The following is a 56,576-nucleotide window of genomic DNA, read 5'->3' as shown; positions in this document are numbered from 1 at the left end:
CCCTCGCCGAGGTGCCGCAGGATCGTCTGGCCGGCGTGGTGGTGCGCGATGGCGCTGCCAACTCCCATGCCGCCATTATGGTGCGGGCCCTTGGCATCCCAACGGTGATGGGCGCCGATATTCAGCCCTCGCTGCTGCATGGCCATACGCTGATTGTCGATGGCTATCGCGGCGAGCTGCTGGTGGATCCTGAACCTGTTCTGTTGCAGGAATATCAGCGGCTTATCAGCGAAGAGAACGAGCTCAGCCGCCTGGCGGAGGACGATCTCCAGCGCGCATCGGAGCTGAAAAGCGGCGAACGGGTGAAAGTCATGCTCAACGCCGGCTTAAGCCCGGAGCACGAAGAGAAGCTCGGCAGCTTTGTTGACGGTATTGGTCTGTACCGTACCGAAATTCCTTTTATGCTGCAGAGCGGCTTCCCCTCAGAAGAGGAGCAGGTCGCCCAGTATCAGGGCATGCTGCAGATGTTTAACAGCAAACCGGTGACCCTGCGTACTCTGGACATCGGCGCGGATAAACAGCTGCCGTACATGCCGATCAGTGAAGAAAACCCGTGCCTTGGCTGGCGCGGGATCCGCATCACCCTCGATCAGCCGGAGATCTTTTTGATCCAGGTGCGAGCGATGCTGCGCGCCAACGCCGCCACCGGCAACCTCAGCATTTTGCTGCCGATGGTGACCAGTCTGGAAGAGGTCGATGAGGCCCGTCGGCTGATCGACCGCGCCAGCCGGGAAGTCGAAGAGATGATCGGCTACGCCATCCCGCGTCCGCGTCTGGGGGTGATGCTGGAGGTGCCGTCGATGGTCTTTATGCTGCCGCAGCTGGCCAGCCGGATCGATTTTATCTCGGTAGGCACGAACGACCTGACCCAGTACCTGCTGGCCGTCGACCGTAACAATACCCGGGTCGCCAGCATGTATGACAGCCTGCATCCTGCGGTATTGCGGGCGCTGGCGATGATCGCCCATGACGCGGAGCGCTTTGGCATCGATCTGCGACTGTGCGGCGAGATGGCAGGCGACCCGATGTGCGTGACGATCCTCATCGGTCTCGGTTATCGCCATCTGTCGATGAACGGCCGCTCGGTGGCGAGGGTGAAATATCTGCTGCGCCGCATCGATATCGAAGAGGCGCAGGAGCTGTCGCGTCGCAGCCTCGAAGCCCAGATGACCGCCGAGGTGCGCCATCAGGTGGCGGCCTTTATGGAGCGGCGCGGTCTCGGCGGCCTGATCCGCGGCGGGCGGTAGCGGTAGCCCGGGTGAGGCGTAAGCCGTAACCCGGGAATCCTCTGTTCGCACCCTCCGGCAAAATAGGATACCACCGGGAAAATGGCATTCTGTTAGCATCCGTATACATATCTTTTACACGCCGGCGCGGATCGCACACCTGGCTTATGCTATGATTCGCCTCCTTCGGCGTGCCCGTTTTAATCGGGCATGGATCATCACCGCTGTCCACTTTCGGCGGAATAACAAGTCTTTATGGTGACAGATGAATAGTGGCTACCTGCATTTTCCGGAGTTCGATCCGGTCATTTTTTCTCTAGGCCCGGTCTCCCTCCACTGGTACGGTTTAATGTACCTGGTGGGCTTTGTCTTTGCGATGTGGCTGGCCACCCGTCGGGCGAATCGTCCGGGCAGCGGCTGGACGAAAAATGAAGTTGAAAACCTGCTCTACGCGGGGTTCCTCGGCGTATTCCTCGGCGGCCGTATCGGCTATGTGATGTTCTACAACCTGCCGGTCTTCCTTAGCGACCCGCTATATCTGTTCCGCGTCTGGGACGGCGGCATGTCGTTCCACGGCGGCCTGATCGGCGTGATTCTGGTGATGATTATCTTCGCCAGACGCACCAAGCGCACCTTCTTCCAGGTTTCCGATTTCATTGCGCCGCTGATCCCGTTTGGCCTCGGCGCCGGGCGTCTGGGCAACTTTATCAACGGTGAACTGTGGGGCCGTGTTGACCCGAACTTCCATTACGCGATGATTTTCCCGGGCTCGCGCGCTGAGGACCTGGCGCTGCTGCCGTCGCACCCGGAATGGCAATCATTATTCGATACCTACGGCGCGTTGCCGCGTCACGCTTCGCAGCTTTATGAGCTGGCGCTGGAAGGCGTGGTGCTGTTCCTGATCCTGAACCTGTTTATCCGTAAACCGCGCCCGACCGGTTCCGTTTCCGGCCTGTTCCTGATTGGCTACGGCCTGTTCCGCATTATCGTGGAATTCTTCCGCCAGCCCGACGCCCAGTTCACCGGCGGCTGGGTGCAGTACATCAGCATGGGGCAGATTCTTTCGATCCCGATGGTGCTTGCGGGTATCATCATGATGGTTTGGGCTTACCGCCACCGTCCGCAGCAACTGAATTCTTGAGGAACCATGAAACAGTATCTTGATTTGATGCAGAAAGTGCTCGCCGAGGGCACGCCAAAAAATGACCGCACCGGCACTGGCACGATCTCTATTTTCGGCCATCAGATGCGTTTTAACCTGCAGGAAGGCTTCCCGCTGGTGACCACCAAGCGCTGTCATTTACGCTCCATCATCCATGAACTGCTGTGGTTCCTGCAGGGTGACACCAACATCGCCTATCTGCACGATAACAACGTCACCATCTGGGACGAGTGGGCAGATGAAAATGGCGACCTGGGGCCGGTTTACGGCAAACAGTGGCGTTCCTGGCCTGCGCCGGACGGTCGTCATATCGACCAGATCAGCACGGTGATGGACCAGCTGAAAAACGACCCGGACTCCCGCCGGATCATCGTTTCGGCGTGGAACGTCGGCGAGCTGGATAAGATGGCCCTGGCGCCGTGCCACGCCTTCTTCCAGTTCTACGTCGCCGACGGCAAGCTCTCCTGCCAGCTGTATCAGCGCTCCTGCGACGTCTTCCTCGGCCTGCCGTTCAACATCGCCAGCTACGCGCTACTGGTGCATATGGTGGCGCAGCAGTGCGATCTGCAGGTCGGCGATTTCGTCTGGACCGGTGGCGATACCCATCTGTACAGCAACCATCTCGAGCAGACTCATCTGCAGCTGAGCCGCGAACCGCGTCCGCTGCCGAAGCTGGTCATCAAACGCAAGCCCGCGTCGATCTTCGACTACCGCTTTGAAGACTTCGAGATTGAAGGTTACGATCCGCACCCGGGAATCAAAGCGCCAGTGGCGATTTAACCCCCTCTGCAGATATGACCAACCGGCGTCCGATGACGCCGGTTTTTTTATGCCGTTTTCACCACCTGAATGGGGTGGCAGCCCTCGTCGCCATTAGGATAGGAACGCTTCACCCCGCCCCCTGGCCACAGGCGGTTGTGGGCGGGAATGTTGGAAAGAGGCTCGCAAAAAAATGTTCTGCTGTTGATCATACAAACCTTTTTTGCGTGTCTGGCCGGGAAAGCTATTTTCCGTCGTCGCGCCAGGGCTAACCGCCGCGGCATACTCTGCGCCATGAACAGAGAACATGGCTATACCCTGATGGAAACCCTGGTGACGCTGACGTTAATGATGATCCTCAGCGTCGGCGGCCTGTACGGCTGGCAGCGCTGGCAGCAGCAGCAACGACTGTGGCAAACCGCCGTCCAGGTGCGGGATTTCCTGGTCTTCCTGCGCGATGACGCCAACGCCTACAACCGGGACCGCGTGCTTCGCGTCGGCCAGGATGAAGAGGGCTGGTGCCTGAGTGCGCAGGGGGAGGCGCCGGCGTGCGCCTCCGGGTCGACCTTAACGCTGCGTCCGCGCTGGCCGGGGATCTCGCTGGCAGGCGTCACGCCTGGCCTGGGATTCTACGGCCTGCGCAGCACCGCCTGGGCGGGGAATCTGCGGCTGCAGAGCGAGGCCGGCAGCTGGAGCATTGTGATTTCACACTGGGGGCGGATTCGTTTATGCCCCAGCGACAGCGCGGGAGGGTGCCAGTGAGCCGCCGCGGGTTTTCCCTTTCGGAGGCGCTTATCGCCATGGCGATAGGCTCGCTGCTGCTGATTGGCGCCTGCCGCTTTCTACCCGCCCTGCAGCGCCATATTCTGCGCCAGGGCGAACAGCTGGCCCTGGAGAACGAACTGTGGCAGCGGGTGCATGCCGTGGGTAAACATCTGCAGCGCGCCGGATACTGCCGGGGAGCGTGCGGCGGAGCCGGACTGGAGCTTGCCGCCGACGGCGAGTGCCTGATTGTGCGCTGGGACGCGAACAGCAATGGGACATGGGAAACCTCCCCTGCGGCAGCGGCGGAGAGCACCGGCTTTCGCCTGCGCGACGGCGCGCTGGAGACTTTGCGCGGAGCCAGCGACTGCCGCGGCAGCGGATGGGAGAAAATCACCAATCCGGCCGCTATCGTGGTGACGCGCTTTGCGGCGCAGCGTCTGCTGACCGAGGGCTTCGCGCCGGAGCTGATCGTGACGCTGGCGGCGCGCTCTGCCCGGCAGGCGGGTCTGGCGGCCGAGGTGGAGCAGCGGGTGACGGGGTATAACCTGTGATCCGCCAGCGTGGAATGTCGTCGCTGCTGATGGTGCTCCTGTTGCTGACTCTCGGTAGCCTGCTGCTTGAGGGGCTTAACCTGCAGCAGCGGGCGCTGCTGGCGCAAACCGCCAGCGAAACGCAGGCGATCCGCGATACGGCTGTGGCCCATTCGGCGCTACAGTGGGGAAAACAGCAGGCCTGGTCGACACAGGCGCCGCTGGCCTGCCGCGAGCAGGCGCAGCAGGGCTGGCGCGCCTGTCTGCGCATCTTCGACGACGGTTCGCTGCTGCTCAGCAGCGCCAGCGGCGAGGTGCAGGTCTGGCAGTCCGGCGAGGTGCGCGGCGGGCAGGTGCGTTTCTCCGCCCATGGCTGGAGCGATTTTTGCCCGCTCAGGGAGGTGAGCTTATGTCAAATGCCATGAAGCGCCAGCGGGGTTTTAGCCTGCCGGAGACCGTGCTGGCGATGGCGCTGATGGTGCTGACGGTCGCCGCGCTGGGCGGCTATCAGCGCGGAATGGCGCAAGGGGTCCACCAGCTGAACCAGACGCGTCAGCTATGGCGCGACGCCTGGCGCTATAGCCAGCTCTCCGCGCCGCCTCCGCCGGCAGGCGAGCAGGTAAGCCGTATGCAGACATCGACGCAAAGATGTGTCAGCATCACGGTAACGATCAGTATGCCCGTTGCAAAGCGGGCGCAGATGACCCGGCTGCATTGCCCGGTCAGCCAGTAGTCAGGAGCAATTATGTTAAGGGTATACCACTCAAACCGGCTGGATGTTCTCGAGGCGTTGATGGAGTTTATCGTCGAGCGCCAGCGGCTGGATGACCCTTTTCAGGCTGAAATGGTGCTGGTGCAGAGTACCGGTATGGCGCAGTGGCTGCAGATGACCCTGGCCTCACGCTTCGGAATTGCCGCCAACATCGAGTTTCCGCTGCCGGCGAGCTTTATCTGGGATATGTTCGTGCGCGTCCTGAAAGATATCCCTGGCGAAAGCGCCTTCAGCAAGCAGAGCATGAGCTGGAAGCTGATGACTCTCCTGCCGCAGCACCTGGAAGAAGACGATTTTATCCTGCTGCGCCAGTATCTGAGCGATGACGGCGACAAACGCAAGCTGTTTCAGCTGGCCGCCCGGGTAGCGGACCTCTATGACCAGTATCTGGTCTATCGCCCGGAATGGCTGATGCGCTGGGAGGCCGACCAGCGGGTTGACGGCCTCGGCGACGCCCAGCAGTGGCAGGCGCCGCTGTGGAAAGCGCTGGTGCGCTATACCGCCGAGCTCGGTCAGCCGCAGTGGCACCGCGCCAATCTCTATCAGCGCTTTATCAGCGCCCTGGAAAAGGCGGATGAACCGCCCGCCGGGCTGCCGTCGCGCGTCTTTATTTGTGGAATTTCCGCGCTGCCGCCGGTCTACCTGCAGGCGCTGCAGGCGCTGGGTAAGCATGTCGATGTCTATGTGCTGTTCACCAACCCCTGCCGCTACTACTGGGGAGATATTAAAGATCCGGCGTTTCTGGCGAAGCTACTGTCGCGTCAGCGACGCCATCACCGCGAGGCGCGCGCGCTGCCCCTGTTCCGCGACGCCGGGCAGGCGCCAGGGCTGTTTAATGACGCCGGGGAGCAGGATGTCGGCAACCCGCTGCTCGCCTCCTGGGGCAAGCTGGGACGCGACTATATCTACCTGCTGGCGGGGCTGGAGCGCTATGAGGAGCTGGACGCCTTTGTCGATATCGTTCCTGATAACCTGTTGCATAACCTGCAGTCGGATATCCTCGAACTGCGCAACGCGGCGGTGGCCGGGCAGAGCGCAGAGGCGTTCGCTCACAGTCGCGACAAACGTCCGCTGGCGCAGGACGACCGCAGCCTGAGCATTCACGTCTGCCACAGTCCGCAGCGTGAGGTGGAGGTTCTGCACGATCGGCTGCTGGCGATGCTGGAGGCGGATCCGACGCTCACGCCGCGGGATATCATCGTCATGGTGGCGGATATCGATAGCTACAGCCCCTATATACAGGCGGTGTTTGGCGCCGCCAGCGGCGACCGCTGGCTGCCGTGGGCGATCTCCGACCGTCGCGCCCGGGAGTCGCACCCGGTGCTGCAGGCGTTTATCACGCTGCTCTCGCTGCCCGACAGCCGCTTCGCCAGCGAAGATGTGCTGGCGCTGCTGGACGTGCCGGTGCTGGCGGCGCGCTTTAACATCAACGAAGAGGGGCTGCGCTACCTGCGCCAGTGGGTCAACGAGTCCGGGGTCCGCTGGGGAATGGATGACGACAACGTCCGAGAGCTTGACCTGCCGGCGACCGGCCAGCACACCTGGCGGTTCGGCCTTACCCGCATGCTGCTGGGCTACGCGATGGACAGCCGGGAGGGCGAATGGCAGTCGGTGCTGCCCTATGACGAATCCAGTGGTTTGATCGCCGAGCTGGTGGGTAACCTCGCATCGCTGCTGATGCAGCTTAACCTGTGGCGACGCGGTCTCGCCCAGCAGCGGCCGCTGGCGGAGTGGCTGCCGGTCTGTCGCGATCTGCTGAATGACTTTTTCCTGCCGGACAGCGAGACCGAAGCGGCGCTGGCGCTGATTGAGCAGCAGTGGCTGGCGGTGATTGATAGCGGTCTGGAGGCGCAGTATGGCGACCAGGTGCCGTTGACGCTGCTGCGCGATGAGCTGGCCCAGCGCCTCGATCAACAACGGATCAGCCAGCGCTTTCTCGCCGGCCCGGTCAACATCTGCACCCTGATGCCGATGCGCTCTATTCCTTTCAAAGTGGTTTGCCTGCTGGGGATGAACGATGGGGTTTATCCGCGAACGCTGCCGCCGCTGGGCTTTGATTTAATGAGCCAGAAGCCGCAGCGCGGCGACCGCAGCCGGCGCGATGATGACCGCTACCTGTTCCTTGAGGCGCTGATGTCCGCCGAACAGACGCTGTATATCAGCTACATCGGCCGTTCTATCCAGGACAACAGCGAGCGCTTTCCCTCGGTGCTGGTGCAGGAGCTGGTGGATTACATCGGCCAGAGCCACTGTCTCGCCGGCGACGAGGAGCTTGATTGCGACACCAGCGAGGCGCGGGTTAAAGCCCACATCACTCACCTGCATACCCGCATGCCGTTCGACATCGCCAATTTCCAGGAGGACGAGAACAAGAGCTACGCCCGGGAATGGCTGGCTGCCGCCGGCCAGCAGGGTGAGGCGCATAGCGACTTCATTCAACCGCTTACCCCGCCGCCGATAGACAGCCTGCCGTTCGAGCAGCTCCTGCGCTTCTGGCAGCACCCGGTTCGCGCGTTCTTTCAGCAGCGTCTGCGGGTCAATTTCCGTGCGGAAGAGGATGATATTCCCGATGACGAGCCCTTCACCCTGGAAGGGCTGAGCCGTTATCAACTGAACCAGCAACTGCTCAATACCCTTATCGAGGAACAGGACGCCTCGGCCATGTTCCGCCGCTTCCGCGCCGCCGGCGAGCTGCCGTATGGCGCCTTTGGCGAGCTGGTGTGGGAGACGCAGCGTCTGGAAATGCAGGCTCTGGCCGAGCGGGTGAAAGCCGAGCGCCAGCAGGCGCAAAGCATGGAGATCGATCTCCAGTGCGGCGGCGTAAATCTGACCGGCTGGCTGCAGCAGGTGCAGCCGGACGGGCTGCTGCGCTGGCGGCCTTCGCTGCTGAGCGTCTCCCAGGGGATGCAACTTTGGCTGGAACACCTTGTCTACTGTGCCAGCGGCGGCGCCGGCGAGAGCCGGCTGTTTGTGCGTAAAGAGGGAGAGTGGCGTTTTCCGCCGCTGGCGCCCGCCGAGGCGCAGGCGTACCTTAATGAGCTGGTGGATGGCTATTTGCTGGGGATGTCGCAGCCGCTGCTGCTGCTGCCGGAAAGCGGTGGCGCCTGGCTGAAAGCCTGTTATGACGCCGAAAAGGATGTCATCGTAATGGACGAAGAGACGCAGCAGAAAGCGCGGAGCAAATTCCTGCAGACCTACGAAGGTAACATGGTGGTCAGCGGGGAGGGCGCCGATATCTGGTATCAACGCCTGTGGCGTTCGCTGGAGCCGGCGCATTACGAAGAAATCATTGCCCAGACGCAGCGTTATCTGTTACCGCTATATCGTTACCATCAGTCCACACAAATTTAAATAGTATAAAAATTGCGCAGTGAATGGCGGTTCATTTATTATGCGCAACGTATCACGGACTGATGGACATAAAAGGCTGCACGCCGTGCAGCGCAAGTTTGTTAATGATGAGGTTCGTGAATGCCCCGCAGTTTATGGTTCAAGGTTTTTGTAGTGCTGGCCGCCCTCTGGGCGCCGTTGAGTCAAGCCGACACCGGATGGCAGCCTGTTCAGGAGACGATCCGCAAAAGCGAAAAAGATACGCGTCAGTATCAGGCGATCCGTCTTGATAACGACATGGTCGTGCTGCTGGTTTCCGATCCGCAGGCGGTGAAATCGCTGTCGGCGCTGGTGGTGCCGGTGGGATCCCTGCAGGATCCGGCCGATCATCAGGGGCTGGCGCATTTTCTGGAACATATGACGCTGATGGGGTCGCAAAAATATCCCCAGCCTGACAGCCTTGCAGAGTTTCTTAAGCTGCATGGCGGCAGCCATAACGCCAGCACCGCGCCCTACCGCACCGCGTTCTATCTCGAAGTGGAGAATGATGCGCTGGACGGGGCCGTAGACCGGCTGGCCGACGCCATCGCCGCGCCGCTGCTGGATAAAAAATATGCCGACCGCGAACGTAACGCGGTCAACGCCGAGCTGACGATGGCCCGGACGCGAGACGGGATGCGCATGGCCCAGGTCAGCGCAGAAACCATTAACCCGGCTCACCCGGCGGCCCACTTCTCTGGCGGCAACCTCGAGACGCTTAGCGATAAGCCCGGCAACCCGGTACTTGATGCGCTGCACACCTTCCGCGATAGCTGGTACTCCGCCAACCTGATGAAAGCGGTGATCTACAGCAACAAGCCGTTGCCGAAGCTGGCGCGCATGGCCGCTGACACCTTTGGCCGCGTGCCGAATCGTCACATCAGCAGGCCGGAAATAAGCGTCCCGGTGGTAACCGATGCGCAAAAAGGCATCATTATTCACTATGTGCCGGCGATGCCGCGTAAAGTGCTGCGCGTCGAGTTTCGCATCGACAACAACAGCGATCGTTTCCGCAGCAAAACGGATGAACTGGTCACTTACCTGATCGGCAACCGCAGCCCGGGGACGCTCTCCGACTGGCTGCAAAAGCAGGGACTGGCGGAAGGTATCCGCGCGGATTCTGATCCGGTGGTGAACGGCAACAGCGGCGTGCTGGCGATCTCGGCCACCCTCACCGATAAAGGCCTGGCGCACCGCGACGAAGTGACGGCGGCCATATTCAGCTACCTCAACCTCCTGCGTACTCAGGGTGTCGACAAACGTTACTTTGACGAGTTGGCGCATGTGCTGGCGCTGGATTTCCGCTATCCGTCGATCAACCGCGACATGGATTACGTGGAATGGCTGGCGGATACCATGATCCGGGTGCCGGTCGAGCATGCGCTGGACGTGGTCAACATTGCCGATCGCTACGACCCGCAGGCGATCAAAGACCGGCTGGCGATGATGACTCCGCAGAACGCGCGCATCTGGTATATCAGCCCGCAGGAACCGCATAACAAGACCGCTTATTTTGTCGATGCGCCGTATCAGGTGGATAAGATCGGCGAGCAGACGTTCACTGACTGGCAGCAAAAAGCGCAGGCGATCAAGCTGCAGCTGCCGGCGCTCAACCCCTATATTCCGGATGATTTCACCCTCATCAAAAGCGATAAAGCCTGGCCGCACCCTCAGCTGATCCTCGATGAGCCGACCCTGCGGGTGGTTTATGCCCCGAGCCAGTATTTCGCCAGCGAGCCGAAGGCGGATATCTCCCTGGTGCTGCGTAATCCCCAGGCGATGGACAGCGCTCGCCGGCAGGTGATGTTTGCCCTCAACGATTATCTCGCCGGCATCGCCCTCGATCAGCTCAGTAACCAGGCGGCGGTCGGCGGCATTTCGTTCTCCACCGGCGCCAATAACGGGTTAATGGTCAATGCCAACGGCTACACCCAGCACCTGCCGGCGCTGTTCAGCGACCTGCTGCAGGGATACTTCAGCTATACGCCGACCGAGGAGCAACTGGAGCAGGCCAAATCCTGGTACGCGCAAATGATGGACTCCGCTGAGAAGGGCAAAGCCTACGATCAGGCGATAATGCCGATCCAGATGGTCTCCCAGGTACCGTATTTCCAGCGCGAAGTACGCCGGGCGCTGTTGCCTTCCATCACCTTGCAGGAAGTGCTCGACTACCGCGCCAACCTGAAAACCAAGGGGCGCCCTGAACTGATGGTGATCGGCAATATGTCCGCCGATACCGCCACGACGCTGGCTCGCCAGATCCAGCAGCAGCTGGGCGCTGACGGCAACGAATGGTGCCGCAATAAAGACGTGGTGGTGAACCGGCAGCAGCTGGCGATCTTCAATAAAGCGGGCAACAGCACCGACTCCGCGCTGGCCGCGGTGTTTGCGCCGCCCAACGTGGATGAGTTCAGCAGCACCGCCGCCAGCACCCTGCTGGGACAGATTATTCAGCCGTGGTTCTACAACCAGCTGCGCACCGAAGAGCAGCTCGGCTACGCGGTCTTTGCTTTCCCGATGAACGTGGGGCGCCAGTGGGGTATGGGCTTCCTGCTGCAGAGTAGCGATAAGCAGCCGGCTTTCCTCTGGCAGCGGTTCCAGGCCTTCTTCCCCACCGCGGAGGCGAAGCTGCGGGCGATGAAGCCGGAAGAGTTTGCCCAACTCCAGCAGGCGGTGATAAGCCAGATGCTGCAGGCGCCACAGACGCTGGGCGAAGAGGCATCGAAACTGAGCAAAGATTTCGATCGCGGTAATATGCGTTTTGATTCACGTGATAAAGTAGTGGCTCAGATTAAACTGCTGACGCCGCAAAAACTTGCCGATTTCTTCCATCAGACGGTGGTGGATCCGCAGGGCATGACGATATTGTCCCAGATTTCCGGTAGCCAGAATGGCAAAGCGGACTACGCCCAGCCGGCAGGCGGCAAAGTGTGGGAAAACGTCAGCGCATTGCAGCAATCCTTACCCCTGATGCGAGAGAATGAATGACCGACACCGCTGAGTCTTTGGATCCCCTGCGCTTGCCCTTGAGGGGCGAGCGCCTGATAGAAGCCTCTGCGGGCACCGGAAAAACCTTTACCATCGCCGCGCTGTATCTGCGGCTGCTGCTGGGGCTGGGCGGCGAGGCCGCCTATCCCCGCGCCATCAGCGTTGAAGAGCTGCTGGTGGTGACCTTTACCGAGGCGGCGACCGAAGAGCTGCGCGGACGTATCCGCAGCAACATCCATGAACTGCGCATCGCCTGTATGCGCGGTGAATCCGACAACCCGCTCTACAGCGCGCTGCTGGCGGAGATCGCCGATAAAGACGATGCCGCGAAGACCCTGCTGTTGGCCGAACGGCAGATGGACGAGGCGGCGGTGTTCACCATCCACGGTTTTTGCCAGCGGATGCTGAGCCTTAACGCCTTCGAGTCAGGCATGCTGTTCGAGCAGCAGCTGATCGAGGATGAATCCCGCCTGCGCTATCAGGCCTGCGCCGACTTCTGGCGCCGTCACTGTTATCCACTGACCCGCGATATCGCGGCGGTGATCCATGACGTCTGGAAAGGGCCGCGCGACCTGCTGAAGTCCCTTGACCGCTGGCTGCAGGGCGAAGCGCCGCAGCTCAAGTCGCCGCCAGCCGCCGACGAGACGCTGGCCGAGCGCCATCAGCAAATCATCGGCCGCATTGACTCGCTCAAGCAGCAGTGGCGCGAGCAGGTGGGGGAGATCGAAGGCGTGCTTGAAGATTCCGGCCTTGACCGGCGGAAGTTCAATCGCGGCAACCAGGGCAAATGGCTTGAGAAAGTGACCGCCTGGGCGCAGGAAGAGACGCTGAGCTATCAGTTGCCCGACGCGCTGGAGAAATTTGCCCAGTCGTTTCTGCTTGAGCGTACCAAAGCCGGTGGCGAACCGCCCGTGCATCCTCTGTTTAGCGCCGTTGAATCGCTGCTGGCCTCGTCGCTGACGCTCACCGATCTGGTGCTGGCGAGAGCGATGGTCGAGATCCGTGATGCGGTCGCGCGCGAAAAGCGCCGCCGCGGCGAGCTGGGGTTTGACGACATGCTCAGCCGGCTTGACGAGGCGCTGCGCGGCGACAGCGGCGAGGCGCTGGCCAGCGCCATTCGCCAGCGTTTTCCGGTGGCGATGATCGATGAGTTTCAGGATACCGACCCCCAGCAGTATCGGATTTTCCGCCGTATCTGGCGCCAGCGTCCGGAAACGGCGCTGTTGCTGATCGGCGATCCGAAGCAGGCCATCTACGCTTTTCGCGGCGCCGATATCTTTACCTATATGAAAGCGCGCGGCGACGTTGCCGCGCACTACACGCTTGACACCAACTGGCGCTCCTCCCCTGGCATGGTGGGCAGCGTTAACCGGCTGTTCAGCCTCAGCGATAACCCCTTCATGTTTCGCGAGATACCGTTCCTGCCGGTGAAGTCGGCGGCGAAGAACCAGGGGCTGCGCTTTACCGTTGACGCAGCGGATGTCCCGGCGATGAACGTCTGGCTGATGCCCGGCGACACCGTTGGCGCCGGCGATTATCAGACGTTTATGGCCCAGCTCTGCGCCACGCAGATCCGCGACTGGCTGAGCGCCGGTCAGCAGGGGCGCGCACGGCTGTGGCGTGGGGAAACTTCGCGCCCGGTGCAGGCTTCGGATATTACCGTGCTGGTGCGCAACCGGCTGGAGGCGGCGCAGGTGCGTGAAGCGCTCCAGACGCTGGGCATCCCCTCGGTCTACCTCTCCAACCGCGACAGCGTTTTTGAGACGCTGGAGGCCCAGGAGCTGCTCTGGCTATTGCAGGCGGTGTTGTCCCCGGAGCGGGAAAATACCCTGCGCAGCGCGTTGGCGACCTCAATGTTTGGCCTGACCGCGCTGGATATTGAAAACCTCAACCAGGATGAGCAGGCGTGGGACGCGCTGGTGGAGGAGTTCAGCGAATACCGCCAGATCTGGCGTCAGCGCGGGGTGATGCCGATGCTGCGGGCGCTGATGACGGCCCGGCACATCGCCGAGAACCTGCTGGCGACCCGGGGCGGCGAGCGGCGCTTAACCGACATACTGCACATCAGCGAATTGCTGCAGGAGGCGGCCAGCCAGCTGGAAAGCGAGCATGCCCTGGTGCGCTGGCTGACGCAGCATATCGCCGAGCCGGACAGCAACGCCGCCAGCCAGCAGATGCGTCTCGAAAGCGATAAGCACCTCGTGCAAATCGTCACTATTCACAAGTCAAAAGGACTGGAATATCCCCTGGTCTGGCTGCCGTTTATCGCCCGGTTTCGCAAACAGGACCAGGCGTTCTATCACGATCGCGAGACGTTCGCGGCGGTACTGGATCTGGGCCAGGATGAGGCCAGCCTCGAGCTGGCGGAGGCGGAACGGCTGGCGGAAGATCTGCGCCTGCTGTACGTCGCTCTCACCCGCGCGGTCTGGCACTGCAGCCTTGGCGTGGCGCCCCTCAGCAGTCGAAAGTCCGGCAACAGCGATTTTCATCTGAGCGCCCTCGGGCGGCTGCTGCAGGCGGGCGAAGCCATGGATGCCGCCGGGCTGGCCGCGCGTTTAGCGGACTTCTGCCATGGCGATATTGCATTACAGAGACCTGGCGAGCTGGATCTGACCCCGTGGCAGGCGCCGGCGGCGAGCATTCCTCCGTTGTCGGCGCGCGAGCTGCAGCGCCGCATCGCCGACGACTGGCGGGTGACCAGCTATTCCGGGCTGCAGCAGCATGGTTTCAGCGGCGCACAGGATCTGCTGCCGCGTCTGGATGTCGATGCCGCCGGCGTCGGCGAAGTCGTGGAAGATCCGCAGCTGACCCCGCACCAGTTTCCGCGCGGCGCCGCGCCGGGAACCTTCCTGCACAGTCTGTTTGAGGAGCTGGACTTTACCCAGCCGGTACCGGACGGGTGGATGGCGGAGAAACTACAGCTGAGCGGGTTTGACGCGCAGTGGGCGCCGGTGCTGACCGACTGGCTGGGGGGCGTGCTGCAGACCCGTCTGCCGGGGCCGGATATCGCGCTCAATCAGCTGGCGGCGCGGGATAAACAGGTGGAGATGGCATTTTACCTGCCCATCGCCCAGCTGCTGACGGCGGAGCGCCTTGACGCGCTTATCCGCCAGTACGATCCCCTTTCCGCCGACACGCCGCCGCTGGATTTCCGCCAGGTGCGCGGCATGCTGAAGGGCTTTATCGATCTGGTCTTCCGCCATGAAGGCCGCTATTACCTGCTGGATTACAAATCGAACTGGCTGGGGGAAGATCGCGAGGCCTATACCCGGCCCGCGATGGAGCAGGCGATGCGGGCTCACCGCTACGATCTGCAGTATCAGCTGTACAGCCTGGCGCTCCACCGCTATCTGCGCCACCGGCTGGCCGATTACGACTATGACCGCCACTTCGGCGGCGTGATTTATCTCTTTCTGCGCGGCATGGACGGGCAGGAGGGGGGGCAGGGGATCTTCACCACCCGGCCGGTGCGACCGCTGATTGACGGTCTGGATCAGCTGTTTGCCGGAGAAACTCAGGAGGAGGCCTCATGACTTTCGAACAACTACTGCTGGCGGCGGTGGAGCAGCGTCTGCTGCGGCCGCTGGACGTCCAGTTTGCTCTGATGGTGGCGCAAAACGACCCGCCGGCGGTCAAGCTGGCGGCGGCCTTGCTGAGCCGGGACGCCGGCGAGGGGCACGTATGCCTGCCGCTCTCGCGGCTGAGCGGCGACGAGGCGCTCGGCGGGAAAGCGGGGGAGATCCGCGATCGGCTGCTGGACGAAGCCGGCGCGCCGGAAGACTGGCCCGCGCTGCTGCTCGCTTCGTCGGCGGTGAGCGGCGGCGATGCCCCGGCGCCGATGATCTTATGCGGCGAACGGCTCTATCTGAACCGGATGTGGCGCAACGAGCTGACCGTCGCCCGCTTCTTCAACGAAGCCAACCGGGTGCTGGAGATGGATGAGGCCCGGCTGGCGTCAACCCTGAACGCTCTGTTCCCTGCCACCGGCGAAACCGACTGGCAAAAAGTGGCCGCGGCGGTGGCGCTGACCCGCCGCATCTCGGTGATCTCCGGCGGTCCCGGGACCGGGAAGACCACCACCGTGGCCAAACTTCTGGCGGCGCTAATCCAGATTGAAGACAGTCCGCGCTGTCGTATTCGCCTGGCGGCGCCGACGGGGAAAGCGGCGGCGCGCCTGACCGAATCGCTGGGCGCGGCGTTGAGAAAACTGCCGCTGACCGACGCGCAGAAAGCGTTGATTCCCACCGAGGCCAGCACGCTGCACCGTCTGCTGGGCGCCCAGCCCGGCAGCCAGCGCATGCGCTATCACGCCGGCAACCCGCTGCATCTGGACGTGCTGGTGGTGGATGAAGCCTCGATGATCGACCTGCCGATGATGTCGCGGCTCATCGACGCGCTGCCGGCTCACGGGCGGGTGATCTTCCTCGGCGATCGCGACCAGCTGGCCTCCGTGGAAGCGGGGGCGGTGCTGGGGGATATCTGCGCCTGGGCGAGTTCGGGCTATACCGCCGCGCGGGCGCAGGAGCTGACCCGGCTGACCGGTTCGCCGGTACCGGCGGGCGAGGGGGCTATCGCTGGCGCGCTGAGAGATAGCTTGTGCCTGCTGCAAAAGAGCTATCGCTTCGGCAGTCACTCCGGCATTGGGAGCCTGGCGCGGGCGGTGAACGCTGGCGCGCGCGCGGAGGTGAAGGCCACGCTGTGCCAGCCGTTTGACGATATCGCGCTTCATCCCCTCAGCACGACCGAAGAGTACGAAGCCATGCTCGGCGCGGCACAGCAGGGCTATGAGCGCTACCTGCAGCTGCGCCGCGAGCGGGCGGAACCGCAGGCGATGCTGGCCGCCTTCAGCGAATTTCAGCTGCTGTGCGCGCTGCGGGAAGGGCCGTACGGCGTGAGCGGCGTCAATGAGCGGCTGGAGCAGCGGCTCAACCGTCAGCGGGCGATCGCCCTGCCGCGCCACTCCCGCTGGTATGACGGCCGGCCGATTATGATCGCGCGCAACGACAGCGCGCTGGGACTGTTTAATGGCGATATCGGGATAGCGCTGGAGCGCAACGGCGAGCTGAGGGTGTGGTTCCTGATGCCCGACGGCGCCATCAAGTCGGTGCAGCCGAGCCGCCTGCCGGAGCATGATACCGCCTGGGCGATGACCGTGCATAAATCGCAGGGATCGGAGTTCGACCATGCGGCGCTGATCCTGCCGGCGCGCAGCGTCCCGCTGGTGACGCGCGAACTGGTCTACACCGCGATCACCCGCGCGAAACAGCGGTTGTCGCTCTATGCCGACGAGCAGGTGCTCTCCCAGGCCATTGTGACGCGAACCGAGCGGCGAAGCGGCCTGACGGAGATCTTCGCCGGGCACAAAGCCCCCTGAGATGCCGCGTTTGGGCGACGGGTAGCGTGACGACGCTCCTCGACGGCTGGGCGCATATCGGTGAGCCAGCGAGGTAAAGGGTCTACGCGAAAAGCAGAATTCTACCCGCGAGCCGCAGACAGCGTGCCGGCCAGGCGTAGCAGGGGACAGGCCCGGGGAGCGATAAACGCCGTTTTATCCCGGGCCGTTAGCAACAGCGAAGAAGGGCTTAAGCGAGGTCGGCCATCAGCACCTTCGACCGGCGCTGATAGTTATACATCTGCTTTTTACTCTCCGGCAGCAGGTCGATATCCACCGGCGTGAAGCCGCGCTCCTGGAACCAATGGATGCTGCGGGTGGTTAACACAAACAGCTTGCTCAGCCCCATCTGTCTGGCCTGGGCGGCAATGCGCTCCAGCAGCACCTCTCCCCGCGACGAGCTCCGGTAATCCGGATGCACCGCCACGCAGGCCATTTCGCCGATCTTCTCTTCCGGGAAAGGATAGAGGGCGGCGCAGGCGATAGTGGTGTTATCGCGCTGAATAATAGTGAATTTGTCGATCTCCATCTCCAGCTGCTCGCGGGAGCGGCGCACCAGGATGCCCTGCTGTTCCAGCGGGCTTATCAGCTCGAGAATTCCGCCGATATCGTTGATGGTCGCCCGACGGATTTGCTCTGCGCTCTCCATGACGATCTGGGTGCCGATGCCGTCGCGTGAGAATAGCTCCTGCAGCAGCGCGCCATTTTCCTGATAGCTGATCAGGTGGCAGCGCCGCACGCCGCTGCGGCAGGCCTTCACGGCCCCGCGCAGGAAGCGCACGGTACCGGAGTTATAATCTTCGTCCGCTTCCAGCTCTTCGACGCGGGCCTGCGCTTCATTGGGGAACAGTTCGGAGACAATTTCCCCGGCCTGGTTGTAAACCCCTTGCGAAGAACAGAAGCCGATCATTTTCTCTGCTTTCAGCTTGATGGCCAACTGGGTGGCGATCTCTTCCGAAGTCAGGTTAAAGCTTTCGCCGGTAACCGACACCGCGACCGGCCCCATCAGCACAATGGCGCCGCTGTCGAGCTGGCGATGAATCGCCTCTTCGTCAATGCGGCGAATGCGGCCGCTGTGGCAATAATCAACGCCGTCATCAACGCCCAGCGGCTGGGCAATGATAAAGTTGCCGCTGACGACGTTGATATGGGCTCCCTGCAGCGGGGTGTTGTTGAGGCTCATCGACAGGCGGGCGGTGATCTCCAGCTGCAGCATCCCCGCCGCCTGCTTAACCAGCTCCAGCGTTTTGGCGTCAGTCACTCGCGTCTGCTTGTGATAGACCGGCTCGTGATGGTGCTCGGCGAGGTTAGCGTCAATCTGCGGGCGGGCGCCATAGACCACCACCAGGCGAATGCCCAGGCTATGCAATAACCCTATGTCATTGACAATATTTGAGAAATTTTCATGCTCAATGGCTTCGCCGCCCAGCATGATGACAAACGTTTTTCCCCGATGGGCATTAATATAGGGAACAGAATGGCGGAATCCTTCTACCAGTTCAGTGCGACGTTCCTTCACCATGACAAACCCTCAATGCATGATTATTCGTAATTATTGTATTTTTATTCTGTTTTGCCGTTAAACGCAAGCCCCAATTTGAGGCTAAGCCCTGAAAAACATGTGACCCGGCGCAGGGTGTCAATGAATGTTTACCCTTTTATAGATGACAGGTTATATGCCTTTCGTTAAAGTTTCTGGTCAATCTGTTTGTTTTGGGTATAAATGCGTTTTATTGCTTGGGAGTGGCATGTCGGGAAACAACTCTGGATTAAGCCGTCGCCGTCTGCTGCAGGGCGCGGGCGCCATGTGGTTAATGAGCGTGAGCCCCGTTGGGCTGGCCGCCGCCGCGCGGGTGGTTGCCGTTCGCGTCTGGCCTGCATCGACCTACACGCGCGTCACGGTGGAATCGAATCATGTGCTGAAATACCGGCAGTTTGCCCTCAGTAATCCGGAACGGGTGGTGGTGGATCTGGAAGGGGTTAATCTGAACTCGGTGCTGAAAGGCATGGGGGGGCAGATCCGCGATGACGATCCCTTTATTAAGTCCGCCCGCGTGGGCCAGTTTGATCCGCAAACCGTGCGCATGGTCTTCGAGCTCAAGCAGAACGTTAAGCCGCAGCTGTTTGCCCTTGCGCCGGTGGCCGGCTTTAAAGAGCGTCTGGTGATGGATCTTTACCCCGCCAACGCCACCGATGTGCAGGATCCGCTGCTGGCGCTGCTCGAGGATTACAACAAAGGCGATCTGCAGCGTCAGGTACCGCCGGCGCAAAGCGGGCCGCAGCCGGGCAAAGCCGGGCGCGATCGGCCGATTGTCATTATGCTCGATCCCGGCCACGGCGGCGAAGATTCGGGCGCTGTGGGCAAGTATCGCACCCGCGAGAAAGACGTGGTGCTGCAGATTGCCCGTCGCCTGCGGGCGCTGATCGACAAAGAAGGCAATATGAAGGCCTATATGACCCGCAACGAAGACGTGTTTATCCCGTTGAAGGTGCGTGTCGCCAAGGCGCAGAAGCAGCGCGCCGACCTGTTCGTATCGATTCACGCCGACGCCTTTACCAGCCGCCAGCCCAGCGGCTCCTCGGTGTTTGCGCTCTCCACCAAGGGAGCCACCAGTACCGCGGCAAAATATCTCGCCCAGACGCAGAACGCCTCGGATCTGATCGGTGGGGTCAGCAAGAGCGGCGATCGCTATGTCGACCACACCATGTTCGATATGGTGCAGTCCCTCACCATCGCCGACAGCCTCAAATTTGGTAAGGCGGTGCTGGAGAAAATGGGTAACATCAATAATCTGCACAAAAATCGGGTAGAGCAGGCGGGCTTTGCGGTGCTCAAGGCGCCTGATATCCCCTCCATTCTGGTGGAGACGGCGTTTATCAGTAACGTGGAAGAGGAGCGGAAGCTGAAAACGGCCAAATTCCAGCAGGAGGTGGCCGAGTCGATCCTTGCCGGGATTAAAGCGTACTTCGCCGACGGCGCGACGCTGGCCCGGCGTGGATAACCACACAGGAAAAGGATATGGCCTTACTGAAAAGCGCCCATGGCGGCAATATCCGCGAGGCCGCCGCCCTGCTGGGCATTGCCCCCAACGAGCTGCTGGATTTTAGCGCCAACATCAATCCGCTGGGAATGCCGGAAAGTTTAAAGCGCGCAATTCTCAACAATATGGACTGCGCTGAACGCTATCCCGACGTTGAGTATCAGCAGCTGCACCTTGCGCTGGCGGAACATCATCATATTCCTGCGTCGTCGATCCTTGCAGGAAACGGCGAAACTGAAGCGATTTTTACCCTGGTTCAGGGGCTGAAACCGCGCCAGGCGATGATCGTCACTCCGGGTTTTGCCGAATATCGCCGGGCGCTGCAGTCGGTGGAGTGCGCGGTGCGGGAATTTCTGCTGCGCGAGGAGGATGGCTGGCAGCTCACCGGAGCGATTCTTGACGCCCTGACGCCGGATCTGGACTGCTTATTTCTCTGCACGCCGAACAACCCAACCGGCCTGCTGCCCGATCGTCGACTGCTGGCGCTGATTGCTGAACGCTGTCAGTCGCTGGACATCGCCCTGATCCTCGATGAGGCGTTTATCGATTTTATCCCCGATGAGCCGGGATTTATTCCGCTTCTGGCCCACAATCCGCACGTGTGGGTGCTGCGTTCGCTCACCAAATTTTATGCCATACCTGGCCTGCGCCTGGGGTATCTGGTCAATGGCGATGCGCGGGCGGTGGCAAGAATGCGCGAGCGACAAATGCCGTGGTCGATAAATGCTTTTGCCGCCCTGGCGGGGGAGATCATTCTCCAGGATAGCGCCTACCAGCAGAAAACCTGGCAGTGGCTGGCGGAGGAAGGGCAGCGCTTTTATCATCAACTGCGCCATATTCCCGGCCTGACGGTCTATCCCGGACAGGCAAACTATCTGTTTCTGCGCTGCGACGTTGCAGATCTGGATCTGCAATACGCGATGCTGCAGCAGAACATCCTGATCCGCAGCTGTGCCAATTATCCAGGGCTCGACGGGCGCTACTTTCGCGTCGCGATCCGCAGCCAGCAGGAAAATACCCGGCTGCTGACGGCCTTCAGGCGGGTATTTAACGAGTAGATGTCTGCCGCTATTGTTCGTCTGCGGTTCTTCCCGGCTCGCGCTGTGCTTAGCCGGGCTACGGGTTCATAGCCGTCTGCGGGTCGGTAGCCCGGATAAGGCGCGCAGCGCCGCCTCCGGGGCATAGCTGCGGCAGCGTTAGCGCAGTTCGACGCCGCCCTGCACCATGCGCAGCAGGTGCTGCCTGGGCCAGAGCTCGCTAAGTCGCGTCTCTTCCAGCCGTCGCTGTAAATACTCAATGTCGTGACGTTGACGGTCGAGCATCAGGCCGACTACGCTGCCGCTGTGCGCCACGTTAATACCGTATAAATCGCACTCTTCCACCAGCCCCCGCAGCGTATCAAACCCCGGCTTTGGTAACAGATGCTGGCTGGCGACGGCGCTCAGCGTCGCGGCCTCTCCCATCCGCCGGGGATTATCCGTCTCGCAGGCTAGCTGAACTTTCTCCCAGGCTAGCTGCAGAGACGCGGAGTAGGCGTGCAGCTTTTCAAGCCGGGGAAGTCGGTGGTAATCGGTGGTCAGCAGCGTAGCGGGGCTTTCCAGCACCAGCAGATCGAGCTGAGGCTGGCTGTCACAGGCAATCTGCGTGGCGGCGGTATTATGGTCGAACAGCGTCAGCTGGCGGAACAGGGTGCTGTCGGTGGGCTCCAGTGCGACGCACAGGCGCGCCAGCGTCGGCTCATCCAGCGCGTGGCCCAGATGATGGGCGGTAGCCGCCGCGGTGGCGGCGATATCGGCGGTGCTGCTGGCCATCCCTTTGGCGACCGGGATCGTCGAGTGCAGGGTGATGCGGATCTGCTGACTCAGCGCCGCCGGGTAGCCCCAGTGGGCCAGCAGCTGGTCGACCATCGCCCGCGACAGTGGCCGCTCATCGTTTCGCGGCGTGCCGGTCTCGACCTCGACGGTGCTGTACCAGTCCACCGGGCAGGAGACCAGCTTCTCGCTGCCGAGGATCCAGCCCTGGATAAGTTCTCCGCACGAGGCGGGACATTGTGCAACGGCCACGTTTTCACCTTTCCGCTTACCTTCGCCAGGGCGCATAGTGGCACGGCGATTCGCCGGTTACCATGATTCTCCGCAAGGGGAGAGGCGCCGTTTATACCGACACCGCCAGCTCGTGCGCCTGCGGCAGCGCCAGGCGCATCACATCGCGGGCAATCATCAGCTCTTCATTAGTATTGATGACCGCCACTTTGACCATCGCATTTTCGGCCTGAATAAAGGTAGCGTTGTGCTGGTTTTTCTCTTCATCGACCGACAGCCCGAGGAAATTCAGGTTATGGCAGATGGCGCTCCTGGCGCGGGCGGAGTTTTCGCCGATGCCGCCGGTAAAGATCAGCGCGTCCAGGCCGCCCATCTGCATAATATAGCTGCCGATGGTGGCGCGAATGCGCTCGGCAAACAGCGAGAGCGCCAGGGCTGCCTGACGATTACCGCCGTCCGCCGCCTGCTCGACATCGCGATAATCGTGCGAGATGCCGGAAACCCCCAGCAGGCCGGACTCGTTATTCAGCAGCTGATTAAGCTGCTCCGGCGTTTTTCCCTCATGCAGCGCCAGCCACGGTAGAATCGACGGATCGATATCGCCGCTGCGGGTGCCCATCATCACGCCGGACTGCGGCGTAAAGCCCATTGAGGTGTTAACCGAGCGCCCGCCTTTGATTGCGCAAACGCTGCTGCCGTTGCCGAGATGGCAGCACACCACGCGCAGAGCGCTCAACGGTACGCCCAGCTTTTCCGCCAGCGTCGCGCTAACGTACTTGTGGCTGGTGCCGTGGAAGCCGTAACGGCGAATGCCCAACTCGCTGTAGTAGCGCCAGGGCAGCGGATAGATAAACGCGCGCTCGTCCAGCGTCTGGTGAAAAGCGGTATCAAACACCGCCACTGACGGCGCGTCGGGCAGCAGCTGGCGGAAAACGTTAATGCCCAGCGCGTTGACCGGATTATGCAGCGGGGCCAGCTCCGCCAGGCGCTCGATTTCCGCTAAGGTCTCATCGGTCACCGGCGTCGAATCTTTAAAGCGCTCCCCGCCGTGCGCCACGCGGTGGCCGACGCCATCGATATCCCGCAAACTCTGGATAATCCGATGGTCGAGAAGCTTTTCCAGCAGCAGGGTGACGGCTTCACGGTGATCGGCTACGGGCGCCGTTTCCTGCCATTTTTGCGCCGGCGTTTTGAGGGTCACCTGGGCATTTGCCATGCCGATACGCTCGATCAATCCCTGGCAGAGCATATCGCCCTGAGGCATCTCCAGCAGCTGGAATTTTAACGATGAGCTGCCGGCGTTAATGGCCATTATTTTGTAAGACATAGAGGTTCCTTCGAATTCAGAAAATCCAGCACTGCGTCGAGACCTGAATTGTTCAGCGCGCTGGTAACAAAAATCTGCCGGGCACCGGCCAGCGTAAGCCACTCTCCGATAAGCGAGATACGCTGCGGGTCAGCGAGGTCAGCTTTAGTGACCAGGCCAATCGTCGGGCGGTTCATCGGAGCGGTAAAACCCGGAGAAAACGGCGACCACTGGGCGTCGGCGTTCAGCACCAGGGCAATAACGTCGGCCTCGCAGGCGCTGGTCAGCAGAGCGCTATACAGGCAGCGGTTCTCCAGATATTCGCCCGGCGTGTCGATAGCCATCGGGGACCATTCAATAGCCTGGGTTTTCTTGTAATGGAGCGCTTCGCCGCGCAGGCCCTGAGTCAGCGAGGTTTTCCCACACTGGCTGGGACCGATAAGCATCAGACGTTTCATCGCGTTATGTCCGGGTGATCGTACAAGTAGTGAACTGCATCATTTCACCCAGCGTGCGCGTCACCTGCTTGAGAGCATACTCAACGGCGGAAACGTCGCCGGTCAGCACCACGGCGCCGGTAAAGCGGTCGAGAAAACCAATCTCCACCGCGCCGGATTTGGTGGCGATATCGCAGGCGATAATCGACGCCTCGCTGGGCGTAATGGTGAGGATGCCAATGGCGGAAACCGCATCCTGCAGGCCCAGTTTTTTAAAGAGATCTTTCCCGGGATTGGCAATCAGGTGCGCGAGGGTCACCTGTTTCCCGGGGACGTATTCCTGAATCATGCGATCCGTTGTCGGCTGCCTTTCCATCACCCCTCCACCATCTGTCGCCACATGGCTTCATGCGGGCGTGGGATCACCGAACGGTAAACCAGCAGCCCTTTTTCGCCCGCGCTTTCGCTGGCGACCGTCACGGCGTTATTGACGTCAGAAACGTCGCCTGCCACCACCATGTAGCATTTACCGCCGATGCCGAACGCCATATGCACTCGTACCAGGGTGACGTTTGAGCCTTTCACCGCCCGGTCCGCGGCGCTAATGCAGGCCGCCACGCTCCAGGTTTCGACGATGCCTACCGCCTGACGCTTATCGACGCTGTTCAGGCCGCTGATGGCCGGAAGTACGCTGGGATGGATATTTGCCAGCACCAGACTGTCGACAAGCATCTCGCCGGCCTGCGACGTACCGGTTTCAATGGCCTGCTGGACAGCGCCGATATCGCCGCCGAGCATCAGCAGAAACTTACCCGGACAGATGGTTTTGCTGACCAGCAGATTAACGCTGGCGCTTTTTAGCATCGCGTCGCCCAGCTCCATCCCTTTGGCAATGCTGGTGAGTTCTAAAATTCCTATAGCCTGAGACATGGTTAACCTCTTATCACCGTGATGGCCTGTTCGCTGATGGCCGTAACAACGCCGTCAATGCTGGCGTGAACCGGCGCGCCTAATGCGCCTGCCGGAACATCGGCAATGCATTGCCCGCGCGTAACGCGCTCCCCGACAGTGACATTCGGCACCGCACCGGCGCCGATATGCTGGCGCAGCTGTAAAATCACTTCTTCTACTGGCGGTTCGTCCTCCACCAGCGGCGCCTCCTGATACCAGGGGCTCAGCCCCAGTTTGGCGATCAGTCGCTTCACCGGCACCAGGCGATATTTCGCCATTTCGTCCGCGGGATAGAGCGGACCTTCGTAGCGTTGGTTTTGCGCGCGCAGCTCGCGTTTTAGCATGCGGTTGATGCGCATCGGCGAGATCCCCACCGGGCAGGCCACGCTTTCGCAGACGTTGCATTCCGAACAGGTGAGGGCGCTCAGCAGCAGCTGGGGCGTGGCGGCCTGATGAAAGTTCACCGCCCGCACCAGCAGGTGCGGGGAGAGTTCGTGGCCGATCAGATGCCGTGGGCAGAGATCGGTACACAGTCGGCACTGTTCGCAGACGGTACGGGCCACGGAAAGCACCGTGCGCTCGTCCTGCATCCGCCGCTGGATAAGCGGATGGCTTTTGGGCAGCACCAGCAGGCCGCCGGTAGTTTTGGTCACCGGGTTATCCAGCGAGGTAATCAGGCCGCCCATCATCGGGCCGCCGTTAATAAAACCGGGGTCGTCGACCGTCGCGCCGCCCGCCAGCGCCAGCACTTCGCGCAGCGACATGCCGATGGGGACGGTGACGGTCAGCGGTCGGGCGACCGCGCCGTTAACGGTCAGCGTGCGGCGGGTCACCGGAAACTGCTGCTCAACCGCACGGGCCATGTTGAGAACCGTTTGTACATTATTCACCACGACCCCAACGCTGGCCGGCAGCGCGGCGGGTGCGACCCGGCGACCGGTAGCCAACCAGATAGTCAGCACCTCATCGCCTGCGGGATAGACATCCGGCAGAATATGCAGGCGAATACCGGCAGGCAGCAGCGGGGTAAGGGCGTCGATAGCCCGGCGGTATTTCTCTTTCAGGGCAATCACCCCTTCGCGCGCGCCGGTTGCCGTCATCGCGTACTGCACGCCGCGTACCAGACGTGCAGCCTGCTGCCACATTAGCTGCTGATCGACCTTGAGCATCGGTTCGCACTCGGCGGCGTTAACCAGAAAGATCTCCACCTGCGCCTGCAGCTTCACGTGGGCGGGAAAACCCGCGCCGCCCGCGCCGACGACGCCCGCTGCGCGCACGCGCTCGCGGATTTCATCGGCGCTCCAGGGCATTTCAACAGCGTTGAGGGCGGTACTCATCGCAGTTCCTCCAGCAGTTCCTGAATTTCCCCGGCGCTGGCCGGGCGAGGATTCGTGCGCAAGGTCACGTCAGCCAGTGCGGCCTGCACCATGGCCGGAATGCGCGCTGAGTACGCGGTACGTCCCTCTTTCAGCGCGACCGCCAGTGACGGCAGCGCACAGCGCTGCTTGAGCCGTTCGATTTGCTGGATCAGCGCATTGATCGCCGTACTATCGCTGGCGTCTGCCGGACAAAAGCCGCAGGCTTTGGCCAGCCGCGCGTAGCGTTTTCCGGCGCGCGGATGACCGGCGTTAAAGCGGATAACCGCGGTTAACAGCAGCGCGTTGGCCAGCCCGTGCGGCAGATGAAACTGCCCGCCAAGCTGGTGGGCGATAGCATGGTTAAGCCCCAGCCCCGCCTGGCTGAACGCCATCCCGGCAAGCGTTGAGGCATTGTGCATTTTCCCGCGCGTCGCCACGCAGTCGCCTTTTTCCACCGCCGTGGGCAGATACTGGAACACCAGTTTGGCGGCTTTTTCCGCCAGCGCGTCGGTAAAGTCGCTGGCGTGCGGAGAGACCCACGCCTCCAGCGCGTGGGTCAGCACGTCCATGCCGGTGTTGGCCGTAATCTGCGGCGGCACGCTGACCACCAGCTCCGGGTCAAGGATCGCCATATCGGGATAGAGCGCATTGTTGAACAGCGGGTACTTGATGCCTTTATCCGGATCGCTAATTACGCAGGCGCTGGTCACTTCTGAACCGGTACCGCTGGTGGTCGGTATGGCCACGCAGGTTTCGATGCTGATGCCGCTCTGCTGACTGAACCAGACGATAGCTTTCGCCGCATCCATTGCCGATCCGCCGCCGAAGCCGATGACCACCTGCGGCTGCAGGGCCTGCATTTGCGCAATGCCCTGTACCACGGTGTGGATAGTGGGATCCGGGGTTATCTCGCTAAAGACGCTAATGCGGTTATCTGCGGGCAACGCCTGACGCAGGGTTTCCAGCAGCGGCGAGCGCGCAAGAAAGCCATCGCAGATAATCCAGATGTGCTTGTTGGTAAAGCGCTTGAGCACCGCCAGGCTACCCTGACCGCTGTACAATCGCGTTTGTAGTGAGAAAGTCTTCATCGCGACCTCGGTTAGCGAATGGAAAAGCCGTTGGTCAGCACGCAGCGACGGGAGCGGGCAAACGTGCGCGCCGAGGTTGTCCCTTCACCGGTCGGCGTGGCGATAGTAAAGGTGGTAAAGCCTTCGCCGCCGACGCCGATCCCGGCATAAGAGGGGCCGTTCTTGACGAATATCGAGGTTTGCAGGGTGCGGGCCGCGAGGTTCAGGCGCGACACGTTCTGCGAGTGCATAATGGCGGTATGATGCAGTCCCTCTTCAACCTTCAGCGCCAGGGCCAGCGCGCTATCGAAATCGCTAACTTTCACTATCGGCAGCATCGGCATCAGCTGCTCGCTGGTGACCCACGGATCGTCGGCGTTAACCAGCGCTATCAGCAGACGCGGCGCTTTCGCCGGAACGGCGATGCCGGCCGCTTCCAGCATGGCCGATGGGCTTTTGCCGACCAGTTTTTTATTCGCCTGGCCTTCAGGCAGGCAGGCGGCGCGGAGTTTGTCGGTGTCGGCAGGGCTCAGCAGCAGCGCGCCGAAGGTTTGCATTTGCTGCACCAGACGTTGGGCGACGCTCTCCACCACAATCAGGCTCTTCTCGGCAATGCAGGGTAGGTTGTAATCGAACGAGGCGCCGTTGATGATATCTTCCGCCGCTTTAACCAGATCCGCCGTTTCATCAACGATGCAGGGCGGGTTACCCGCGCCAGCGCCAATGACTTTCTTACCGCTCTTCATGCCCATCGCCACAATACCCGGGCCGCCGGTAATGGCCAGAACCGCAATGCGCGGATGGGCCATCATCTGCTGGGTGGCTTCAAATGTCGGTTCCGCCACGGTGACCACCAGATTGCGGATGCCGCAGCAGCGGAAAACAATCTCTTCAATCATGCTAATCAGCTTCAGAGAGACCTTTTTTGCTCCCGGATGCGGGCTGAAGTAGACGCTATTGCCCGCCGCCAGCATGCTGATGCTGTTATTAATGATGGTTTCCGTCGGGTTGGTGCTCGGTGCGACCGACCCGATAACGCCAAATGGCGAATACTCAAACAGCACCATGCCGCCGTCGCCGGTCAGCGCCGTGGTGGTGAGATCTTCCACGCCCGGCGTGTTGTCGAGCGCGGCTTTGTTTTTCAAAAATTTATCTTCTTTGTTGCCCATCCCCGTTTCATTGGCGCTCTCTTCCGCCAGGGCGGCCAGATGCGGCGTCAGCTCCTGACGCATTGCGCTAATGATGGCGCTGCGGGTTTTTAGCGGGCACTGCTGATAACGTAAGAACGCCTGATGCGCGGCATCAATGGCCTCGCTCACGGACTGAAAAATCCCTTTGCCCTGCGCCGGGTTTGGCGTTTGGGCTGGGGTTAACTGTTCGCTAAGAATGGTGCGAATAAGCGTTTCGAGTTCAGAAGTATTCATTGATGAGTTCCCACGTTAATGGCCGCGATGGCGGTCTGTGCGATATCCATGTCCTGTTCAACGCTGCCGCCGCTGATGCCAAGACCCCCAATTAATGAGCCGTCGCGCCACAGGGCGTAACCGCCGCCAAAGGTCACCACTTTTCCCTGCAAATGCGTTTCGAGGCCATAAAGCGCGGCGCCCGGCTGAACGGCCTCGCTCAGCTCATGGGTCGCCGTTTTCATCGCCACCGCGGTCCAGGCTTTTTTCGGCGCCAGTTCGCTGCTGACCAGCAGGGCGTCCGGCATCCGCCAGGTCACGGTTTCGGTGCCGTGTGCGTCAACGATGCTGATCACCACCGGCACCTGAAGCTGCTGCGCGCGCTCAACGGCGGCGCGGGTGAGCTGGTGCAGATCGTGGAATGAAAGGGCCAGGGGCGTCTTCTCCTTGCTGCGGCTCGGTAGAGTGGCGGCCAGATAGCGCCGGCTCACTTCACGAATGATGTTGTTCTGGTGCGCATCGCTATCTTCCGCGCGCGCCAGGGCGTACAGGCAGTCTGACAAGCGATTGATGTAGCGCATCAGCACCTGGCGCACGTTGACTTCCGCCGCCAGCTCAACCAGTCGCCGTTCGGCCCGGCGGGCCAGCGTGCGGGCAAAATGCAGGCGGCTCGCGGCTTCGCAGCGGCCGGGTAAAATAAAGCTGTGCAGCGGCTCGACGCGGGCCATGGCCCGATCGATGGCGGCTTCCAGAGCGGAAATCTCTTCGCTGCTGATGTAGCGCTGTTTCGGCGACGGCCGTTCGCTGTCGCTGGCCAGTTCTGCGCTAAACCAAAAAAGCTGCTGCTGGATGGCCTCAAGTAAGGCGCGGTGATTTTCATCCGCGGCGGCGCAGGCGCACAGGCTCAGCGCGGCGTTCAGCTCATCCAGCGTGCCGTAGGCTTCAACCCGCGGGTGGGTTTTACTCACCCGCTGGCCGGTAAAGAGTGAGGTGGTGCCAGCGTCGCCCGTTCGGGTATAAATCGCCATATTCGCTCCTTAACGTGAAAGCGTATCGACAATGCCGACAACGGCGAGGTCGATGGCCTCGTTTGGCCCGGAAAAAACGTGCCTGGCGCTGGAGCCGCCGCTGAGCAGAACCAGCTCGCCGATCCCCGCGCCGACGGAATCCACGGCGACTTCATCGCCGGAGGTCGGCGAGGCGGGAAGCTCGCCATCGGCGCTGACCCGCCGCACCAGCAGCAGCTTTTTGCCGATCAGGGAAGGCGATTTTTGCGTGGAGACAACCGCGCCCGTGACTCGTGCCAGATGCATGATTTACTCCTGCTTTATTAATTGAATATGCCGCGCCTGTGCCGCTTCACGCGCCAGCGCGGTCACGATGCATTTGCGGTGGATAACCAGGCGACCCTGGCCCAGCTGCGCGACGTCGCGATAGCTCAGCACCGATCCTGCGTGCAGGATCAGCGGCAGCCCGCGCTCGTCGGTGAAGATCGTCGGCAGGCGCGCCAGTTTTTTGACCGGGATAACCGGCAGCAGCTGGCTGTGCAGGGTGAGCTGCACGCGGATGCCGAAAGCCAGCGCGTCGTGAATTTTCCGGGCCGCAGGATCGTCGGTTTCCGCCTCCGTCAACTGGCCCAGCAGCGGCAGGTCGACAAGCAGGATGCGCAGCGAGGCGTGCTGGCTGAACAGCCCGGGGCAGTCGGCATCGCGCAGCTGCGCCACGCTCAGCGTCGCCGTGCTGTGGGCGCGACGCTGCAGCCTGGAGACGATTTCCTCTACGATGCGCTGCAGAACTTCGCCGTTCATCGCGGGCCTACCAGCCGGGCAAAGGCCTGCGGATTATCGGCGCCGGCGGCGTTGGCTTCATCGGTATCAATGTGCATTTCGAGACGCATATCCGGTGAAACGCGAATCGCCACGTTGTTGAAAATCAGCCCGCGCTCGTCGCCTTCAATGGCCACGGAGACCCTATCGCCGTGGGAAACCCGCAGGATCAGCGCATCGAGCGGCGACATATGAATATGCCGCTGCGCGACGATAACCCCTGACGAGAGCGTCAGTTCGCCATAGGGGCTGACCAGACGGATGCCCGGCGTCCCTTTCAGATCGCCAGACATTCTCAGCGGCGCCGCAACCCCCAGGGTTCTGGCATCGGTACGCGATATTTCCACCTGGCTTACCGAACGCAGTGGGCCGAGCAGGCGCACATTTTTAAGCTGCCCCTTCGGCCCTACCAGGGTGACGGTTTGCTCCGCGGCGTACTGTCCCGGCTGCAGCAGCGCTTTTTTCTCGCTGATGGGATGGCCAGGAAACAGGCGTTCATAATCCGACGCCGACAGGTGGATATGACGATTTGAAACCCCCAGCGGAATGGGCCGCAGACGCATCTCGTCGAGGACTTTACTGACCGTTGATTCGAGAAGCTGTTTATCCATTACGCTTCACCTCGCTTGCCGGGATGAATGCAAAGGGTGCGCGGCTCGCCCTTCTGGCGCGGACATTTGGGATCCAGGCACAGGTTGCAGCTGACCACGCCTTGTTGCTGGAGGGGCTCTTCTGCTGGCGCTTCAGAAACGACATTAGCCGTCTCTGACTCTTCAGGCTCAGGTTCCATGACGGAGGGTGGGGGAGCCTCTGCGGGCAGGATCCCTTCTCCGGGTCTGGCGATGACTTTATGAGCCACCAGACCGTTTCGCTGTTCGGCAAACTGTGCACCGGTGGTGATGGCCGCCTGTACTGAGGCCACATCACCGGTAATTTTAATGACCGTCCAGCCTGAACCATTGGTCTTTTCGAGGGCGACCAGCGTGATAGAAGCGGATTTCGCCATGATATCGGCGCAGCTAATAGCCAGTGCCAGACCACAAACTTCCAGTAATCCCAGTGATTGCTTCACGCGGTGCTCCTTATTCGCCATCAATCAGGCTGATTTCGGTAAAATGGCCTCAACGTCGCTGTGCGGACGCGGGATCACGTGGCAGGATTTCACTTCGCCTACGACGCTTGCCGCCGCGCTGCCCGCATCTACCGCCGCTTTGACCGCGCCGACATCGCCGCGAACCATGACGGTCACCAGACCCGAGCCAATTTTTTCGTAGCCGACCAGCTGCACGTTGGCCGATTTCACCATCGCATCGGCGGCCTCAATGGCGCCTACTAACCCTTTTGTTTCAACCAGTCCCAGTGCGTTATTCATACTGCTGTTCTCCTGTTGCTTCGCTATTCAGATCCCGGAACGGGATCCCTTTGACCAGCCGTGCCGCGTTATTACCGGTGTTACGTTGGGCCTGACTGTCCTGATGATGCATCAGCGTAAAAAGCGGCGCCGATGCGGGTAAATTCTTGTAGTGCACGACCAGCGTATGGCGATCGCAGGCGATGCCCACCAGTAGCGGCGAGCTGCGCGCCGCCTGCCAGGCGCTGTCCACGACATCCCCGGCCGGGTGATGCTGGAGCAGGAAAGGAATGCCTTCCTCTTCGATACCCAGCAGCACGTCGCGCCACAGGCCGTCGCAACCGTCGATGGCGGCGATCACAATAGCCGGGGCGCTGTGATTACTGTCCATGCGCGAACTCCTTATGCCAGGAGAGAATCAGGCCGGTGGCCACCGCGTTTCTGGGACCCTCGCTGCCGCGAATATTTCCCCGCCCGGCAACCAGGCGGTAGTGCGCCAGCGCATCGGTGACCAGCTGCGGGACCTCGAAATCCAGCGACGAACCGCCGACCAGCACCACGAACGGAATATCGCGAATGTTGCCGGTGGGGCTGACCTGACGCAGTGCGCGCAGGGCGTTGGTGACAAAGACCCGCTCTTTGGCGCTGCGGCGAATGGCGCGTACTTTTTCCAGCGCTAAGTCGCCGGGTAGCGGCACCAGTTCGTCCGGTTTCACCACGCAGACGCGGGCGAATACGGCGGGGGGCAGCGGCGTGGAGAAGAACTGCACGCTGCCGTCCTCGTGGCGTAAATGGAACAGACTTTCCACCTTGGCCAGCGGATACTTCTTGATCTCTTCCGCCAGATAGCGGTCTTCCAGCCCCAGCTCGCGGGCAATAATCATCGTCACCATATCGCCAGCTCCGGCGAGGTGAGTGGCGATGATGTCGCCTTTGGGGTTGATGATGGAGGCATCGGTGGAGCCTGCGCCGAGGTCGAGGATCGCCAGCGGTCGGGTGGTACCCGGCGTGGTCAGCGCGCCCAGAATGGCGGCTTCGGCCTCGGCGCCGCCGATCTGCACGTCGATATTGAGCTTCTGCTCGATTTCGCGGGCAATCATCGCCATCTGCAAACGATCCGATTTCACCATTGAGGCGATGCCCACGGCCTGCTCCAGCGAGAACTCCCCGGCAAGACCGCCGGTGACGCTCACCGGCACCGAGGTATCGACGGCCAGCAGGTCCTGAATGAATATTTCGCTGCTGGGCTTGTTGGTCAGCTCGGCCATGGTCTGGCGCACGTGTTCCAGCATGCCGCCGATATTGGTCCCCGACTCGCCGGTGACGTTATCGAGCTTGCCGCAGCCGTCGACCGCTTTCATGATGGCTTCGGCGCCAGCGGCAACGTCTACGCGTACGCTCCGGCCCTGGGCCAGCAGCTCAAGGTTACCGGCGGGTATCGCGCGCGCTTTGACGTCACCGGATGGCGTTTTGACCACCACGGCGGAACGGTTGCCAATCAGCGCGCGAGCCATCGGGACGATGTTTTTCGTCTCCTCGGCGTTGAGGTGGAATACGGTGGCGATGCCGTAGGGGTTAGAGAGCGTTTCGATGACCTTCCCCGGGACGGCGACCTCAATTGCCGCCAGCATTCCCAGCGGAATGCGGTCGATGTACAGCACTTCGTCAACAATCGGCAGCGGTTTTTCCAGCCGGTTGCTGACCAGCACGCCATCGTCACGTTGCAAAATGACGCCGGTAATCTGATATCCGGCGCGCAGGGAAGCGTTAATCACGCTGGCGATATCGGCAAAATCGAACGCCGACGACACCACCAGGATATAGGGCGCGTCCGCCGGGCGGGTTAACAGCTCCTGCGGCGTAATGGTGATGCCCACGCCAAGCCCCGCGCCGCCGGGCGTTTTCGGGTTATGACCGATCATGGTCGATTCGGTGATGATGGTCTCGGTAATGGTTTCCATCGCCACATCGCCAATCACCGGCGTGGCTTCGTTAATGCGGATGAGCGAGATATCGCTGACATTGATCCCCGCGCGCTTTGCGACGAGGGCGAGCGCTTCCTGAATGCCGAACACGTTACGCAACGTGCCTTTGATCCCGGTGGTTTCCGCCAGCGCGCTGTGGGTGATTGTCAGCGTGCCAGCCTCATTCAGAGTCGCCAGGGCGACTTCCGTCGATGAGTTGCCGATATCAATGCCAGCTATATATCGCATCACATACCCCTGTAATTAATCGTCGCCTTTGAGTTTTTTACGCTCGACGTACAGCGTGGCCGCTTCGCGAACGAAAGCGGCGCAAATCTTCGCCTGATAGCGGCTTTCGAGATCGTCGGCGATCGCCAGTAGCTCCTCTTTCGTCGAGCGATAGGGGCGGAGGGCGTTGTAGATTTCAAGAATGCGATCGTCCGGTACCGCGGTCAGTTCGGCGGCGCGCTCGAAGTTCATCGCCAGCCGGTCGCGGCCCGCGTCCCTGGCGATAGAAGCCTGTAAGCGCAGGGTTTCCGGGGTGATACGCATATCCTGGGCGGTGACTTTATTGCTCAGCACGTTTTCCAGCGTAAAGTCGTCCAGCGTTTTATTGGTGGCGGTTTTCACCCATTCCGGGTGCTTGTTCGCCAACGGGTAGTCGCTGACCTTTGCGCTACGGGACGCGCCGCCTGCCGCCGGAGCCGCCGTCGGCGCCTCGCCCTGCAGGCTGTTCATGCGGCTTAATACGTCGCGCACCATCGATTCAATTGCGTCGGTATTCATGGAGTTATCCTTTATCAAAGCGCCACGCGCAGTTCCTGCGGGTTTTTGCCCGTCACCACGTACTTGGTCTCTTTAATGTGCAAAATGGCCGATTTCGCCTGGTATTTTGGCCGCGCCATCTGGTCGTTCAGCGTCGGGACCGGTTGCGGAGATTCGCGTTTCGCATAGCGGGCGGCGTTTTTACCAATCTGGCGATAGGTTTCCAGGGTCAGCAGCGGCGCCTGGGGGAACAGCTCCAGGTTAGAGAGCGGCGGCAGCCCCTGCTGGTGAATCACCGTGGTGCCTTTTGACTGGATGCCGATAGAGATGCCGGAACCGCTCAGGCGATTGCCTTCAACGGCGACGAAGGCCACGTCGGAGGATTTAAAGCAGCGAATCACGCGCGCCTTAATGCCTTCTTCTTCAATACCGGCAATGACTTCGCGCAAAATGCTCTTATGCGGTATGCCGACGATATTGACGGTCTGCGCCAGGCCGAAAGCCGGGCCGACGGCGATAATCACTTCGTCCTGCTGGGTACCCTGACGCGCTTCGCCCACTTCCGTCAGGAAGCCGTCGCCGGCGGGCGGCGTGGCCTGGGGCGCCGCGGAGGACGCTGGCGCAGTAAACGAGACGGGTTTATCGCTGCCCTTCATCTCGCTGAGCACGTCTTCAATTATCTGGCGCAGCAATTTTTCATTAATTTCCATTTCTCACCCCTTAATCAATCTCGTTGGGATCAAGAGCGCCAGGGATGTTTTTAATCTCTTCCCAGCGTTCGCCCTGCAGGCGATAGCCCGTTGCCGGACCGGCATAGTCATTAACATCGTTGACGGCTGACAGCACCTGCCCATCGCCGACGATAATTGCGGAGGTATGCAGATAGTCTCCGGTCAGCTTGGCTTTCTGGATGTTGAGCATGTCCTGGGCCACGTCGGTGAACCCGCCCTGCGCCAGCGCTTTCACTACTTCCAGGCCGTTGCGGTTTTTATTGATGATTTCCTGGGCGAACTTGATGTCTTCGACGATGTTGCGCTCCGGCATATCTTTCGAACCGTGGGCGTAGGTCGCGGCTTCCACTTCTTCATCGGTAATCGGCGGCAGCCCCATTCCGGCAAAAACGGCCTGCAGCGCGCGGGCAGCCTTATTACGGATGGCAATAACATCTTCTTCGCGAACCGGACGCAGACCGCCGTCCACCTTCAGGTCGCGCTGGATGACGTTGTAGTCGTCAAAGTCTTCGGCATCTTCGTTGGAACCGGCGAACATGTTGTCGTAGTTCGGCACCGCGGAATAACCGGAAGAGATAAAGTCGGTCCCGGGCAGAAACTGCATCAGCAGGCGCGCGGTACGACGCATATCGGAGTGGGTGAAGGTCTGGTCGTTACTGGAGGCGCACTCCAGATCCAGCGACGAACAGATCAGGTTTTCCGCCAGCACCGCGCGAATGCCGGAAGGCACCGCAGACGGCACGCCGATGCAGCTAACGGAACCGTTTTGCAGGCCCTGTACGCCCGCGGCTTTGGTGATGTAGATGCAGCGCGCTTCCAGGTAAAGCATGGATTTGCCTTCGGCATAGCCCATCTGCACTTCGGAGCCGGAGCCGGAGGTGAAGCGCATTTTCAGACCGCGAGAGGCGTAGGAGGAGGCTAAGAAACCCTTCGACCACGGCGTGTCGTCGCCGTCGGTAAAGACCGGTTCGGTACCGTAGACAGAGATGGTTTCGGCGTAGCAGGTGTGGCCCAGCATGCCGAGCTTCAGCTCGGTGGCTTCTTCCAGCGAGCACTGAGTCAGTACGCCCGGACGGCCTACCTGCGAGCCGACCAGCAGCGCGATGGCGTTGAACGGCGCGTAGCGCGCTACCGCAACGGTGGTTTCCTGTTCGTCAAATCCGCGCCATGCGCCTTCGGCGGCGTCGGCAGCAATCTGTACCGGGTTATCTTTGACGTTGGTGACGTGCGCCTGCTGGGATGGGGTGCGGCGGGCGCGCATTTTCTGCATCGCCATCATCATCTCAACGACGTTCATATGCGAAACCACTTCGACAATTTTTGCCGGCGTCATCGCGGTGGTCAGCGGGACGATTTCGCTGCGTTTAACGTTCGGATCGCACAGCATGTTGGCCAGCTTGACCGAATCCATCGCCATCACTTCTTCGGCGCGATTCAGGTTGATACCGTAGCGGGCGATAAAGTGGTCGATCAGGTCAAAATCGCTCACCGGTTTCCCGTCCAGCTCGGTCACCGCGCCGTTAACGATTTTTATCGACGGTTTCGGATCGTTCGGGCTTTCCATCGCGATAAAGCCTTCTTCGATCCACTCCTTAACGAAGCCGTCCTGATTCACAGGGCGTTTCGCCAGTGCTTCAAATCTTTTCGATCTCATGAATCAGCCTCGTGGGTATCAGATGTAGGACGGGCGATCGTTTTTCGGTTCAGAACCGAGGGTCGCAAGGACGGTTTTACCGATTTCGCGCGCGGAGGTGACTGCCTGGCGGACCGCGCCGGAGTCGCCGGAAATCACCAGGATGGCTTCGTTACTGAAGCTGGTGCCGTGCGCCGGAGAGCTATACGCCACGACTTCTACGTTGGCTGACTTCAGGGCGGTATCGGCCATCAGCACGCCAACGGAGGCCGGTGCGCCGACGATAATGCCGCAGGCGCGGCCAATCGGCGCGCCGAAGGCTTTTTCCAGGGCGTAGCTGGCGCGGGCGGTGTACTGCAGCTCGATATGTCCGGCTTCATTGCCGTAAACATCGCCGAAGGTGCGGTCGAGCTCTTTCAGCGCAACTTCAATCCCGCGCTTAACGTCGGAAACGTCGTTGCCGCCTAAAATAATCAGCGAACCGTGGCCTGCACCGCCTTTGGTATCGCGCGGAAGCTCAATGCTGACCACTTCGGTGTTGGTGGCTTTCACCGCTTCGTCCGCCGCCATAATGTGCGGGCCTGCGCCGGTACGGGCGCCGAGAATGCCGATGGAGCGATAGCGCTTTTCAAGCTTCATCGCGTCCAGCAGGGCGGTATCGACGTTGGCGATAACCAGACCCAGGGTGTCGCCAATGGCGGTCCCGACAAATTCCGTTAAACTGCAGCTTTTTTCTGCCATAGCCGTCTCTCGTATTGGATGGTTTTCAGTAGGGATGGCCTGCTGTTCCGGCGTTGCCACACGGGCAATCACCTGAGCCATGATCTGTTCAACCAGCTCATTGCTGCTCATTGGCTAATTCCCTTCGGTAAGATTTTTTCTACATCGGTGTGAGGGCGTGGGATGACGTGTACGGCTTTCACTTCACCCACGTTACGTGCGGCGGCGGCACCCGCATCGGTGGCCGCTTTTACCGCGCCAACATCGCCGCGCACGATGACGGTTACCAGCCCGGAGCCAATCTTTTCATAGCCCACTAACATCACATTGGCTGACTTAACCATTGCATCAGCGGCCTCTATGGCTGCGGTTAAGCCTTTGGTTTCTACCATTCCTAGTGCTTCTTGTTGCATAAAGACCTCGCATGGAGTGTTCCGATAGTTGGGACTATAAGAAGATGCGAGGAAAAAGAATGGCTGACTTCAATTTGATGGTGGAAAAATAGTGGGTATTGGATAATATAAAATTGTCGTTTATTTATTTAACTGTTTGATGTTATTTGTTATTTTTATTTGTGCTGATGTGATTATCTTGTTTTGTATATTCCATATTTACAAATTTGTTCATGACGATTTTAATTTTATCTGCTATGCGAGAGAATCTGATTTGTGATGTTTGTTGGAAAACGATGAGTTGGTTTTAGCGATATTTTTGCATGCCATGGCGGTGGCATAATTGCGAAAGCCGCGCGTGAGCAATGCAATTCTGAGTTATTTAATGACAATAATTTGTTATTGATGCCCGAATTTTCCGGAGGCTGCCGTCAGCAGGTTGCCAACAATTTGCGGACGGGAGTTCATATAGTGGTGCCCGTTGTACTCTACTGCCAGCAGGATGTTGGCTGGTCAGGACACGAACTCTGCTAAGAAGGTGTCATAATGAATGATTCGTTAAAAGCGCAATGTACCGCCGAGTTTTTGGGCACCGGGCTATTTTTGTTTTTCGGCATCGGCTGCCTGAGCGCGTTAAAGGTGGCGGGAGCCAGCCTCGGACTGTGGGAGATATGCATTATCTGGGGGTTGGGGATCTCGCTTGCCGTGTATCTGACTTCGGGGATCTCCGGCGGGCATCTCAACCCGGCGGTGACCGTCGCTTTATGGCTGTTTGCCTGCTTTCCCGGACGAAAAGTTTTCCCCTATATCGTTTCACAGGTTGCCGGCGCCTTTGGCGGCGCGGTGCTGGCCTATGTGCTGTACAGCACGATGTTTACCGAGTTTGAATCCGCCCACCATATCGCGCGCGGCAGCGTAGAGAGCCTGCAGCTGGCGAGTATTTTCAGCACCTACCCGGCGGCATCGCTGAGCATCTGGCATGCGGCGCTGGTTGAAGTGGTGATCACCTCCATGCTGATGGGGATGATTATGGCGCTGACCGACGACGGCAACGGCGTACCGAAAGGGCCGCTGGCCCCGCTGCTGATCGGCCTGCTGGTGGCGGTAATTGGCGCTTCAACCGGGCCGCTGACCGGCTTTGCGATGAATCCGGCGCGTGATTTTGGGCCGAAGCTGTTTACGTGGATGGCGGGTTGGGGCGATATCGCGATGACCGGCGGAAGGGATATTCCGTACTTTATTGTGCCGATTATTGCGCCACTGATCGGCGCTTGTCTCGGCGCGGCCATCTATCGTTATCTGATTGGTAATAATCTACCGTGTAATACCTGTAAATTAGAGGATTAAGGTCACGGCTGAAATAGCCAAAAATTTTCATGAACCGGTATCACGAACTCGCCAAAAACGTCTCCCACGGATGGGAGACTTTTGCTATCGTATTATTCTTTTATCGTTGGCGGCAATGGATGATGAAAGGAAGTAAATATTAAAGAAATGTTTTATTTATAACAAAAAATTAACTGAGAGGTTTTATCATGATTTCTGCGAGCACACTGAACTCAGAACTCATTAATAAAATCGCACAGGATTTTGCGCAGGCCACCAGTCTGGCGGTGGTGGTCGTCAATATTCATGGTGATGAAATATCTGAACTGTTTAACTTCACCCCTTTTTGCCAGCTGATGCGCCAGCATCCCCAGCACAGCACCCGCTGTCGAATGAGCGACCGCTGCGGCGGGCTTGAGGCGTCTAAAACCGATCAGCTCTGTATCTACCGCTGCCACGCCGGGTTAACCGATTTCTCCATTCCTCTGGTCATTGCCGGGCACCTTGTGGGCTTTGTGCTTTGCGGCCAGGTGCGCTTAAGCAACGATGTTGAACTGGTCGATATCCTCAACGTGGATGACCGCTGGCAGGCCGACCCCGAGCTGCTTAAAGCGTTTCGCGACGTGCCGGAAATGGACTACGCCAGAGTGATTGCTTCTGCTGATTTACTGAAGCTTATCGTCGAAAACTGCCTGAAAAAACAGCTCAACTTTGTGGTGATTAAAGATAATCCCCAGCAGCCGGAACCTGCGCGCGCCAGCCGGGTCGCCAGCCCTCATGACAGCAAAATGAAGAAGGCGCTGCGCTACATTGACGCCCATTTATCCGACGAGCTTCGCCTGGAAGACGTCGCCGCTCACGTTTATCTCAGCCCCTATTACTTCAGTAAGCTGTTCAAAAAATATCAGGGTATCGGCTTTAATGCCTGGGTGAACCATCAGCGGATGGTGAGCGCCAAAGAGCTGCTATGCCACAGCGACTGGAGCATCGCCAGCATTGCGCGGAATTTAGGATTTTCGCAAACCAGCTATTTTTGCAAAGTTTTTCGCCAGGCCTATCAGGTGACTCCGCAGGCCTATCGTCAGCAAATTAACGCCAGATCACAAACTGAGTCAGTTTAAATGACAATAATTTGTTATCGCCGGTTTTTGTTATACCCGCGTATCCTGCTCATTCTAAAATGAAAATATCTCATTCACAGCAATAAATTGTCATAGCGCAACAAAATAATAATGAGAGAACGATAAACTGCACCAGTTTTTATTTATTTGATGGGATAGAGTGATATCCGAAATGGCTTTCAGCGCGCCATCGGCGTAATGAAATAGCTTTGGTATTTAAAAATTAAACACGACGGAAGCCATCCTGCTTCCGTAAGATGTTCCGGGAATCATTCAAGTGGATTTCATCCCGCTCGAATCATGACGGACTAAACCGACAGGCGCCAGGGAAGGGGGTGTAAATCCCCCGCAGCCCCCGCTGCTGTGATGCTGACGAACCCATATTTAGCCACTGATCTGCTTAGCGGATTGGGAAGGATGGGAGAGGACGACGCTAAGCCAGAAGACCTGCCTGTCGGTAATAATCAACAACTTCGGTGGGAAGTGGGTTGCTCAGATGCGTACAGTCGAAAGACTGGGAATGCACGCAGCCCTACCACCCGGCACAGGATCGGGGTATGGCAGCCAGGCAGCACGCATTTATTCTCGCAGGTACCGGCAGCGGTTGTGGTAAAACTACGGTCACGCTTGGCCTGCTCAGCCTGTTGAAGCAGCGCGGCATGCGGGTTCAGCCCTGCAAAGTCGGCCCGGACTACCTCGACACCGGCTGGCACACCGCCGTCAGCGGCGTCGCTTCCCGCAACCTCGACAGCTTTATGCTCCCGGAGCCGGTGCTTAACGCGCTATTTTGCGAACAGATGCAGCGGGCGGATATCGCGGTCATTGAGGGCGTGATGGGGCTGTATGACGGCTTCGGTACCGACCCTGGCTACTGCAGCACCGCCGCGATGGCTAAACAGCTCGGCTGTCCGGTCATTTTGCTGGTAGATGGCAAAGCGGTTTCCACCTCCATCGCCGCCACGGTGATGGGATTTCAACACTTCGACCCCAGCCTCAACATTGCCGGCGTTATCGTCAACCGCGTCAACAGCGAATCCCATTATCAGCTTCTCAAAGGCGCCATTGAACGCTATTGCGGGCTGCCGGTGCTCGGCTACGTACCGCGAGTGGAAGGGGTGGCGTTACCCGAACGCCATCTGGGGCTGGTTACCGCCCGCGAGTCGCTGGTTAACCAGCAGCCGTGGCGCGATTTTGCCCAAACGCTGGCGCAAACGCTGGATATTGAACAGCTTCTTACCCTCAGCCAGCTCTCCATCCTGCCCGCCGGGGAGTGGCCGGTGCTGCCGTCTCCTGATGCTGGCGCGGGCCTGACGCTGGCGCTGGCCGACGACGAGGCCTTCAACTTTTACTACCCGGATAACCTCTCGCTGCTTGAACGCTGCGGAGTGAATATCGTGCGCTTCAGCCCGCTGCACGATAGCGAGCTGCCACCGTGCCAGATGATTTGGCTCGGCGGCGGCTATCCGGAAATTCATGCTGCCGCGCTGGCGGCCAATACGCCGATGCTGGCGCAGCTGCGGGAGGCGCACCGGCGCGGGGTGGCGATTTACGCTGAATGCGGCGGTCTGATGTATCTGGGCAGCTCCCTGGAAGACGCCAGCGGCGACATCTACCCGATGGCCAACCTGATCCCCGGCCATAGCAAAATGGGCAAACGGCTTACCCGCTTTGGCTACTGCGAGGCGCGAGCTATGCGCAAAACGCTGCTGGCGGCGCCCGGCGAAACCCTGCGTGGACATGAATTTCACTACTCGGATTTTACTCCCGAGTCCCCGGCGGTTCTGGCCTGCCGCAAGGTCCGCGACGGTATGACCCTTCAGCAGTGGTCCGGCGGCTGGCAGGTGGGCAACGCGTTCGCCAGCTATCTGCACCTGCACTTTGCGCAGCGCCCCACCATGCTTAACCACTGGCTGGCTGCGGCAAGGAGCGCGCTATGACGCTGCTGGCATGGGGCGTTGCCTGGCTCCTCGATTTTATCATCGGCGATCCGCAGAGCTGGCCGCATCCGGTGCGCTGGATTGGCAGCCTGATCGCCGCCGTTCAGCGCGGCGTGCGCCGCTATTGCCGTAGCGATGTCGCCCTGCGCGTCGGAGGCGGGGTGATGTGGATAGTTGTGGTCGGACTAACGTGGAGCGTCTGCTGGGGCGTGCTGACGCTGGCGCAGAGGATTCATCCGTGGCTTGGCTGGCTGGTTGAGGTCTGGATGATTTTCACCGTGCTGGCCGGACGCTGCCTGGCGCAGTCGGCGCGGGACGTCGAGCGCCCGCTGCGCGCGGGGGATCTGGCGGAAAGCCGCGTCAAACTCTCATGGATTGTCGGGCGCGACACGACGCAGCTTGCGCCGCAGCAGATTAATCGCGCGGTAGTGGAAACCGTCGCGGAGAACACCGTTGACGGGATTATCGCGCCGCTCTTCTTCCTGCTGCTCGGCGGCGCACCGCTGGCGATGGCCTATAAAGCGGTCAACACCCTGGATTCGATGGTCGGCTATAAGCACGAAAAATACCGGGCCATCGGCATGGTCAGCGCCCGCCTCGATGATGTCGCCAACTTTATCCCCGCTCGCCTGAGCTGGCTGCTTATCAGCCTCGCCGCGCTCCTCTGCGGTGAAGCGAGTGGCCGCGCGCTGCGCATCGGCTGGCGCGATCGCTACAACCACAGCAGCCCAAACTGCGGATGGTCGGAGGCCGCCGTCGCCGGGGCGCTCGGCATCCGGCTTGGCGGCCCTAACGATTACTTTGGACAGCGCGTGGAGAAGCCGTGGATTGGCGAGGCGACGCGCGACGTTTCCGTAGACGATATTTCCCGAACGATTCGACTGATGTGGGTGTCTTCGACCCTGGCGCTGGCGCTGTTTATGGCGATCCGGTTCTGGCTGGTCGGCGCAGCCTGAGGACAAATGAATGCACTATATCCAGCAACCGCAGGCGATTGAGGCGAAAAGCTTCGACATTATTGGCGACATTATTGCGCAGACCCGCCCGGACTACCGCTTTGCCAGCCCGCTACACGAAGCCATTATCAAGCGGGTGATCCACACCACCGCCGATTTTGACTGGCTGGATATCCTGTGGTTTTCGCCCGACGTGCTTCCTCGCTTAAGCGCCGCCCTGAGCCAGCCCTGCACGCTTTATACCGATACCACCATGGCCCTTTCCGGGATCAATAAAACTCTGCTGGCGAAATTCGGCGGCGAGTGCCGCTGCTATATCAGCGATCCGCGGGTGGTGGCGGAGGCCAAAGCGCAGGGGATGACCCGCTCGATGGCGGCGGTCGATATTGCGGTTGCCGAAGAGGGCGAGAAGGTGTTTGTTTTCGGCAATGCGCCCACCGCGCTGTTTCGTCTGCTGGAGCATGACGTCGCGGTCAACGGCGTGATTGGCGTGCCGGTCGGCTTCGTCGGCGCGGCGGAGTCGAAAGACGCCCTGACGCAGAGCGGCCTGCCGGGCATTGCCGCGCTGGGTCGTAAAGGCGGCAGCAACGTCGCCGCCGCTATCGTCAACGCCATTTTATACCACTTACAGGGGGCGCGATGAGCGAGCAATCCTTTGACGCCCCGGTGTGGCACAACGGCAAGGCGCTGCGTAAAGGCTATACCACCGGATCCTGCGCGACGGCGGCGGCAAAGGTCGCGGCGCTGATGGTGATGCGCCAGCACCTCATTCATCAGGTCTCCATTGTGACTCCTTCCGGCGTCACCCTGTGCCTTAACGTCGAATCGCCGCACGTCGAAGGGCAGCAGGCGATCGCCGCGATTCGTAAAGACGGCGGCGATGACGTTGACGCCACCCACGGGATGCTGATTTTCGCCCGCGTGACGCTCGACGACTCCGGCGAGATAACCCTGCGCGGCGGCGAAGGCGTCGGCACGGTCACCCGCAAAGGGATCGGCCTGCCCATCGGCAGCCCGGCGATTAACCGCACCCCGCGCCACACCATTGAGTCGGCGGTGCGCGAAGCGATAGGCCCGTCGCGTGGGGCGACGGTAGAGATTTTCGCCCCGGAAGGCGAGGCGCGGGCGCAGAAAACCTATAACTCGCGGCTGGGGATCCTGGGTGGTATCTCGATTATCGGCACCACCGGTATCGTGACGCCGATGTCGGAAGAGAGCTGGAAGCGTTCGCTTTCGCTGGAGCTGGAAATTAAGCGCGCGGCGGGGCTGGAGCGGGTGGTGCTGGTGCCGGGCAACCACGGTGAACGCTTCGTACGCGAGCAGATGGGCATCGACTCGCAGGTGGTGGTCACCATGAGCAACTTCGTCGGCTACATGATTGAAGAGGCCGTCCGCCTCGGGTTCCGTCAGATTGTGCTGATTGGCCATCCCGGCAAGCTGATTAAAGTCGCCGCCGGGATCTTCCACACCCACAGCCATATCGCCGATGCGCGGATGGAAACCCTGGTCGCGCATCTGGCGCTGCTGGGGGCGCCGCTGGCGCTGCTGCAGCTGGTGAGCGAATGCGATACCACCGAAGCGGCGATGGAGCACATTGACGCGTACGGTTTTCAGACTATCTATAACCATCTTGCCGAACGCATCTGCCTGCGGGTGATGCAGATGCTGCGCTTTACCAAAACGCCGCCCGTCTGCGACGCCATCATGTTCTCCTTTGATAACAAGGTCCTCGGCAGCAATCGCCCGGTGGCCGAGATTGCGCGGGAGATGTCATGTTAACGGTGGTCGGCATGGGGCCGTCAGGCCTGCATTTGATGACGCCGGCGGCGCGTGAGGCGGTGGCGACGGCAGACGCTTTGGTCGGCGGTAAGCGGCATTTGCAGCAGTTCCCTGAGTTTGACGGCGAACGGTTTGCGCTGGGTGCCAATATCGCCGAACTGCTGGAGTGGATCGGCGAGCGTGACGCGCAGAAGGTGGTGGTGCTGGCCTCCGGCGACCCGCTGTTTTACGGCATCGGTACGCGGCTGATCGCCCACTTTGGCATCGAGCGCGTGCGCATTATCCCCGGCATCAGCGCGGTGCAGTATCTCTGCGCGAAGGCCGGTATCGATATGAACGATATCTGGTTGACCAGCAGCCACGGGCGGGACGTCTGTTTTGATGAGCTGGCGCGCCAGCGCAAGGTGGCGATGGTGACCGACGGGCGCTGCGGGCCGCGGGAAATCGCCGCCCAGCTGGCGGCGCGGGGTAAAGGGTATCGCTGGATGGTGATTGGCGAAAATCTGGCGATGGATAACGAGCGGATCCACTGGCTACCGGTCAGTGAGGTCGATGCCGAATATGAGATGAACGCGGTGGTGATCCTCGATGAAAGATGAGCTTTTTCTGCGCGGCGAGAAGGTGCCGATGACCAAAGAAGCGGTTCGCGCGCTGGCGCTGGCCAAACTTGAACTGCACCGGGCAAGCCACCTGATTGATATCGGCGCCGGTACCGGCAGCGTGTCGATTGAGGCGGCGCTGCAGTATCCCTCTTTGCAGGTAACCGCCATCGAACGCAACCCCGCGGCTCTCCGGCTGCTGGACGAAAATCGCCAGCATTTCACCTGCGGCAATATTGAGATCCTGCCCGGCGAAGCGCCGATGGTGATTACCGAGCGGGCCGACGCCATTTTTATGGGCGGCAGCGGCGGCCGTCTCGACGAACTGATTGACTGGTCGTGGCAGCAGCTCTATCCCGGCGGCCGTCTGGTGATGACTTTTATCCTGCAGGAGAACCTGAACGCGGCTCTCGACTATCTGCAGCAGCGGGGGATTACACAGATTGATTGCCTGCTGCTGAACGTTTCATCGCTGACCGCGCTGGGCAGCGGCCACTATTTCAAACCGAATAATCCCGTTTTTGTTATCGCCTGTCAGAAGGAAGAAAACCATGGCTGAGACATTTGACCCCCGTAGTGTGTGGTTCGTTGGCGCAGGGCCGGGCGACCGTGAGCTGATTACCCTCAAGGGCTACCGCTTGCTGCAGCAGGCCCAGGTGGTGATCTACGCCGGGTCGCTGATAAACACCGAGCTGCTGGAGTATTGTCCGCCCGGCGCCGAGTGTCACGACAGCGCCGAACTGCATCTGGAGCAAATTCTCGACCTGATGGAAGCCGGCGTTAAAGCCGGGAAAACGGTAGTGCGTTTACAGACCGGGGACGTGTCGCTGTATGGCTCGGTCCGCGAGCAGGGCGAAGAGCTGACCAAACGCGGTATCGACTGGCAGGTGGTGCCGGGCGTCAGCGCGTTTCTGGGCGCGGCGGCGGAGCTGGGCGTCGAGTACACCGTGCCGGAAGTCTCCCAGAGCCTGATCATCACCCGCCTTGAAGGGCGCACGCCGGTGCCGGAGCGCGAGCAGCTTGAATCATTTGCCAGCCACCAGACTTCAATGGCGATTTACCTTTCCGTGCAGCGCATTCACCGGGTAGCGGAGCGCCTGATTGAAGGCGGCTATCCGGCAATCACGCCGGTGGCGGTGATCTATAAAGCGACCTGGCCGGAAAGCCAGACCGTACGCGGTACGCTGGCGGATATCGGCGACAAGGTACGCGAGGCGGGGATCCGCAAAACGGCGCTCATTCTGGTCGGGAATTTCCTGGGCGCTGAGTATCACTACTCAAAACTCTACGCGGCGGACTTTAGCCATGAATACCGTAAAGCCTGAATCAATCGCACTTTTCTGCCTGACGCCAGGGGGCGTTCGGCTGGCGAAACGGCTGGCGGCGATGCTGCCGTTAACCTGCTTTACCAGCGAGAAGCTGCTGGAAGAGGGGTTTCTTCCCTTTGAAAACGGTTTTGCCAGCGCCGCGCGCGAGGCCTTCAGCAGCTATTCGGCGCTGATCTTCATCGGCGCCACCGGGATCGCGGTACGCGTGCTGGCCCCGCTGGTCAATGATAAGTTCAGCGATCCGGCCGTGGTGGTGATCGACGAACGCGGCCAGCACGTCATTAGCCTGCTTTCCGGCCATGCGGGGGGCGCGAATGCCCTCAGCCGCTATCTGGCCGGGATGCTCGGCGCCGACCCGGTGATCACCACCGCCACCGACGTCAACGAGATGGCGGCCCTGGATACCCTGGCATTCCAGCTTAATGCCCGGATGAGCGACTTCCGCGCGGCGGTGAAAACCGTCAACCAGATGCTGGTCAGCCATCACCGCGTCGGCCTGTGGTGGGACGACGAACTGGATGAAGACGTCCGCCACTGCGACCGGCGGGGGTTTATCACCGTGACCGATCTGCACCAGCTTCCCGAGCTGGACGCGCTGGTCTGCGTCACGCTGCGCAACGAACTGCCGCCGATCGCCGTGCCGCACTGGAAGCTGGTGCCGCAGCGGGTGGTCGCCGGAATTGGCTGCCGCCGCGATACGCCATTCCCGCTATTAGCGGCGCTGCTGGCGCGCCAGCTTGAGGCGCAGCGCCTGGATCCGCTGGCGCTGAAAGCTATCGGCAGCGTCACGTTGAAGAAGCACGAGCAGGGGCTGATTCAGCTGGCTTCCTGCTGTCGCGTACCGTTCGAAACCTTTCCCGCTGATGCCCTGCGCGAGCATGAGCATCACTTTCCCGCTTCATCGTTCGTCAGAAAAACCGTCGGCGTGGGGAGCGTATCCGGTCCGGCGGCCTGGCTGCTGAGCCATGGGCAACTGTTAGGCGAAACCCTGCGCGAACAGGGCGTCACTATTACTTTGGGAGTTTCACACTGATGTTAAGCGTAATCGGAATCGGCCCTGGCTCGCAGTCCATGATGACCATGGAGGCCATTGAAGCGCTGCAGGCGGCGGAAATCGTCGTTGGCTATAAGACCTACACGCACCTGGTGAAAGCCTTTACCGGCGATAAGCAGGTGATCAAAACCGGAATGTGCAAAGAGATTGAGCGCTGCCAGGCGGCGATTGAGCTGGCGCAGGCCGGGCATAACGTGGCGCTGATCAGCAGTGGCGATGCCGGTATTTACGGCATGGCCGGACTGGTGCTCGAACTGGTCAGCAAGCAGAAGCTGGATGTGGAAGTCCGCCTGATCCCGGGAATGACCGCCAGCATTGCCGCCGCCTCGCTGCTGGGCGCGCCGCTGATGCACGACTTCTGCCATATCAGCCTCAGCGATCTGCTGACCCCGTGGCCGGTGATTGAAAAGCGCATTGTCGCCGCCGGGGAAGCCGACTTCGTGATCTGTTTTTACAACCCGCGCAGCCGCGGCCGCGAGGGCCATCTGGCGCGCGCCTTTGAGCTGCTGTCGGCAAGTAAAAGCGCGCAGACCCCGGTGGGAGTCGTGAAATCCGCCGGACGTAAAAAACAGGAGAAATGGCTGACCACCCTGGGGGAGATGGATTTTGCACCGGTCGATATGACCAGCCTGGTGATCGTCGGCAACAAAGCGACGTATATCCAGGATGGCCTGATGATCACCCCGCGAGGCTACGTGCTGTGAGCCACGGCGAGGTGCTGGTGATGGGCGGAACCAGCGACGCGAGGGCGCTGTGTCAGCAGCTTGACGCGGCGCAGGTCCCCTACACCCTGTCGGTGGCGACGCCCACCGGCCAGCAGCTGGCGGGGGATATTCGCGGCCAGGTGCGCTGCGGGCGCCTCGAGCTGGAGGAGATGATCGCCTGGCTGAAGGCTAACCGGACCCGCTGGGTGATCGATGCTTCGCACCCCTACGCCGAAGCGGTAAGCCGCAATATCGTCCGGGCCTGTGAAACCGCCGGCGTGCTGCTGAGCCGCTATCAGCGCCCAGAGCAGCTGAGCGGCCTGACGCATCCGCTGCTCTATACCGTGGAGAGCATTGAACAAGCCTGCGAGGTGGCGCGGCATTTCGGCCAGCGCGTGCTACTCACCACGGGAAGTAAAGATCTGGCGCGCTGGCGGGCGGGATTAGGCGACAAAACGCTGCTGGCCCGGGTGTTGCCGGTCGCCGATGTCATCGCCCAATGCGCCGCGCTGGGGTTTGGCGTTGGCGAGATTTTCGCCCTGTGCGGGCCGTTCAGCGCCGAATTCAACGCCGCTTTCTACCGCCAGTGCCGGGCCGACGTGGTGATCACCAAAGCCTCCGGCGCCGAAGGCGGCTATCAGGAAAAAGTACAACCCTGTCTGGATGCCGGTATCCCCTGCATCGTGATTACGCGCCCGGCGCCGCTGGTGACGGGTGAAGAGTTACTGGAAAGTCAGGCTGCCTTTGCCCGGCGCTTAGCGCGCTGGCTGGCCGCTGCTTAAGGAGTCCGAAATGAAAAAAGCGCTTCTGGTGGTCAGTTTTGGCACCAGCTATCACGACACCTGTGAAAAGAATATCGTCGCCTGCGAGCGCGAGCTGGCGGCCAGCTGCCCGGACCGCGACACCTTTCGCGCCTTCACCTCCGGGATGATTATCCGCAAGCTCAAGCAGCGCGACGGTATCGAGATTGATACGCCGCTGCAGGCATTACAGAAGCTGGCCGAGCAGGGCTACCAGGATGTGGCGATTCAGTCGCTGCACATTATCAACGGCGATGAGTATGAAAAGATCGTCCGCGAAGTGCAAAGCCTGCGCCCGCTGTTCCTCCGCCTGACGCTGGGGGCGCCGCTGCTGAGCAGCCATAACGATTATGTCCAGCTGATGCAGGCGCTGCGCCAGCAGATGCCGCCGCTTGCCGCCGATGAAACGGTGGTCTTTATGGGCCACGGCGCCAGCCATCACGCTTTCGCCGCCTACGCCTGTCTGGATCATATGATGACGGCGAAGGGATTTCCGGCGCGGGTCGGCGCGGTCGAGAGCTATCCGGAAGTCGATATTCTTATCGATAGCCTGCGCCAGCAGGGGGTGAAGGGCGTGCACCTGATGCCGCTGATGCTGGTGGCCGGCGATCACGCTATTAACGATATGGCCTCGGACGAAGAGGACTCCTGGAAAACGCTGTTCAACGCCGCCGGTATTCCGGCAACGCCGTGGCTGAACGGATTGGGAGAGAATCCGGCGGTGCGCGCAATGTTCGTCGCTCACCTGCAGCAAGCGCTGAGCCTGGCAATGGAGGAGGCGGCATGAGCGGCAAACTGTATGCCTTAAGTACCGGCCCTGGCGCCGCCGACCTGATCACCGTGCGCGCGGCGCGGGTGCTGGGCACGCTGGACATTCTCTACGCGCCCGCCGGACGTAAAGGCGGCGACAGCCTCGCGCTCTCCATCGTGCGCGAGTATATCGGCGAACGGACCGAAGTACGCTGCTGCCATTTCCCGATGAGCGCCGACAGCGCGGAAAAAGAGGCGGTGTGGGATGAGGTTGCCGCGGCGCTGGTTCAGGAAGTGGAAGCGGGCAAGCAGGTCGGGTTTATTACCCTCGGCGACGCCATGCTGTTCAGCACCTGGGTATTCTTACTCCAGCGTATCGGCTGCCCGGAGTGGCTGGAGATTGTTCCCGGCGTCACCTCTTTTGCCGCCATTGCCGCGCGTTCAAAAACGCCGCTGGCCATGGAGCAGCAATCGCTGGCGGTGATCTCCTGCACCGCGCCGGAAACGGAAATCGAGCAGGCGCTGCGCCAGCATGAAAGCCTGGTGCTGATGAAAGTGTACGGGCGGTTTCCCCGCATCAAAGCGCTGCTGGCGAAAAACGGTCTGCTGGATGCCGCGCTGATGATGTCTGAAGCCACGCTGCCGGGCGAGCAGTGCTGGCGCCATCTCAATGACGTCAGCGACGACCAGCCGCTGCCCTATTTCTCGACCATTCTGGTCAATAAACAGTGGGAGTATGCAGAATGAAACGTGAACAACAGCTAAAACAGCTGTCTTTCAGCGGGTTAGCTGCGGCGCTATTGCTGATAGTGGTTCCCGAAAAGGCTTTCGCGATGCACATCATGGAGGGGTTTTTACCGCCGATGTGGGCCCTGGCATGGTGGCTGCTGTTTTTACCCTGCCTGTGGTACGGGCTGGTGCGCCTGCGCCGCATTGTGCAGGAAGATAACAATCAGAAGGTGCTGCTGGCGCTGTGCGGGGCGTTTATTTTTGTCCTCTCGGCGCTGAAAATTCCTTCCGTCACCGGCAGCTGTTCCCACCCGACCGGCGTCGGCCTGGCGGTGATTCTCTTCGGGCCTGGCGTGGTGGCGATCCTTGGCGCCATCGTGCTGCTGTTCCAGGCGCTGCTGCTGGCGCACGGTGGGCTGACGACGCTCGGCGCGAACGGCATGTCGATGGCGGTCATCGGGCCGGTGGTCGGCTATATGGTATGGAAAATGGCCTGCCGCGCGGGACTTCGCCGCGACGTCGGGGTGTTTCTCTGCGCGATGCTGGCGGATCTGGTGACCTACTTTGTCACCTCCGTACAGCTCGGCGTGGCCTTCCCGGATCCCGCCGCCGGCGCGAGCGGATCGATCGTCAAGTTCATGGGGATCTTCTGCCTGACGCAGATCCCGATCGCCATTGCTGAAGGGCTGTTAACCGTCATGATCTACGACCAGTTGACCAAACGTCAGCTGATTACCGCACAGGGGCATTAACATGAAAAAGACGCTGATATTGTTCGCCATGGTGGTGGCGCTGGTGATCCTGCCGTTCTTTGTCGATCACGGCGGCGAATTCGGCGGTTCGGACGGCGAGGCGGAGAGCCAGATTCAGGTGGTCGCGCCGCATTATGAGCCGTGGTTCCAGCCGCTGTACGAACCGGCGAGCGGAGAAATTGAGAGCCTGCTGTTTACGCTTCAGGGCTCCCTCGGCGCGGCGGTCATTTTCTATATTCTGGGCTACAGCAAAGGCAGACAGCGCCGTGATGACCGGGTTTGACCGACTCAGCTATCAGAGCCGCTGGTTTCACGTCGCGCCGGAGCGCAAGTTCCTGTTCTGGCTGCTGCTGATGGTGCTGGTTTTTACCCTGCCTCCGCTGGGGCAGGGTATCGAAATGGCGCTGATTGCCGCCTTAACCTGCTGGCTGCTGCGGGTCTCGCCGTGGCGCTGGTGCCGTTGGATGGCGCTGCCGTTTGGCTTCCTGCTGATCGGTGTGCTGACCATTGTGTTCAGCGTCAGCCGCAATCCGCAGGATCTGCTGGTGAGCCTGCCGCTGGGCAGCGTCTGGCTGGGCATCACGTCGGAGGGGTTGACGACCGCCAATCAGACCTTCTGGCGCAGCCTGGCGGCGCTGGCGTCCACCTTCTGGCTGGTGCTGAATCTGCCGTTCCCGCAGCTTATTGTGCTGCTCAAGCGCGGGCGGGTGCCGCGGCTGCTGACCGAGCAAATCCTGCTGACCTGGCGCTTTATTTTTATTCTGTTAGACGAAGCGCTGGCGATTCACCGTGCGCAAACATTACGTTTTGGCTACCGTAGCATGCCGAAGGGCTATCGTTCGCTGGCGATGCTGGTAGGACTGCTGTTTACCCGGGTGATGATCCGCTACCAGCAGATGAGCACCACGCTGGATATCAAACTGTATCAGGGTGATTTTCACCTTTAAGGATAAGTATGCTTGCCACGACCGATCTCTGGTTTCGCTATCAGGACGAGCCGGTGCTGAAGGGGCTGACGCTGGATTTTTCCCATCACGCCGTGACCGGACTGGTAGGGGCGAACGGCTGCGGAAAATCCACGCTGTTTATGAACCTGAGCGGTCTGCTGCGCCCGCAGAGCGGGGCGGTGCTATGGCAGGGAAAACCGCTGGACTACAGCAAGCGCGGCCTGCTGGCGCTGCGTCAGCAAGTGGCGACCGTTTTCCAGGACCCTGACCAGCAGATTTTCTATACCGATATCGACAGCGATATCGCCTTTAGCCTGCGGAACCTGGGCATAGCGGAAGAGGAAATTGCCCGCCGGGTGGACGATGCCCTGACTCTCGTCGATGCCCAGGGGTTTCGTCACCAGCCGATTCAGTGCCTGAGCCACGGGCAGAAAAAGCGCGTGGCGATAGCCGGCGCGCTGGTGCTGCAGGCGCGCTATTTACTGCTCGACGAGCCGACGGCGGGTCTCGATCCTTCGGGGCGCGCGCAGATGATCGACATCATTAAGCGTATTGCCGATCGGGGCAACCACGTGGCGATCTCCAGCCACGATATCGATCTGATCTATGAAATCAGCGATGCGGTTTACGTCTTACGCCGCGGCGAAGTGCTGGCGCACGGCGAACCCGGGGAGGTGTTTGCCCGCAGCGAACTGATGGCCCAGGCCGGGCTCACCCAGCCGTGGCTGGTGAAACTGCACGGGCAGCTCGGGCTGCCGCTGTGTAAAACCGAAGAAGAATTTTTTACGCGGATGCGAAGCAACGCGATGAAGGAGGCGTCATGACGCTGGCAATTATGTTACAGGGCACCGCTTCTGACGTCGGCAAAAGCGTGCTGGTCGCGGGGCTGTGCCGCATCTTTTATCAGGACGGGCAGCGCACCGCGCCGTTTAAATCGCAGAATATGGCGCTCAATTCCGGTATTACGCCGGATGGCAAAGAGATGGGCCGCGCGCAGATTTTCCAGGCCGAAGCGGCGGGGATCGCGCCGGACGTGCGCATGAACCCGGTGCTGCTTAAGCCGACCAGCGACCGCAAAGCGCAGGTGGTGCTGATGGGCAAGGTGGCGACCGATATGGACGCGGTGAGCTATCACGAATATAAACCGCGCCTGCGGGAACAGATCCTCGCGGTTTATAACAGCCTGGCCGCCGAACATGATGTGCTGGTGCTGGAAGGGGCGGGCAGTCCGGCGGAGATCAATCTGCGCGATCGCGATATCGTCAATATGGGCATGGCCGAGATGGCCCAATGCCCGGTGATCCTCGTGGCGGATATCGATCGCGGCGGCGTATTCGCCTCTATCTACGGCACGCTCGCGCTGCTGCACGATCGCGAGCGCGCGCGGGTCAAGGGCGTGATTATCAATAAATTTCGCGGCGACGTGGCGCTGCTGTATTCCGGGATCGAGCAGATAGAAGCGCTCACCGGCGTCCCGGTGCTCGGCGTCATGCCGTGGCTGGACGTCGATCTTGAAGATGAGGACGGCGTCGCGCTGCAAAAAGGGAAATATCTGCGCACCGACAGGCGCGATATTGAGATTGTCGTGATTCAGGTGCCGCACATCTCTAATTTTACCGATTTCAACGCGCTGGCGGCGCAGCCGGACGTCCGCGTCCGCTATGTTCGCCAGCCTCAGGAGCTGGCGGGCGTGGATATGATTATCCTGCCGGGCAGTAAAAATACGCTCGGCGACCTGGGCTGGCTTCGCGAGAGCGGCATGGCGCATGCGGTACTGCAGGCCCGGCGTCAGGGCGTACCGGTGCTGGGGATCTGCGGCGGCTATCAGATGCTCGGCGAAACCATTATCGATGAGGTGGAGTCGGGGCTTGGCACCCAGCCGGGGCTGGGGTTGCTCAATACCGTCACCCACTTTGCGCACAGCAAAACGACGACCCAGGTCACGGCGACTCTGGCTCCGGCGCTGCCGGCGTGGCTGGCGGCAACGGCGGGGCTGGCGGTAAGCGGCTACGAAATTCATATGGGCGAAACCGAGCTGCGCGACGGCTGTCGTTCGCTGATGCAATTACATAAAGGCGGCCTGAGCGTGGCGGACGGCGCGGTCAGCGATGACGGCCTGGCGTTTGGCACCTATCTGCACGGCCTGTTCGATAGCGATGCATTTACCCGCGCGCTGGTTAACGGCCTGCGCCAGCGTAAAGGGCTGGCGGCGCTGGATAGCGATTTCGAGTATGCGCAGTATAAATCGCGCCAGTTCGATCTGCTGGCGGACGCGATGCGTCAGCATATTGATATCGAAAAAATCTACGCCATCATGCGCCAACATCAGGAGCCCGTATGCTGACTTTAGTGACCGGCGGGGCGCGCAGCGGTAAAAGCCGCCATGCCGAAGCGCTGATCGCCCATGCGCCGCAGGTACTGTATATCGCCACCTCGCAGGTTTTTGATGACGAGATGGCGGCGAGGATCCAGCACCACCGCGACGGCAGGCCCGCGCACTGGCGCACCGCCGAGCGCTGGCGGCAGCTTGATGAACTGATCACCCCGGATATCGCCCCGGAGGAGGCGATTTTGCTGGAATGCATCACCACCCTGGTGACCAACCTGCTGTTTGCGCTGGGGGGCGACAGCTCGCCGGACGGCTGGGATTATGCGGCGATGGAGCGGGCGATCGACGCCGAAATCGCGGTACTGATTGCCGCCTGCCAGCGCTGCCCGGCCCGCGTGGTGCTGGTGACCAACGAGGTAGGGATGGGGATTGTGCCGGAAAACCGTCTGGCCCGCCATTTCCGCGATATCGCCGGACGCGTCAACCAGCGCCTTGCGGCGGCGGCAGACGAGGTGTGGCTGGTGGTGTCGGGCATTGGCGTAAAAATCAAATAGGCCAGGCGCGCCGTAACGGGCGTTATTCTTCCTGCTGGCTCTGCGATGAGTCAGCCAACAAGACGAGAACCTCTATGCAAAGCTTAACCTCTCTACTGGGCGCGATCCCGGCGCCTGATGAAAGCGCGATGGCGCGCGCCCGGCTTCATATCGACGGCCTGCTGAAGCCGCCCGGCAGCCTTGGACGCCTTGAAGATCTTGCCGTACAGCTGGCGGGCATGCCCGGTCTTGACGGCGTGCCGCAGGTGAAAAAGAAGGCGCTGCTGGTGATGTGCGCCGACCACGGCGTGTGGGACGAAGGGGTCGCCATCTCGCCGAAAGCGGTGACCGCCATCCAGGCGGCAAATATGACGCAGGGTAAAACCGGCGTTTGCGTGCTGGCGGCGCAGGCGGGCGCGAAGATGCACGTGATTGATGTTGGAATCGATGCCGAGCTGATACCGGGCGTCATCAACATGCGCGTGGCGCGCGGCTGCGGCAATATCGCCGTCGGTCCGGCAATGCGCCGCAGCCAGGCGGAAGAGCTGCTGCTGGAGGTGATGCGCTATACCCGGGGGCTGGCGGAGGATGGCGTCACCCTGTTTGGCGTCGGGGAGCTCGGAATGGCCAATACCACCCCGGCGGCGGCAATCGTCAGCGTCCTGACCGGCAGCGATGCCCAGGAGGTGGTGGGCATTGGCGCTAATCTGCCGTTGGCGAAGGTTGGCAATAAAGTTGAGGTGGTACGACGGGCCATCGCCGTTAACCGCCCCGATCCGCATGATGGTCTGGACGTGCTGGCGAAAGTGGGCGGTTTTGATTTATTGGGGATGACGGGTGTGATGCTGGGCGCGGCCTCCTGCGGTCTGCCGGTGGTGCTCGATGGCTTCCTCTCCTACGCCGCGGCGCTGGCGGCGTGCCGAATGGCGCCGCAGGTGAAACCCTATCTTATCCCGTCGCACTATTCGGCGGAGAAGGGGGC

56 protein-coding genes and 1 riboswitch (2 of these 57 only partly in view) are annotated in these 56,576 nt (G+C 60.8%); of the genes, 34 read left to right on the top strand and 22 right to left on the bottom strand.

Features of this window, described 5'->3' with window-relative positions; genetic code table 11:
- The 11 genes from ptsP to recD all read left to right on the top strand — a co-directional run.
- Window positions 1-1,247, top strand: partial view of a phosphoenolpyruvate--protein phosphotransferase gene (gene ptsP / locus K5R89_RS11280; protein ID WP_023290901.1) — the 3' portion only. The gene continues 1,000 nt to the left of window position 1, outside the view; only the last 1,247 of its 2,247 coding nucleotides appear in the window; its start codon lies beyond the left edge, outside the window; its stop codon occupies window positions 1,245-1,247.
- A 244-nt stretch (window positions 1,248-1,491) separates the two neighbouring features.
- Window positions 1,492-2,367 (top strand): prolipoprotein diacylglyceryl transferase, encoded by an 876-nt coding sequence (gene lgt / locus K5R89_RS11275; protein WP_217259495.1) that lies wholly within the window; start codon window positions 1,492-1,494, stop codon window positions 2,365-2,367.
- A 6-nt stretch (window positions 2,368-2,373) separates the two neighbouring features.
- A complete protein-coding gene (gene thyA / locus K5R89_RS11270; RefSeq protein WP_023290899.1) occupies window positions 2,374-3,168 on the top strand; it encodes a thymidylate synthase in 795 nt (264 codons plus the stop codon).
- A 189-nt stretch (window positions 3,169-3,357) separates the two neighbouring features.
- Window positions 3,358-3,909 carry a prepilin peptidase-dependent protein gene (locus K5R89_RS11265; RefSeq protein ID WP_060592069.1) on the top strand — a complete coding sequence of 184 codons (552 nt, stop codon included), beginning with the start codon at window positions 3,358-3,360 and terminating at the stop codon, window positions 3,907-3,909.
- Window positions 3,906-4,463: a prepilin peptidase-dependent protein gene (locus tag K5R89_RS11260; protein ID WP_217259494.1), complete on the top strand. Its 558-nt coding sequence runs from the start codon at window positions 3,906-3,908 to the stop codon at window positions 4,461-4,463. Before K5R89_RS11265 ends, K5R89_RS11260 begins: the two co-directional genes overlap by 4 nt.
- Entirely contained in the window at window positions 4,460-4,867 is a 408-nt protein-coding gene (locus K5R89_RS11255) for a DUF2509 family protein (protein ID WP_023290896.1), read from the top strand. The genes K5R89_RS11260 and K5R89_RS11255 overlap by 4 nt, the downstream gene beginning before the upstream one ends.
- The gene (locus K5R89_RS11250; protein ID WP_023290895.1) at window positions 4,852-5,175 is read left to right on the top strand and encodes a prepilin-type N-terminal cleavage/methylation domain-containing protein; all 324 of its coding nucleotides are present in this window, start codon (window positions 4,852-4,854) and stop codon (window positions 5,173-5,175) included. The genes K5R89_RS11255 and K5R89_RS11250 overlap by 16 nt, the downstream gene beginning before the upstream one ends.
- Window positions 5,176-5,187: 12 nt before the next feature.
- A complete protein-coding gene (gene recC, locus K5R89_RS11245) occupies window positions 5,188-8,565 on the top strand; it encodes an exodeoxyribonuclease V subunit gamma (RefSeq protein ID WP_087849654.1) in 3,378 nt (1,125 codons plus the stop codon).
- 120 nt (window positions 8,566-8,685) lie between these two features.
- Entirely contained in the window at window positions 8,686-11,571 is a 2,886-nt protein-coding gene (ptrA, locus tag K5R89_RS11240) for a pitrilysin (protein ID WP_217259493.1), read from the top strand.
- Window positions 11,568-15,104, top strand: a complete 3,537-nt coding sequence (recB, locus tag K5R89_RS11235) for an exodeoxyribonuclease V subunit beta (protein WP_050533528.1) — start codon at window positions 11,568-11,570, stop codon at window positions 15,102-15,104. The genes ptrA and recB overlap by 4 nt, the downstream gene beginning before the upstream one ends.
- The gene (recD, locus tag K5R89_RS11230) at window positions 15,101-16,945 is read left to right on the top strand and encodes an exodeoxyribonuclease V subunit alpha (RefSeq protein ID WP_217259492.1); all 1,845 of its coding nucleotides are present in this window, start codon (window positions 15,101-15,103) and stop codon (window positions 16,943-16,945) included. Before recB ends, recD begins: the two co-directional genes overlap by 4 nt.
- Window positions 16,946-17,153: 208 nt before the next feature.
- Here recD and argA read toward each other — a convergent pair whose 3' ends face one another.
- A complete protein-coding gene (argA, locus tag K5R89_RS11225) occupies window positions 17,154-18,485 on the bottom strand; it encodes an amino-acid N-acetyltransferase (protein WP_004149616.1) in 1,332 nt (443 codons plus the stop codon).
- Between the two features lie 226 nt (window positions 18,486-18,711).
- Here argA and amiC point away from each other — a divergent pair, with 226 nt between their 5' ends.
- The gene (gene amiC / locus K5R89_RS11220; RefSeq protein WP_023290890.1) at window positions 18,712-19,965 is read left to right on the top strand and encodes an N-acetylmuramoyl-L-alanine amidase AmiC; all 1,254 of its coding nucleotides are present in this window, start codon (window positions 18,712-18,714) and stop codon (window positions 19,963-19,965) included.
- Between the two features lie 17 nt (window positions 19,966-19,982).
- Window positions 19,983-21,062, top strand: a complete 1,080-nt coding sequence (gene cobD, locus K5R89_RS11215) for a threonine-phosphate decarboxylase CobD (protein ID WP_101989418.1) — start codon at window positions 19,983-19,985, stop codon at window positions 21,060-21,062.
- A 138-nt stretch (window positions 21,063-21,200) separates the two neighbouring features.
- Here the strand turns inward: cobD and K5R89_RS11210 are convergent, their stop codons facing one another.
- The 21 genes from K5R89_RS11210 to pduA all read right to left on the bottom strand — a co-directional run bounded on the left by K5R89_RS11210 (window position 21,201) and on the right by pduA (window position 37,971).
- Window positions 21,201-22,067, bottom strand: coding sequence for an L-threonine kinase (locus K5R89_RS11210; RefSeq protein ID WP_132133851.1), 867 nt, complete (start codon window positions 22,065-22,067; stop codon window positions 21,201-21,203).
- Window positions 22,068-22,158: 91 nt separating this feature from the next.
- Window positions 22,159-23,373, bottom strand: a complete 1,215-nt coding sequence (locus K5R89_RS11205; protein ID WP_101989416.1) for an acetate/propionate family kinase — start codon at window positions 23,371-23,373, stop codon at window positions 22,159-22,161.
- Entirely contained in the window at window positions 23,358-23,810 is a 453-nt protein-coding gene (pduV, locus tag K5R89_RS11200) for a propanediol utilization protein PduV (RefSeq protein ID WP_101989415.1), read from the bottom strand. The genes K5R89_RS11205 and pduV overlap by 16 nt, the downstream gene beginning before the upstream one ends.
- 4 nt (window positions 23,811-23,814) lie before the next feature.
- Window positions 23,815-24,165 carry a propanediol utilization microcompartment protein PduU gene (pduU, locus tag K5R89_RS11195; protein WP_004205469.1) on the bottom strand — a complete coding sequence of 117 codons (351 nt, stop codon included), beginning with the start codon at window positions 24,163-24,165 and terminating at the stop codon, window positions 23,815-23,817.
- On the bottom strand, window positions 24,165-24,719 hold the full coding sequence (gene pduT / locus K5R89_RS11190; RefSeq protein ID WP_101989414.1) for a propanediol utilization microcompartment protein PduT: 555 nt from the start codon (window positions 24,717-24,719) through the stop codon (window positions 24,165-24,167). Before pduT ends, pduU begins: the two co-directional genes overlap by 1 nt.
- A 2-nt stretch (window positions 24,720-24,721) precedes the next feature.
- A complete protein-coding gene (gene pduS / locus K5R89_RS11185; protein ID WP_217220065.1) occupies window positions 24,722-26,077 on the bottom strand; it encodes a 4Fe-4S dicluster domain-containing protein in 1,356 nt (451 codons plus the stop codon).
- Entirely contained in the window at window positions 26,074-27,186 is a 1,113-nt protein-coding gene (gene pduQ / locus K5R89_RS11180) for a 1-propanol dehydrogenase PduQ (RefSeq protein WP_101989412.1), read from the bottom strand. Before pduQ ends, pduS begins: the two co-directional genes overlap by 4 nt.
- A gap of 11 nt (window positions 27,187-27,197) precedes the next feature.
- Window positions 27,198-28,589: a CoA-acylating propionaldehyde dehydrogenase PduP gene (pduP, locus tag K5R89_RS11175; protein WP_101989411.1), complete on the bottom strand. Its 1,392-nt coding sequence runs from the start codon at window positions 28,587-28,589 to the stop codon at window positions 27,198-27,200.
- Window positions 28,586-29,596, bottom strand: coding sequence for a two-domain cob(I)yrinic acid a,c-diamide adenosyltransferase PduO (pduO, locus tag K5R89_RS11170; protein ID WP_064372409.1), 1,011 nt, complete (start codon window positions 29,594-29,596; stop codon window positions 28,586-28,588). The genes pduP and pduO overlap by 4 nt, the downstream gene beginning before the upstream one ends.
- A gap of 9 nt (window positions 29,597-29,605) precedes the next feature.
- Window positions 29,606-29,881, bottom strand: a complete 276-nt coding sequence (pduN, locus tag K5R89_RS11165; RefSeq protein WP_000549823.1) for a propanediol utilization microcompartment protein PduN — start codon at window positions 29,879-29,881, stop codon at window positions 29,606-29,608.
- Window positions 29,882-29,884: 3 nt separating this feature from the next.
- A complete protein-coding gene (gene pduM / locus K5R89_RS11160) occupies window positions 29,885-30,376 on the bottom strand; it encodes a microcompartment protein PduM (RefSeq protein WP_024274643.1) in 492 nt (163 codons plus the stop codon).
- Complete coding sequence (locus tag K5R89_RS11155) at window positions 30,373-31,005, bottom strand: phosphate propanoyltransferase (RefSeq protein WP_004115022.1); 633 nt, start codon at window positions 31,003-31,005, stop codon at window positions 30,373-30,375. Before K5R89_RS11155 ends, pduM begins: the two co-directional genes overlap by 4 nt.
- Window positions 31,005-31,487 carry a BMC domain-containing protein gene (locus tag K5R89_RS11150; protein ID WP_086075064.1) on the bottom strand — a complete coding sequence of 161 codons (483 nt, stop codon included), beginning with the start codon at window positions 31,485-31,487 and terminating at the stop codon, window positions 31,005-31,007. The genes K5R89_RS11155 and K5R89_RS11150 overlap by 1 nt, the downstream gene beginning before the upstream one ends.
- A gap of 3 nt (window positions 31,488-31,490) precedes the next feature.
- Window positions 31,491-31,766 carry a propanediol utilization microcompartment protein PduJ gene (gene pduJ, locus K5R89_RS11145; protein WP_001057755.1) on the bottom strand — a complete coding sequence of 92 codons (276 nt, stop codon included), beginning with the start codon at window positions 31,764-31,766 and terminating at the stop codon, window positions 31,491-31,493.
- Window positions 31,759-32,136, bottom strand: coding sequence for a propanediol dehydratase reactivase beta subunit PduH (gene pduH / locus K5R89_RS11140; protein ID WP_032453958.1), 378 nt, complete (start codon window positions 32,134-32,136; stop codon window positions 31,759-31,761). Before pduH ends, pduJ begins: the two co-directional genes overlap by 8 nt.
- Window positions 32,126-33,958, bottom strand: a complete 1,833-nt coding sequence (gene pduG / locus K5R89_RS11135) for a propanediol dehydratase reactivase alpha subunit PduG (protein WP_064157649.1) — start codon at window positions 33,956-33,958, stop codon at window positions 32,126-32,128. The genes pduH and pduG overlap by 11 nt, the downstream gene beginning before the upstream one ends.
- Window positions 33,959-33,973: 15 nt before the next feature.
- Entirely contained in the window at window positions 33,974-34,495 is a 522-nt protein-coding gene (pduE, locus tag K5R89_RS11130) for a propanediol dehydratase small subunit PduE (RefSeq protein WP_032453956.1), read from the bottom strand.
- A 14-nt stretch (window positions 34,496-34,509) separates the two neighbouring features.
- Entirely contained in the window at window positions 34,510-35,184 is a 675-nt protein-coding gene (pduD, locus tag K5R89_RS11125; RefSeq protein WP_048335194.1) for a propanediol dehydratase medium subunit PduD, read from the bottom strand.
- Between the two features lie 10 nt (window positions 35,185-35,194).
- On the bottom strand, window positions 35,195-36,859 hold the full coding sequence (gene pduC / locus K5R89_RS11120) for a propanediol dehydratase large subunit PduC (protein WP_004105132.1): 1,665 nt from the start codon (window positions 36,857-36,859) through the stop codon (window positions 35,195-35,197).
- An 18-nt stretch (window positions 36,860-36,877) separates the two neighbouring features.
- On the bottom strand, window positions 36,878-37,690 hold the full coding sequence (gene pduB / locus K5R89_RS11115; protein WP_004105122.1) for a propanediol utilization microcompartment protein PduB: 813 nt from the start codon (window positions 37,688-37,690) through the stop codon (window positions 36,878-36,880).
- Window positions 37,687-37,971 carry a propanediol utilization microcompartment protein PduA gene (gene pduA, locus K5R89_RS11110; RefSeq protein WP_001183618.1) on the bottom strand — a complete coding sequence of 95 codons (285 nt, stop codon included), beginning with the start codon at window positions 37,969-37,971 and terminating at the stop codon, window positions 37,687-37,689. The genes pduB and pduA overlap by 4 nt, the downstream gene beginning before the upstream one ends.
- Before the next feature lie 525 nt (window positions 37,972-38,496).
- Between pduA and pduF the strand changes: the two genes are divergently transcribed.
- The 21 genes from pduF to cobT form a co-directional block, all read left to right on the top strand.
- Window positions 38,497-39,297 carry a propanediol diffusion facilitator PduF gene (gene pduF / locus K5R89_RS11105; RefSeq protein ID WP_004105118.1) on the top strand — a complete coding sequence of 267 codons (801 nt, stop codon included), beginning with the start codon at window positions 38,497-38,499 and terminating at the stop codon, window positions 39,295-39,297.
- 188 nt (window positions 39,298-39,485) lie between these two features.
- A complete protein-coding gene (gene pocR / locus K5R89_RS11100) occupies window positions 39,486-40,397 on the top strand; it encodes a regulatory protein PocR (protein WP_023290877.1) in 912 nt (303 codons plus the stop codon).
- A gap of 301 nt (window positions 40,398-40,698) precedes the next feature.
- A riboswitch (cobalamin riboswitch) is annotated at window positions 40,699-40,867 on the top strand.
- Between the two features lie 87 nt (window positions 40,868-40,954).
- On the top strand, window positions 40,955-42,334 hold the full coding sequence (locus tag K5R89_RS11095) for a cobyrinate a,c-diamide synthase (protein WP_217220064.1): 1,380 nt from the start codon (window positions 40,955-40,957) through the stop codon (window positions 42,332-42,334).
- Window positions 42,331-43,290, top strand: coding sequence for an adenosylcobinamide-phosphate synthase CbiB (gene cbiB / locus K5R89_RS11090; protein ID WP_087775357.1), 960 nt, complete (start codon window positions 42,331-42,333; stop codon window positions 43,288-43,290). The genes K5R89_RS11095 and cbiB overlap by 4 nt, the downstream gene beginning before the upstream one ends.
- 10 nt (window positions 43,291-43,300) lie before the next feature.
- Window positions 43,301-43,933 (top strand): cobalt-precorrin-8 methylmutase, encoded by a 633-nt coding sequence (locus K5R89_RS11085; protein WP_004105109.1) that lies wholly within the window; start codon window positions 43,301-43,303, stop codon window positions 43,931-43,933.
- Entirely contained in the window at window positions 43,930-45,069 is a 1,140-nt protein-coding gene (cbiD, locus tag K5R89_RS11080) for a cobalt-precorrin-5B (C(1))-methyltransferase CbiD (RefSeq protein ID WP_217220060.1), read from the top strand. Before K5R89_RS11085 ends, cbiD begins: the two co-directional genes overlap by 4 nt.
- Complete coding sequence (locus tag K5R89_RS11075; protein ID WP_049013366.1) at window positions 45,063-45,668, top strand: cobalt-precorrin-7 (C(5))-methyltransferase; 606 nt, start codon at window positions 45,063-45,065, stop codon at window positions 45,666-45,668. The genes cbiD and K5R89_RS11075 overlap by 7 nt, the downstream gene beginning before the upstream one ends.
- Window positions 45,658-46,227: a decarboxylating cobalt-precorrin-6B (C(15))-methyltransferase gene (locus K5R89_RS11070; RefSeq protein WP_004105104.1), complete on the top strand. Its 570-nt coding sequence runs from the start codon at window positions 45,658-45,660 to the stop codon at window positions 46,225-46,227. The genes K5R89_RS11075 and K5R89_RS11070 overlap by 11 nt, the downstream gene beginning before the upstream one ends.
- Window positions 46,220-46,993, top strand: a complete 774-nt coding sequence (locus K5R89_RS11065; RefSeq protein WP_217220056.1) for a cobalt-precorrin-4 methyltransferase — start codon at window positions 46,220-46,222, stop codon at window positions 46,991-46,993. Before K5R89_RS11070 ends, K5R89_RS11065 begins: the two co-directional genes overlap by 8 nt.
- The gene (gene cbiG, locus K5R89_RS11060) at window positions 46,974-48,029 is read left to right on the top strand and encodes a cobalt-precorrin 5A hydrolase (RefSeq protein WP_049013369.1); all 1,056 of its coding nucleotides are present in this window, start codon (window positions 46,974-46,976) and stop codon (window positions 48,027-48,029) included. The genes K5R89_RS11065 and cbiG overlap by 20 nt, the downstream gene beginning before the upstream one ends.
- Window positions 48,029-48,754 (top strand): precorrin-3B C(17)-methyltransferase, encoded by a 726-nt coding sequence (locus K5R89_RS11055; RefSeq protein WP_004105101.1) that lies wholly within the window; start codon window positions 48,029-48,031, stop codon window positions 48,752-48,754. The genes cbiG and K5R89_RS11055 overlap by 1 nt, the downstream gene beginning before the upstream one ends.
- A complete protein-coding gene (locus K5R89_RS11050) occupies window positions 48,751-49,536 on the top strand; it encodes a cobalt-precorrin-6A reductase (protein WP_044524586.1) in 786 nt (261 codons plus the stop codon). Before K5R89_RS11055 ends, K5R89_RS11050 begins: the two co-directional genes overlap by 4 nt.
- 10 nt (window positions 49,537-49,546) lie before the next feature.
- Window positions 49,547-50,341 carry a sirohydrochlorin cobaltochelatase gene (locus tag K5R89_RS11045; RefSeq protein ID WP_217220054.1) on the top strand — a complete coding sequence of 265 codons (795 nt, stop codon included), beginning with the start codon at window positions 49,547-49,549 and terminating at the stop codon, window positions 50,339-50,341.
- Window positions 50,338-51,051: a cobalt-factor II C(20)-methyltransferase gene (locus tag K5R89_RS11040; RefSeq protein ID WP_004105097.1), complete on the top strand. Its 714-nt coding sequence runs from the start codon at window positions 50,338-50,340 to the stop codon at window positions 51,049-51,051. Before K5R89_RS11045 ends, K5R89_RS11040 begins: the two co-directional genes overlap by 4 nt.
- Window positions 51,048-51,785, top strand: coding sequence for a cobalt ECF transporter S component CbiM (gene cbiM, locus K5R89_RS11035; RefSeq protein WP_101862137.1), 738 nt, complete (start codon window positions 51,048-51,050; stop codon window positions 51,783-51,785). Before K5R89_RS11040 ends, cbiM begins: the two co-directional genes overlap by 4 nt.
- Before the next feature lies 1 nt (window position 51,786).
- Window positions 51,787-52,068, top strand: a complete 282-nt coding sequence (locus tag K5R89_RS11030; RefSeq protein WP_004105092.1) for an energy-coupling factor ABC transporter substrate-binding protein — start codon at window positions 51,787-51,789, stop codon at window positions 52,066-52,068.
- Window positions 52,055-52,732 carry an energy-coupling factor ABC transporter transmembrane protein gene (locus tag K5R89_RS11025; RefSeq protein ID WP_217259491.1) on the top strand — a complete coding sequence of 226 codons (678 nt, stop codon included), beginning with the start codon at window positions 52,055-52,057 and terminating at the stop codon, window positions 52,730-52,732. Before K5R89_RS11030 ends, K5R89_RS11025 begins: the two co-directional genes overlap by 14 nt.
- 8 nt (window positions 52,733-52,740) lie before the next feature.
- Window positions 52,741-53,556 (top strand): energy-coupling factor ABC transporter ATP-binding protein, encoded by an 816-nt coding sequence (locus K5R89_RS11020; RefSeq protein WP_072421827.1) that lies wholly within the window; start codon window positions 52,741-52,743, stop codon window positions 53,554-53,556.
- Window positions 53,553-55,076: a cobyric acid synthase gene (locus tag K5R89_RS11015; RefSeq protein ID WP_217259490.1), complete on the top strand. Its 1,524-nt coding sequence runs from the start codon at window positions 53,553-53,555 to the stop codon at window positions 55,074-55,076. Before K5R89_RS11020 ends, K5R89_RS11015 begins: the two co-directional genes overlap by 4 nt.
- Window positions 55,070-55,615, top strand: a complete 546-nt coding sequence (cobU, locus tag K5R89_RS11010) for a bifunctional adenosylcobinamide kinase/adenosylcobinamide-phosphate guanylyltransferase (RefSeq protein WP_064155017.1) — start codon at window positions 55,070-55,072, stop codon at window positions 55,613-55,615. The genes K5R89_RS11015 and cobU overlap by 7 nt, the downstream gene beginning before the upstream one ends.
- 74 nt (window positions 55,616-55,689) lie before the next feature.
- Window positions 55,690-56,576, top strand: partial view of a nicotinate-nucleotide--dimethylbenzimidazole phosphoribosyltransferase gene (gene cobT / locus K5R89_RS11005; RefSeq protein WP_064155018.1) — the 5' portion only. The gene runs 169 nt beyond the window's last position; only the first 887 of its 1,056 coding nucleotides appear in the window; its start codon is at window positions 55,690-55,692; its stop codon lies beyond the right edge, outside the window.

Source organism: Klebsiella sp. TF21-TM (assembly GCF_019753495.1).
GTDB lineage: Bacteria > Pseudomonadota > Gammaproteobacteria > Enterobacterales > Enterobacteriaceae > Klebsiella > Klebsiella quasipneumoniae.
The sequence above is the reverse complement of the archived record's forward strand: the minus strand, read 5'-3'. Positions and strand labels throughout refer to the sequence as shown.

Bases quoted from the DNA above. Each gene is read 5' to 3' on its own strand.
- K5R89_RS11040 (WP_004105097.1), top strand. From the start codon at position 50,338: ATGAGCGGCAAACTGTATGCCTTAAGTACCGGCCCTGGCGCCGCCGAC.
- K5R89_RS11155 (WP_004115022.1), bottom strand. From the start codon at position 31,005: ATGGATAAACAGCTTCTCGAATCAACGGTCAGTAAAGTCCTCGACGAG.
- cbiD (WP_217220060.1), top strand. From the start codon at position 43,930: ATGAGCGAGCAATCCTTTGACGCCCCGGTGTGGCACAACGGCAAGGCG.
- pduS (WP_217220065.1), bottom strand. From the start codon at position 26,077: ATGAGTACCGCCCTCAACGCTGTTGAAATGCCCTGGAGCGCCGATGAA.
- pduM (WP_024274643.1), bottom strand. From the start codon at position 30,376: ATGAACGGCGAAGTTCTGCAGCGCATCGTAGAGGAAATCGTCTCCAGG.
- pduJ (WP_001057755.1), bottom strand. From the start codon at position 31,766: ATGAATAACGCACTGGGACTGGTTGAAACAAAAGGGTTAGTAGGCGCC.
- pduH (WP_032453958.1), bottom strand. From the start codon at position 32,136: ATGGACAGTAATCACAGCGCCCCGGCTATTGTGATCGCCGCCATCGAC.
- pduF (WP_004105118.1), top strand. From the start codon at position 38,497: ATGAATGATTCGTTAAAAGCGCAATGTACCGCCGAGTTTTTGGGCACC.
- K5R89_RS11055 (WP_004105101.1), top strand. From the start codon at position 48,029: ATGTTAAGCGTAATCGGAATCGGCCCTGGCTCGCAGTCCATGATGACC.
- pduN (WP_000549823.1), bottom strand. From the start codon at position 29,881: ATGCATCTGGCACGAGTCACGGGCGCGGTTGTCTCCACGCAAAAATCG.
- K5R89_RS11045 (WP_217220054.1), top strand. From the start codon at position 49,547: ATGAAAAAAGCGCTTCTGGTGGTCAGTTTTGGCACCAGCTATCACGAC.
- pduT (WP_101989414.1), bottom strand. From the start codon at position 24,719: ATGTCTCAGGCTATAGGAATTTTAGAACTCACCAGCATTGCCAAAGGG.
- K5R89_RS11065 (WP_217220056.1), top strand. From the start codon at position 46,220: ATGGCTGAGACATTTGACCCCCGTAGTGTGTGGTTCGTTGGCGCAGGG.
- K5R89_RS11025 (WP_217259491.1), top strand. From the start codon at position 52,055: ATGACCGGGTTTGACCGACTCAGCTATCAGAGCCGCTGGTTTCACGTC.
- K5R89_RS11030 (WP_004105092.1), top strand. From the start codon at position 51,787: ATGAAAAAGACGCTGATATTGTTCGCCATGGTGGTGGCGCTGGTGATC.
- K5R89_RS11250 (WP_023290895.1), top strand. From the start codon at position 4,852: ATGTCAAATGCCATGAAGCGCCAGCGGGGTTTTAGCCTGCCGGAGACC.
- ptrA (WP_217259493.1), top strand. From the start codon at position 8,686: ATGCCCCGCAGTTTATGGTTCAAGGTTTTTGTAGTGCTGGCCGCCCTC.
- pduE (WP_032453956.1), bottom strand. From the start codon at position 34,495: ATGAATACCGACGCAATTGAATCGATGGTGCGCGACGTATTAAGCCGC.
- cobD (WP_101989418.1), top strand. From the start codon at position 19,983: ATGGCCTTACTGAAAAGCGCCCATGGCGGCAATATCCGCGAGGCCGCC.
- K5R89_RS11075 (WP_049013366.1), top strand. From the start codon at position 45,063: ATGTTAACGGTGGTCGGCATGGGGCCGTCAGGCCTGCATTTGATGACG.
- K5R89_RS11070 (WP_004105104.1), top strand. From the start codon at position 45,658: ATGAAAGATGAGCTTTTTCTGCGCGGCGAGAAGGTGCCGATGACCAAA.
- pduD (WP_048335194.1), bottom strand. From the start codon at position 35,184: ATGGAAATTAATGAAAAATTGCTGCGCCAGATAATTGAAGACGTGCTC.
- pocR (WP_023290877.1), top strand. From the start codon at position 39,486: ATGATTTCTGCGAGCACACTGAACTCAGAACTCATTAATAAAATCGCA.
- K5R89_RS11020 (WP_072421827.1), top strand. From the start codon at position 52,741: ATGCTTGCCACGACCGATCTCTGGTTTCGCTATCAGGACGAGCCGGTG.
- recD (WP_217259492.1), top strand. From the start codon at position 15,101: ATGACTTTCGAACAACTACTGCTGGCGGCGGTGGAGCAGCGTCTGCTG.
- K5R89_RS11085 (WP_004105109.1), top strand. From the start codon at position 43,301: ATGCACTATATCCAGCAACCGCAGGCGATTGAGGCGAAAAGCTTCGAC.
- pduQ (WP_101989412.1), bottom strand. From the start codon at position 27,186: ATGAAGACTTTCTCACTACAAACGCGATTGTACAGCGGTCAGGGTAGC.
- K5R89_RS11015 (WP_217259490.1), top strand. From the start codon at position 53,553: ATGACGCTGGCAATTATGTTACAGGGCACCGCTTCTGACGTCGGCAAA.
- pduG (WP_064157649.1), bottom strand. From the start codon at position 33,958: ATGCGATATATAGCTGGCATTGATATCGGCAACTCATCGACGGAAGTC.
- pduP (WP_101989411.1), bottom strand. From the start codon at position 28,589: ATGAATACTTCTGAACTCGAAACGCTTATTCGCACCATTCTTAGCGAA.
- pduA (WP_001183618.1), bottom strand. From the start codon at position 37,971: ATGCAACAAGAAGCACTAGGAATGGTAGAAACCAAAGGCTTAACCGCA.
- recB (WP_050533528.1), top strand. From the start codon at position 11,568: ATGACCGACACCGCTGAGTCTTTGGATCCCCTGCGCTTGCCCTTGAGG.
- K5R89_RS11095 (WP_217220064.1), top strand. From the start codon at position 40,955: ATGGCAGCCAGGCAGCACGCATTTATTCTCGCAGGTACCGGCAGCGGT.
- recC (WP_087849654.1), top strand. From the start codon at position 5,188: ATGTTAAGGGTATACCACTCAAACCGGCTGGATGTTCTCGAGGCGTTG.
- thyA (WP_023290899.1), top strand. From the start codon at position 2,374: ATGAAACAGTATCTTGATTTGATGCAGAAAGTGCTCGCCGAGGGCACG.
- pduO (WP_064372409.1), bottom strand. From the start codon at position 29,596: ATGGCGATTTATACCCGAACGGGCGACGCTGGCACCACCTCACTCTTT.
- amiC (WP_023290890.1), top strand. From the start codon at position 18,712: ATGTCGGGAAACAACTCTGGATTAAGCCGTCGCCGTCTGCTGCAGGGC.
- cbiG (WP_049013369.1), top strand. From the start codon at position 46,974: ATGAATACCGTAAAGCCTGAATCAATCGCACTTTTCTGCCTGACGCCA.
- K5R89_RS11205 (WP_101989416.1), bottom strand. From the start codon at position 23,373: ATGTCTTACAAAATAATGGCCATTAACGCCGGCAGCTCATCGTTAAAA.
- pduC (WP_004105132.1), bottom strand. From the start codon at position 36,859: ATGAGATCGAAAAGATTTGAAGCACTGGCGAAACGCCCTGTGAATCAG.
- pduU (WP_004205469.1), bottom strand. From the start codon at position 24,165: ATGGAAAGGCAGCCGACAACGGATCGCATGATTCAGGAATACGTCCCC.
- argA (WP_004149616.1), bottom strand. From the start codon at position 18,485: ATGGTGAAGGAACGTCGCACTGAACTGGTAGAAGGATTCCGCCATTCT.
- cobU (WP_064155017.1), top strand. From the start codon at position 55,070: ATGCTGACTTTAGTGACCGGCGGGGCGCGCAGCGGTAAAAGCCGCCAT.
- pduB (WP_004105122.1), bottom strand. From the start codon at position 37,690: ATGAGCAGCAATGAGCTGGTTGAACAGATCATGGCTCAGGTGATTGCC.
- lgt (WP_217259495.1), top strand. From the start codon at position 1,492: ATGAATAGTGGCTACCTGCATTTTCCGGAGTTCGATCCGGTCATTTTT.
- cbiM (WP_101862137.1), top strand. From the start codon at position 51,048: ATGAAACGTGAACAACAGCTAAAACAGCTGTCTTTCAGCGGGTTAGCT.
- cbiB (WP_087775357.1), top strand. From the start codon at position 42,331: ATGACGCTGCTGGCATGGGGCGTTGCCTGGCTCCTCGATTTTATCATC.
- pduV (WP_101989415.1), bottom strand. From the start codon at position 23,810: ATGAAACGTCTGATGCTTATCGGTCCCAGCCAGTGTGGGAAAACCTCG.
- K5R89_RS11150 (WP_086075064.1), bottom strand. From the start codon at position 31,487: ATGGCGAATAAGGAGCACCGCGTGAAGCAATCACTGGGATTACTGGAA.